Source organism: Pseudoxanthomonas sp. P4_B2 (assembly GCF_056402315.1).
The window spans coordinates 228188-285858 of sequence record NZ_JBFUHQ010000004.1 but is presented as its reverse complement, the minus strand read 5'-3'; the positions used below and the strand labels follow the sequence as shown (position 1 = coordinate 285858).

At 63.9% G+C, this 57671-nt stretch carries 39 protein-coding genes (2 of these 39 running past the window's edge); 14 read left to right on the top strand and 25 right to left on the bottom strand.

The window, feature by feature from the left end; genetic code table 11:
- The 5 genes from AC1DTQ_RS12390 to AC1DTQ_RS12370 all read right to left on the bottom strand — a co-directional run.
- On the bottom strand, nt 1-906 hold the 5' portion of the coding sequence (locus tag AC1DTQ_RS12390) for a chemotaxis protein CheB (RefSeq protein WP_477849950.1). 369 nt of this gene lie to the left of the window's left edge; 906 of the gene's 1275 nt are visible here — the first part of the coding sequence; it begins with the start codon at nt 904-906; its stop codon lies beyond the left edge, outside the window.
- A gap of 33 nt (nt 907-939) precedes the next feature.
- Entirely contained in the window at nt 940-7194 is a 6255-nt protein-coding gene (locus AC1DTQ_RS12385; protein ID WP_477850094.1) for an Hpt domain-containing protein, read from the bottom strand.
- A gap of 110 nt (nt 7195-7304) precedes the next feature.
- The gene (locus AC1DTQ_RS12380; RefSeq protein WP_477849949.1) at nt 7305-9341 is read right to left on the bottom strand and encodes a methyl-accepting chemotaxis protein; all 2037 of its coding nucleotides are present in this window, start codon (nt 9339-9341) and stop codon (nt 7305-7307) included.
- Nucleotides 9342-9557: 216 nt separating this feature from the next.
- A complete protein-coding gene (locus AC1DTQ_RS12375) occupies nt 9558-10091 on the bottom strand; it encodes a chemotaxis protein CheW (protein ID WP_310095825.1) in 534 nt (177 codons plus the stop codon).
- A gap of 17 nt (nt 10092-10108) precedes the next feature.
- Nucleotides 10109-10507: a response regulator gene (locus tag AC1DTQ_RS12370; RefSeq protein ID WP_162315128.1), complete on the bottom strand. Its 399-nt coding sequence runs from the start codon at nt 10505-10507 to the stop codon at nt 10109-10111.
- Nucleotides 10508-10693: 186 nt separating this feature from the next.
- On the opposite strand from AC1DTQ_RS12370, the gene gshB reads away from it, so the two are divergent.
- The 3 genes from gshB (at nt 10694) to AC1DTQ_RS12355 (ending at nt 15735) form a co-directional block, all read left to right on the top strand.
- Nucleotides 10694-11644, top strand: a complete 951-nt coding sequence (gshB, locus tag AC1DTQ_RS12365; protein ID WP_477849948.1) for a glutathione synthase — start codon at nt 10694-10696, stop codon at nt 11642-11644.
- Between the two features lie 206 nt (nt 11645-11850).
- Nucleotides 11851-12723, top strand: coding sequence for an energy transducer TonB (locus AC1DTQ_RS12360; RefSeq protein ID WP_477849947.1), 873 nt, complete (start codon nt 11851-11853; stop codon nt 12721-12723).
- A gap of 309 nt (nt 12724-13032) precedes the next feature.
- Nucleotides 13033-15735 carry a bifunctional diguanylate cyclase/phosphodiesterase gene (locus AC1DTQ_RS12355; protein ID WP_477849946.1) on the top strand — a complete coding sequence of 901 codons (2703 nt, stop codon included), beginning with the start codon at nt 13033-13035 and terminating at the stop codon, nt 15733-15735.
- A 129-nt stretch (nt 15736-15864) separates the two neighbouring features.
- Here AC1DTQ_RS12355 and AC1DTQ_RS12350 read toward each other — a convergent pair whose 3' ends face one another.
- Nucleotides 15865-16470, bottom strand: coding sequence for a TetR/AcrR family transcriptional regulator (locus tag AC1DTQ_RS12350; protein ID WP_477849944.1), 606 nt, complete (start codon nt 16468-16470; stop codon nt 15865-15867).
- A complete protein-coding gene (locus tag AC1DTQ_RS12345; protein WP_477849943.1) occupies nt 16470-16964 on the bottom strand; it encodes a hypothetical protein in 495 nt (164 codons plus the stop codon). The genes AC1DTQ_RS12350 and AC1DTQ_RS12345 overlap by 1 nt, the downstream gene beginning before the upstream one ends.
- A 257-nt stretch (nt 16965-17221) precedes the next feature.
- Between AC1DTQ_RS12345 and AC1DTQ_RS12340 the strand changes: the two genes are divergently transcribed.
- The gene (locus tag AC1DTQ_RS12340) at nt 17222-17590 is read left to right on the top strand and encodes a hypothetical protein (protein WP_477849942.1); all 369 of its coding nucleotides are present in this window, start codon (nt 17222-17224) and stop codon (nt 17588-17590) included.
- Nucleotides 17591-17602: 12 nt separating this feature from the next.
- Here the strand turns inward: AC1DTQ_RS12340 and AC1DTQ_RS12335 are convergent, their stop codons facing one another.
- On the bottom strand, nt 17603-18004 hold the full coding sequence (locus AC1DTQ_RS12335) for a hypothetical protein (protein ID WP_477849940.1): 402 nt from the start codon (nt 18002-18004) through the stop codon (nt 17603-17605).
- A gap of 216 nt (nt 18005-18220) precedes the next feature.
- Here AC1DTQ_RS12335 and AC1DTQ_RS12330 point away from each other — a divergent pair, with 216 nt between their 5' ends.
- Entirely contained in the window at nt 18221-19348 is a 1128-nt protein-coding gene (locus AC1DTQ_RS12330; protein ID WP_477849939.1) for a sensor histidine kinase, read from the top strand.
- Entirely contained in the window at nt 19345-20124 is a 780-nt protein-coding gene (locus AC1DTQ_RS12325; protein ID WP_477849938.1) for a LytR/AlgR family response regulator transcription factor, read from the top strand. The genes AC1DTQ_RS12330 and AC1DTQ_RS12325 overlap by 4 nt, the downstream gene beginning before the upstream one ends.
- A gap of 177 nt (nt 20125-20301) precedes the next feature.
- Here AC1DTQ_RS12325 and AC1DTQ_RS12320 read toward each other — a convergent pair whose 3' ends face one another.
- Nucleotides 20302-21183: an MBL fold metallo-hydrolase gene (locus tag AC1DTQ_RS12320; RefSeq protein ID WP_477849937.1), complete on the bottom strand. Its 882-nt coding sequence runs from the start codon at nt 21181-21183 to the stop codon at nt 20302-20304.
- Nucleotides 21184-21585: 402 nt separating this feature from the next.
- Here AC1DTQ_RS12320 and pdxR point away from each other — a divergent pair, with 402 nt between their 5' ends.
- The gene (pdxR, locus tag AC1DTQ_RS12315) at nt 21586-23088 is read left to right on the top strand and encodes a MocR-like pyridoxine biosynthesis transcription factor PdxR (RefSeq protein ID WP_477849936.1); all 1503 of its coding nucleotides are present in this window, start codon (nt 21586-21588) and stop codon (nt 23086-23088) included.
- 88 nt (nt 23089-23176) lie between these two features.
- Here pdxR and tsaB read toward each other — a convergent pair whose 3' ends face one another.
- The 4 genes from tsaB to mrcB are packed head-to-tail and all read right to left on the bottom strand — an operon-like array spanning nt 23177 to nt 28923.
- A complete protein-coding gene (tsaB, locus tag AC1DTQ_RS12310) occupies nt 23177-23962 on the bottom strand; it encodes a tRNA (adenosine(37)-N6)-threonylcarbamoyltransferase complex dimerization subunit type 1 TsaB (RefSeq protein ID WP_477849935.1) in 786 nt (261 codons plus the stop codon).
- Nucleotides 23943-25973, bottom strand: coding sequence for an ATP-dependent DNA helicase (locus tag AC1DTQ_RS12305; protein WP_477849934.1), 2031 nt, complete (start codon nt 25971-25973; stop codon nt 23943-23945). Before AC1DTQ_RS12305 ends, tsaB begins: the two co-directional genes overlap by 20 nt.
- A gap of 2 nt (nt 25974-25975) precedes the next feature.
- Nucleotides 25976-26506: a tetratricopeptide repeat protein gene (locus tag AC1DTQ_RS12300; protein ID WP_477849933.1), complete on the bottom strand. Its 531-nt coding sequence runs from the start codon at nt 26504-26506 to the stop codon at nt 25976-25978.
- On the bottom strand, nt 26503-28923 hold the full coding sequence (gene mrcB / locus AC1DTQ_RS12295) for a penicillin-binding protein 1B (RefSeq protein ID WP_477850092.1): 2421 nt from the start codon (nt 28921-28923) through the stop codon (nt 26503-26505). The genes AC1DTQ_RS12300 and mrcB overlap by 4 nt, the downstream gene beginning before the upstream one ends.
- A gap of 88 nt (nt 28924-29011) precedes the next feature.
- Here mrcB and AC1DTQ_RS12290 point away from each other — a divergent pair, with 88 nt between their 5' ends.
- Entirely contained in the window at nt 29012-31147 is a 2136-nt protein-coding gene (locus AC1DTQ_RS12290) for a glycosyltransferase (protein WP_477849931.1), read from the top strand.
- Between the two features lie 95 nt (nt 31148-31242).
- On the opposite strand, the gene AC1DTQ_RS12285 is transcribed toward AC1DTQ_RS12290, so the two are convergent.
- Both AC1DTQ_RS12285 and AC1DTQ_RS12280 read right to left on the bottom strand, forming a co-directional pair.
- On the bottom strand, nt 31243-32847 hold the full coding sequence (locus AC1DTQ_RS12285; protein WP_477849930.1) for a hypothetical protein: 1605 nt from the start codon (nt 32845-32847) through the stop codon (nt 31243-31245).
- Nucleotides 32848-32864: 17 nt separating this feature from the next.
- Nucleotides 32865-35030, bottom strand: a complete 2166-nt coding sequence (locus AC1DTQ_RS12280) for a RelA/SpoT family protein (protein ID WP_477850090.1) — start codon at nt 35028-35030, stop codon at nt 32865-32867.
- Between the two features lie 65 nt (nt 35031-35095).
- On the opposite strand from AC1DTQ_RS12280, the gene AC1DTQ_RS12275 reads away from it, so the two are divergent.
- Nucleotides 35096-35617 (top strand): hypothetical protein, encoded by a 522-nt coding sequence (locus tag AC1DTQ_RS12275; RefSeq protein WP_477849929.1) that lies wholly within the window; start codon nt 35096-35098, stop codon nt 35615-35617.
- Nucleotides 35618-35737: 120 nt separating this feature from the next.
- Here the strand turns inward: AC1DTQ_RS12275 and hrpA are convergent, their stop codons facing one another.
- The gene (hrpA, locus tag AC1DTQ_RS12270; RefSeq protein ID WP_477849927.1) at nt 35738-39820 is read right to left on the bottom strand and encodes an ATP-dependent RNA helicase HrpA; all 4083 of its coding nucleotides are present in this window, start codon (nt 39818-39820) and stop codon (nt 35738-35740) included.
- An 85-nt stretch (nt 39821-39905) separates the two neighbouring features.
- Between hrpA and AC1DTQ_RS12265 the strand changes: the two genes are divergently transcribed.
- Nucleotides 39906-40490 (top strand): Dps family protein, encoded by a 585-nt coding sequence (locus AC1DTQ_RS12265; RefSeq protein WP_477849926.1) that lies wholly within the window; start codon nt 39906-39908, stop codon nt 40488-40490.
- A 412-nt stretch (nt 40491-40902) separates the two neighbouring features.
- Nucleotides 40903-42735, top strand: a complete 1833-nt coding sequence (gene recQ, locus AC1DTQ_RS12260) for a DNA helicase RecQ (protein WP_477849925.1) — start codon at nt 40903-40905, stop codon at nt 42733-42735.
- Between the two features lie 12 nt (nt 42736-42747).
- Here recQ and AC1DTQ_RS12255 read toward each other — a convergent pair whose 3' ends face one another.
- Nucleotides 42748-44247 carry a CoA-acylating methylmalonate-semialdehyde dehydrogenase gene (locus AC1DTQ_RS12255; RefSeq protein WP_477849924.1) on the bottom strand — a complete coding sequence of 500 codons (1500 nt, stop codon included), beginning with the start codon at nt 44245-44247 and terminating at the stop codon, nt 42748-42750.
- Between the two features lie 306 nt (nt 44248-44553).
- Here AC1DTQ_RS12255 and AC1DTQ_RS12250 point away from each other — a divergent pair, with 306 nt between their 5' ends.
- The 3 genes from AC1DTQ_RS12250 to fdhD all read left to right on the top strand — a co-directional run bounded on the left by AC1DTQ_RS12250 (nt 44554) and on the right by fdhD (nt 49889).
- Complete coding sequence (locus tag AC1DTQ_RS12250) at nt 44554-46620, top strand: phytase (protein WP_477849923.1); 2067 nt, start codon at nt 44554-44556, stop codon at nt 46618-46620.
- A 133-nt stretch (nt 46621-46753) separates the two neighbouring features.
- Nucleotides 46754-49069, top strand: a complete 2316-nt coding sequence (locus AC1DTQ_RS12245; protein ID WP_477849922.1) for an FdhF/YdeP family oxidoreductase — start codon at nt 46754-46756, stop codon at nt 49067-49069.
- Nucleotides 49062-49889, top strand: a complete 828-nt coding sequence (gene fdhD / locus AC1DTQ_RS12240; RefSeq protein WP_477849921.1) for a formate dehydrogenase accessory sulfurtransferase FdhD — start codon at nt 49062-49064, stop codon at nt 49887-49889. The genes AC1DTQ_RS12245 and fdhD overlap by 8 nt, the downstream gene beginning before the upstream one ends.
- A 119-nt stretch (nt 49890-50008) precedes the next feature.
- On the opposite strand, the gene AC1DTQ_RS12235 is transcribed toward fdhD, so the two are convergent.
- From AC1DTQ_RS12235 to AC1DTQ_RS12200, 8 genes are all read right to left on the bottom strand, one after another.
- The gene (locus tag AC1DTQ_RS12235; RefSeq protein WP_477849920.1) at nt 50009-51235 is read right to left on the bottom strand and encodes a molybdopterin molybdotransferase MoeA; all 1227 of its coding nucleotides are present in this window, start codon (nt 51233-51235) and stop codon (nt 50009-50011) included.
- Nucleotides 51232-51807, bottom strand: a complete 576-nt coding sequence (mobA, locus tag AC1DTQ_RS12230; RefSeq protein ID WP_477849918.1) for a molybdenum cofactor guanylyltransferase — start codon at nt 51805-51807, stop codon at nt 51232-51234. The genes AC1DTQ_RS12235 and mobA overlap by 4 nt, the downstream gene beginning before the upstream one ends.
- Before the next feature lie 198 nt (nt 51808-52005).
- Nucleotides 52006-52830 carry an alpha/beta fold hydrolase gene (locus AC1DTQ_RS12225; protein ID WP_477849917.1) on the bottom strand — a complete coding sequence of 275 codons (825 nt, stop codon included), beginning with the start codon at nt 52828-52830 and terminating at the stop codon, nt 52006-52008.
- Nucleotides 52831-52968: 138 nt separating this feature from the next.
- Complete coding sequence (locus tag AC1DTQ_RS12220; protein WP_477849916.1) at nt 52969-53484, bottom strand: DUF2306 domain-containing protein; 516 nt, start codon at nt 53482-53484, stop codon at nt 52969-52971.
- 123 nt (nt 53485-53607) lie between these two features.
- Complete coding sequence (locus AC1DTQ_RS12215; RefSeq protein ID WP_477849914.1) at nt 53608-54387, bottom strand: WecB/TagA/CpsF family glycosyltransferase; 780 nt, start codon at nt 54385-54387, stop codon at nt 53608-53610.
- Between the two features lie 30 nt (nt 54388-54417).
- Nucleotides 54418-55242: a polysaccharide pyruvyl transferase family protein gene (locus tag AC1DTQ_RS12210; protein WP_477849913.1), complete on the bottom strand. Its 825-nt coding sequence runs from the start codon at nt 55240-55242 to the stop codon at nt 54418-54420.
- Nucleotides 55193-56431 carry a GumK N-terminal domain-containing glycosyltransferase gene (locus tag AC1DTQ_RS12205; RefSeq protein WP_477849911.1) on the bottom strand — a complete coding sequence of 413 codons (1239 nt, stop codon included), beginning with the start codon at nt 56429-56431 and terminating at the stop codon, nt 55193-55195. The genes AC1DTQ_RS12210 and AC1DTQ_RS12205 overlap by 50 nt, the downstream gene beginning before the upstream one ends.
- Nucleotides 56432-56487: 56 nt before the next feature.
- Nucleotides 56488-57671, bottom strand: partial view of a lipopolysaccharide biosynthesis protein gene (locus AC1DTQ_RS12200; protein ID WP_477849909.1) — the 3' portion only. Its footprint extends 313 nt past the window's final position; 1184 of the gene's 1497 nt are visible here — the last part of the coding sequence; its start codon lies beyond the right edge, outside the window; its stop codon occupies nt 56488-56490.

Here is a 57671-nt window from a genome sequence, read left to right as displayed (position 1 = left end):
AACGCGTTCCATCTGCTTGACCAAGTTGTCGTAGCGCCCCCCGTCCAGGCGCAATTGCACCAGCACCGGACGCGACAGGTCCGGAGGCAGATCGGCCAGTACCTTGCGCACCGCATCCGGACCACCGATGCCCGCGAACAGCAGCGCCGCACCGCGAACTACAGAACCGGTCGAGCCGGCCGTGACGACATGGATCGATTCCAGCTCCAACGCGAGTCCGCTGGTTTTTGCCGGCGCCGGTGCTGGCGTCGATGACGGCAACGGCGGCGGTGAGGAAACACTCACCGGCTCCGCCGGTGCGGAGGCCGGGCTCTGTTCGAAACCATCCTGCAAAGGCTGATCATGCGACGGGTTCGCGGCCGGCTTCCAGGTTTCAGGATCGAAGGACTGGCTGGAACCGGGCTCTTCGATTTCCACCAGTTCCAGTCCACCGCGCGGCAGTTCGAACGCAACGTCCTGCGCTTCCTGCAGATGCGGCTCGATATCCGCATGGGCGTGGATCTGCGCCGGCGTGCGCGGCAGGCCCGGTTCGGGGTGGCTGTCGTCGATTTCGCCGCCAGGCGGCAACACATCCGCATGACCGTTCAATTTGGCGGCGAGATGCCGTGCCCAGCGTTTGGCTTCCCAGCCTTCGCGGCGCGCGGCCAGCTCGGCTTCGTCGAAAATCACGGCCACTGCCGGGTCGTGCAGTACCGCATCGAAGCGCGAAAGGCTGTCTTCGATCGCCGCTTCCAACGCTACCAGCACCACCTGTGGCGAAGCATCGCCCAGGGTCCGGCCATCGATGGCGTTAGGATCGTCTTCCAGCACGATTTCAGCGCCCGCCTCATGCAAGGCTGCGCGCAATTGCTCGCGCGCGGCACCGGCGCGGGCCAGCAAGGCGACGCGTCTGGTGTTTCCGGTCATCGCGCCACCTTGAAAGGAATCATTCGAAAGGAATCATTCGCGGACACGGGCGATTCCCAGCAGGTCGTAGACGTTGCGCATCAGGTCCAGCTCTTGATACGGCTTACCCATATAACGCTGCACGCCGATCTCCATGGCGCGCTGGCGATGCTTGTCGCCGGTACGCGATGTGATCATCACGATGGGCACGTCCTTGAAGCGCGGATCCGCTTTCATCGCCGTCGCCAGTTCGTAGCCGTCCATACGCGGCATTTCGATGTCGAGCAGCATCAGGTCCGGCACGCGTTCTTCGAGACGCTCCAGCGCTTCGACACCGTCGCGGGCGACGGCCACTTCGAAGTTGTGGCGCTCCAGCACGCGGCCGGTGACCTTGCGCATGGTCAGCGAATCGTCGACCACCATCACCAGCGGCACGCGGCGCTCTTCCGGCGCTGGCGTGTCGCTGACGAAGAGGTTCGGCTGCAGGATGTGGCGGCGCACCAGCGGGGCCACGTCCAGGATCACCACGATGCGTCCGTCGCCGGTGATGGTGGCGCCGTAGATGCCGGGCACCGAGGCGATCTGCGGACCCACCGGCTTGACCACGATTTCGCGGTTGCCGAGCACCTGATCCACGGCCACCGCTGCGCGCAGGTCGCCCGCGCGCACCAGCAGCAACGGCACCTGCGGTTGACCTTCGGCACGCGCCGGGGCCTGACCGATCAGCGCGCCCAGGTCGTGCAGCACGTATTCCTCGCCACCGTAGACGTAGACCGCACCGGCGGTTTCGAAACGATCGCGAGAGATGCGGCCCACGCCGCCCACTGCCGCAACCGGCACCGCGAACTGGGTTTCGCCGATCTCCACGAACACTGCCTGGGTGACCGCCAAGGTCTGCGGCAGACGCAGTGTGAAGGTGGTGCCCTTGTCCGATTCGGAAGCGATTTCCAACGAGCCGCCAAGCTGGCGGACTTCGCTATAGACCACGTCCATGCCGACGCCGCGGCCGGCGAGCTGGCTGATGCTGTCGGAGGTGCTGAAGCCCGATTCCAGGATCAGACGCTCAAGATCGGCGTCGCTCATATGCGCATCGGACGGCACCATGCCGCGCTGTTCTGCGCGGCGACGGATCGCGGCGTGGTCGATGCCCGCGCCATCGTCGGAGACCTGGAACACCATTTCCGCGCCTTCGCGACGCAGTGCGATCTGCACCGTGCCTTCCTCGGGCTTGTTCTTTTTGCGGCGTTGCTTGGGCGATTCCAGGCCATGGGCCACGGCATTGCGCAGCAAGTGCTCCAACGGGGCGGTCATGCGCTCCAGCACATTGCGGTCGAGCTCGCCATGGGCGCCATCGAGGTGCAGCTTGACCTGCTTGCCGGTATCGGTAGCGGCTTGGCGCAGCACACGGCGCAGGCGCGGGACCAGACCGTCGAACGGCACCATGCGCGCGCGCATCAGGCCGTCCTGCAGTTCCGAACTCACGCGCGACTGCTGTTGCAGCAAGGTGTCGTACTGGCGGGCCAGATCGTCGAGCACGCCCTGCAGACCGGTGATGTCGGCTGCGGACTCGGCCAGACCGCGGCTGAGCTGCTGCAGGGTGGAGAAACGGTCAAGTTCGAGCGGATCGAAAGTCGGATCGCGCTTGTCCTGCTCGCGCTGGTAGCGCGCGACGATCTGCGCTTCGGTTTCCAGGTCCAGGCGGCGCAACTGATCGTGCAGACGGATGTTGGTGCGGTCCAATTCGGACATCGCCCCGCGGAACGCGCCCAATTGCTGCTCCAGGCGCGAACGGTAGATCGCCACTTCGCCAGCGTGGTTGACCAGGCGGTCGAGCAAGTCGGCGCGAACGCGTACCTGCTCCTGCGCGGCGTACGGCATCGCCTCGTCGTCGCCCGGGAAGGCGGTGTCGATAGGTGCAGAAAGCGGCGCCAGCGGGATCGCCGGCATCGCAGTCGCGCCGTCGGCGGACGCGTCGAGGGTGGCGACCTCTTGCGGACGGGCGCGCCGCTCGAATTCGGCGATCAGTTCGGTCGGCATCGGCGCCTTGCGATGCGCGCCGACTTTGGTCACCAGGCCATGCAGGCCATCGAAACCACGCTCGAGCAGGCGCACGCTGTCGCCGTCCAGATCCATGCGCTGCGCGGCCACTTGTTCCAGCAACGATTCGATCGCGTGACCGAGGTCGCCGATGGCGTTGATGCCGGCCATGCGCGCGCCACCCTTGATGGTGTGCAGATCGCGTTGCAGACCGGTGACCAGCGAACGGTCGTCCGGGGTTTCGCGGAGCTTGGCCAGCAAGCCGTCGGAGTGATCGAGCAGGTCGTTGCCTTCCTCGACGAAGATATCCACCAGATCCCGATCCAGCTCGGTGAAATCCAGTGCGTCGTCGGGCAGTGCGGGCGCTGCCGCGTAGGCGTTGGCCGCCGTTTCCTGTTCCTCTGCCGCGTCCTCGCCAGGCGACGCATCGCCGGTGTCGACGGGCTCGTCGGATTCTGTCGCCACGGTATCCACCATTTCCTGCACCCCTGCCTCTACTGCCGGCTGCTCCGGCACGACGTCGCTCGGGGGCTCGACGGTATCGATGACTGCTTCCACCACATCCACATCGGATTCGACGGAAACCGCTTCGGCCACTTCGGCTTCCACGGTTCCGCTCTCGATCTCTTCGATCTCGACCTCTTCGACCGGTACTGCCTCGACGGGGGCTTCGAATTCCACTTCGTCGGCTGCGGGCTCCTCGAGGACAACCGCCTCGAACGCAATGTCCTCCACCACGCTGGCTTCCACGTCCTCGTCGACCGCCACCGGCTCCTCGAACGCATGCGCCTCGAACGCGGGCTCTTCTTCCTGCGCGCTTTCGAGAACGGCTTCCTCCACTTCGGGCAAGGCCTCTTCGGCGGTCGCCGCTTCCGGCAAGTCCGCTTCGCCAACTGCCATTTCGTTCGCAGCTTCTTCGGGCTGAACCGCCGTTTCGCCGTCGGCGATTTCGGGCGCGGGCACCAGCGGCTTGGCGACCGGTTCGCGCACGTAGGTCAGTTCCATATCGTAGAACGTGACTGCCGGCTGCTTGGACTGCGGCACTTCGGTTTCCAGCACGATCGCCTGATCGTCGAACACTATTTCGTCGTTCGGTGCGATCGTGAGTTCGCCGTTCTCAAGCGCCGTGGTTTCACCGCCGGTTTCGGTTTCGGTGTGAGCTTCGTGACCGAAATAAGCGGACAGATCGTGCGCCGAGAGCTCGACGTCGCTGGGCGATACCGGCGGCATGATGCTGGGCATCGCTTCGGTGTAGGTGCCTTGCGCCGAGTCGTCGACGATGACTGCGGTCGGCCTGGCTTCCGGCAGACTGTCGCGCAGGCCGATGAGCTGCGCCGCAAGCGCGGCGAAGACCGGGATGCGCGGCGAAGTCGCCTGCAAGGCAGCGATGCTGCGCCGGATCGCATGGGCGCCGTCGGCCAATGCGGCCACGCCTTCGGTAGATGCGGCTTCCCTGGCGGACGAGAGACGCTTCACATACTGCTCTGCGGCACCGGTGACGTCGGTGATCTCGGGCACGTCGGCCATGGCGAACGCGCCGTTCATGGTATGGAACGCGCGCAACAGCGACTCGTCGGCCTGGGTAGGTGCGGCTTGCGCTCGCGCCAGCCACTGGTCGACGGTTTCCAGATGAGCACCGACTTCCGTTTCCAATATCTCGCGCAATACTCCATCCACCGAGGCGGGCGTGCCTTCGGTTTCCGGTTCGAACTTCGCCTGGACTTCGCTTTCGGGTTCCTGGTAGGCAGGAGCAGCGCCCGTTTCGGTCGGCGCTTTGTAGAACGCTTCCTCGCCTGCGGCGACGCGATCGCTGAGTTCCTGCAGACCGATCAGGTCTGCAGTGACGCGGCCCTGCCCGCGCAAGGCGGCATTGAGTTGCGGCAACACTTGCGTGGAATGTTCCAGCAACGCGATCACCGCGCCAGAGGGCGGACGTGTGCCTTCCAGCACGCGGTTGAGCATGTTCTCGACTTTCCAGGCGAACTCGCCCAGCAGCTTGGCGCCTACGAGGCGGCCGCTGCCCTTGAGCGTGTGAAAAACGCGGCGAATGGAACGCAAACGCTCCATGTTGTCGGGAGCGACGCTCCATGCGGGCAGCAGTTGGTTGAGATTGACGATTTCCTCATCGAACTCTTCCATGAACACTTCGCGGATATCGTCGTCGATGTCGCTGGCGGCGGTTTCGAAACCACCCAGAGCGGGCGTCTGAGGAACGAACGCAGTGGGTGCCACCTCGGCGGCGACCGTCTCCCTCTCCACGACGGGCGCCGGCTCAGTGATGCCGGTATCCATCTCCCGGATCGCCTCGCCTTCCAGCGCCTCGTCTTCCTCGGCCAACGAAGCGGCTTCCAGTTCGAGCGCCTGCAGTGCTTCCTCTACCTCCAACGCTTCCAGCGCCGCAGTATCCAGTGAAGGAGCCGCAGCGGCTTCCTCGTCCATCACCACGGCGGCGACGGTCGGATGATCGAGTTCGATCGTGTCGGAAACGGTTTCCAGCGGCGCGTCGAAAGAGGCGGATTCGGCATCCTCCAGAGCCACGGCGGGTAGTTCCGGTTCGGCGGCGAATACCACTGTTTCTACCGCAGTGTCCTGCAAAACCGGTTCATCGGCCGGCACCGGCCAGTAGCGCAGTTTCTCCAGGCTGCTGCGGGTGATATCCAGGATCTCGTCGCGGTTGGGGCGGCGTTCGCGCAGGGCTTCGAGGTAGTACTCGAGACTGGCCATGGCGTCGGCGAGCGTGTCCAGCTGCTGGCCGCCGGGAACGCGCCGCTTGCCGATCAGCTCTACCGCTACGTACTGGCGCACGCCCAGCAGGTAATCGGCCGGTTCGGGCATTTCCAGCATGCGCAAAGCGCCGGCCACTTCGGATAGCAGGCGCGGCACCTGCGCCAATTCTGCGTGGTCCCAGTTGGTTTCGATGAAGGCCACGAAGCCTTCGCGCGCCGCGGAGAAGTTGTGCATGGCTTCTTGCGCCAGCACTTCGACCGTGCGCTGTGATTCGGAACTGGCCGAGTCGGCCGCTCCACCGGTCGCTTCGCCGAGACGCGCGACCTGGTCGTCCAGCGAGGCATCCACGTAAAGCAATGCGCCCGCGATATCGAGCAGTGCGCTTTCATCGGCCAGGCGCTCACCCTGCACTATCTCGCGCAAGACGTCGCGTTGCTGCACGACTACTCCGCGCGCCACGCCCAAGCCGACCATACCTAGCGTATCGGCGACGTTGCCCAGCTCGTTGACCTGGGTCTGCAACGCGCCCACTTCGGCACCAGTGCGCAGATGCAGGTCGAGCGCATCCTTAATGCGCAGCAATTCTTCTTTGACCGCGCCGCCGACGGTATCCAGCAGCGCGCGATTGCGTCCGCTGACGCTGCCGCGCGCGTGATCGATTTCCGCTTCGCTAGGCGATTCGGCATCCAGGGCGAAGGCTTCGCGCAGCTGATCCAACGCCGCATGCTGGACCGGCGATTGGGATACCAGATAGAGCAACTGGCGGGTCGGTTCCTGGCTGCTGGCCGCGGACGCGCCGTTGGCGCCTTCCTGCTGCGAGGCGCGCACCGCGCGGCTTACTCCCGCATAGGCCTGGCGCATTGCCGGCGTCGCTGGCAGTACGTCGTCGCGCAAGGCTTCGGCTACCGACGCAGCCACCCAAAGCATGCGCCGGGTGGCGATGTGCTCGACGCTTTCCAACAGACGGTTGACCGCCCTCGCGAGCGCTCCGGCATCGGTTGGCGCGCCCTCTTCCGGCCAGGCCGAAAGCGCCTGGTCCAGTTGCTCCTGCGCTTCGCCGACCCGTGCTTGGCGCGCCTGCCAGGACAGCACTTCCGGCAACGGCAGCTCCTGCGGCAACGGCTGTTCCAGGTCGGGCGCGAACAGCACGCTTTCGCTCAGACCCGGTGCGCCGCGCGCCGCGCGGATGTCGTTGAGCAGCGGCAGCAGCACGATCGGGATATCGCGGTGACCGCCTTGCAGGCGCTCCAGGTAATCGGGAAGCAATACGGTGCCGCGCATCAGCGCGCCGCAGGCTTCATCCTGGTCGACCGTGGTTTTTTCCTGCAGCGCGCGCGCCAGCAGTTCGAGCTCTTCAGCCACCATCGCCGGGGCGTACAGCTCGACCATGCGCAAGGTGCCCTGCACCTGGTGCAGGTAACCGGCGCAGAAATGCATGCGCGAGGTGTCGGCGGGATCTTCTGCGAAGAACTCCACTTCCGACCGCGCCAGGCGCAGGGTTTCGTCCAGCTCGGGTTTCACCCAGCCCAGCACCGCATGGCTCATGGCATCACGCAGCGCGCTCATCGGCGCGACTCCACGACGGCGGCACGCGGGCCGCGCAATAGTGATGCCCCTCGGGAATTCCTGACTTCCATTCGTGTTCTTCCCTGCCCTCAACCCGGCAACTTGAAGTCGGCGACCGAACGGCGCAGTTCGGCCGCCAGTTCGGTCAGATGGCCGATGGATTCGGCGGTCTGCCCGGCGCCCAGCGAGGTCTGCGAGGTGATCTGGCGGATCACGCCCATGGTCTGGGTGATGTCGGTTGCGGCAGACGACTGCTTCTGCGCCGCACCGGAGATGCTCTTGATGAGTTCGTTGAGATCGCTCGACACGCGCTCGATCTCACCCAGCGCGGTGCCGGCGTCTTCGGCCAGCCTTGCGCCGGACACCACTTCGGACGTCGTTTGTTCCATCGAGCTGACCGCCTCGTTGGTATCGGCCTGAATCGTCTGTACCAGCGATTCGATGCGTCGGGTCGCACCGGAGGTGCGTTCGGCGAGGCGCTGCACTTCGTCGGCCACCACCGCGAAACCGCGGCCCGCTTCACCGGCCGAAGCCGCCTGCACGGCCGCGTTCAAGGCCAGGATATTGGTCTGTTCGGAAATGTCGTTGATCAGTTCCACCACCGATCCGATTTCCTGCGAGGACTCGCCCAGACGTTTGATGCGCTTGGAGGTTTCCTGGATCTGGTCGCGGATCTGGTCCATGCCGCGGATGGTTTCGCGGACCACGCCCGCGCCTTCGGTGGCGATCTGCACCGAGCGCTGCGCCACTTCGGCCGACTCGGTCGAGTTGCGCGACACCTGGTCGATGCTGACCGCGATTTCGTTGATGCGCTCGGAGGCGCTGTTGATCTGGTCGGACTGGTGTCCGGCCGCTTCCGCCAGTTGCAGCGCGGTGGCCTGGGTTTCCTGGGTGGACGCGGCCACCTGCACGGTGGTGTCGTTGATGGTGGTGACCAGATGGCGCAGTTCGTCGACGGCGTAGTTGATAGCGTCGGCGATGGCGCCGGTCATGTCCTCGGTCACCGTTGCCTTTACCGTCAGATCGCCTTCACCGAGCGAACTGATTTCGTCCAGCAGCCGCATGATGGCCTGCTGGTTGCGGCTGTTGTATTCCACCTGCGTCTGATAGCGCATTTCCTGCTCGCGCTGGCGGTTGCGGTACAGCGACCAGAGCAAACCGACGATGGAAACCAGCGCGGCGATACCGGAAATTATGCCGAGCCAGAAGTTGGGGAACAGGCGCGTATCGCGCACCGAGCCGAAGGCGGAGAACGCGTCGAACAGCTTCTTGCTGTCTTCGAGCATCTTGCCCGAACCGTTGGTGATCGCCGCGGCTGCGGATTGTGCGGCGAACAGGTTCTTGGAGCTGCCGGTGATGGCGTCCAGGTCCTTCTTCATGGTGGCCCACAGCGTCTGCGACTGGGTCAGCGCGGACAGCGCATCGGCGTTGCGCAAGGGAGCGATGCCCAGATCAGGGTTGCCGTTGCGCAGACCTTCCAGCACCTGGCCGAAGACCACGGCGTCGCGCACGAGCGCGTCGCCGGCCATCGCCGCTCCGCTGCCGCCGGCGCGCATTTCGGTCACGCGGCGGGCCATGGTGCCCGCCACCACGACCTGCTGCAGGGCGTTGTACATCTGCGACGACTGCGCGCCGCCGGCCGACATGGCGCGCACCACTTCGTTCAACTGCGCCTGCAACTGCGGCACCTGCGTGCTGAAGCGGTCGGCGTTGCCGGCCAGGGCCAGCACCGCGGGTTCGCTGCTGATCAGCTGTTCGGCGCTCTTGCCCAGTGGCGACCAGGTGGCGTCGAGGCGGTTGAGCGCTCCGACCACGGCGCCTTCGCTGCCGAACCGGCTCTTCAGGGTGCCGATGGTCGAATCGATCTGGGATTTGGTGGTTTTGAACGACTTGAACGCCTCGGCGTCGCCCTCGACCGCTTCGCGGCCCTGGTTAGCCAGCTGTTGCGACAGCACCTGCAAGTCGGCTGCGCCCGTTCCGGCGCCGGAGAGGCGGCTGCCTTCGTAGGTGGCCACGCCTGTGTTGGCGCCGAACAAGATCACCGACAGTGCCAGCAGGATCAGCCAAAAGCTGCTTCCCAGGCTGCCGAGTTTGCTGGCTTTGGGAGAATCCGGTGCAGTGCTCATCTTTCAAACCCCTGGAAATTGGACAAAGTGCAGCAATGGTTCATTTCTATCCGGTTACGCACTCCCCGTGCGTGGTCGGATACGCGATCCGTCGGTTCCGGACCTTTTCTCACGAACCCCGCATCTATGCGCCGGATCCCTGTCGCCGCCCTCCTGGCGGCCTGTAACGGGCCTTTTCCGATAGCCCTTATAGCCACTTCCGCCGACACCTTCGCGTTATAGCGCGGCCTGGCGGAATTCCGGTGTACGCGCCAATAGCGACAACGCAAAGACTCCCCAGTCATGCTCGTCGCCGTGGAATGCACGCTCCACGAAATGGCCGTAACGCCCTTCCGCCAGCGCGCCAGGGTCCACGCCCTGGTCTTCGGTGAAACTACGCTGGCCATACAGTTCGTCGATGGTCAGGGCGACGTCGCCGCCGGCCTGGCGCACGACGAGCACGCGTTGACCCTCGTGCAATACGGTGCGCTCGCCTTCGAGGAAATGCTTAAGGTCGATCACCGGAAACAAGTTACCGCGCAAGTTGCCGATGCCCAGCAGCCACGGCTGCGCGCCCGGTACTGGCGTGGTCGGAGGCAGCGGCACGATTTCGACCACGTCCTCGAAACCCGAGACCAAACGACGCTGACCGACCCGGTAACCGACGCCGCGCCATTGCTCGGCGACCGCTTCGCGCGCAGGCAGGGCCACGGCGTGGGCCAGGCTGCGGCGCTCGTACTCGGCCAGGATGTCGAAGGGAGTGCGGCTCATGGCGTCATTCCTTCCCGTTAGCCAACGTGGGTGCGGATCGCGTCGAGCAGCTCTTCGCGGGTGAAGGGTTTGGTCAGGTATTGCTCGGAGCCGACGATGCGGCCGCGCGCCTTGTCGAACAGGCCGTCCTTGGAAGACAGCATGATCACCGGTGTGCTCTTGAAGACTTGGTTGTTCTTGATCAGCGCGCAGGTCTGATAGCCATCCAGGCGCGGCATCATGATGTCCACGAAGATGATTTGCGGCTGTTGGTCGGCGATCTTGGCGAGCGCCTCAAAACCGTCCGTTGCCGTGACCACTTCACAGCCTTCCCGCTTAAGCAGGGTTTCAGCAGTGCGACGAATAGTTTTGGAGTCGTCAATCACCATCACCCGGAGGCCGCTGAACCCCCCGGCCGGGTTGTCATGCTCTGTCATTACCTTCTTTCCCCAAGCGCGGCGCTTCTTAATCGGCACCGCTGCGAAGCATCTTATATCCCAGCACCAGCGCAGACTGTCAAGTTGAGCTTCAAATCAAAGTGAAGCTGAACGCCGTGATGCGAACTCCGTCTCATTTTGCGCCTGCTAACATCTTGCCGACGAAATACCCCCGGATTGCCTTCTATGCCCCTCGATGTCGTCGTGGTGATGGACCCCATCGGGTCCATCAAGATCGCCAAAGACACCACTTTCGCCATGTTGCTGGAAGCCCAGCGTCGCGGCCATCGCCTGCACTACGTGCGGCCGGGCGGCCTGTCGTTGCGCGACGGCAAGGCAGTGGCGCAGGCCGCGCCGTTGGCGGTGAAGGACGACAAGGCCGGCTGGTTCACCCTGGGCGAGACCGCGGAACTGGCCTTCGGCCCGGGCCAGGCGGTGTTGATGCGCAAGGACCCGCCGTTCGACGACCAGTTCCTCTACGACACCCACCTCCTCAGCATCGCCCAGGGCGCCGGCGCGCTGGTGGTCAACGATCCACAGGGCCTGCGCGACTTCAACGAGAAATTGGCCGCCCTGCTGTTCCCTCAATGCTGCCCGCCGACCCTGGTCAGCCGCGACCCCGCGGCGCTCAAGGCGTTCGTGGCCGAACATGGCGAGGCCGTGCTCAAGCCGCTCGACGGCATGGGCGGCCGCTCGATCTTCCGCGCCCGTGCCGGCGACTCCAACCTCAACGTGATCCTGGAGACCCTGGTCGGCCGCGGCAACCTGACCCTGGCCCAGCGCTTCATCCCCGGCATCAAGGACGGCGATAAACGCGTGCTGCTGGTCGACGGCGTGCCGGTGGAGTACGTGCTGGCGCGGATCCCGCAAGGCGATGAGTTCCGCGGCAATCTGGCCGCCGGCGGGCGTGGCGAAGGCCGCCCGATCTCCGACCGCGACCGCTGGATAGCCGAACAAGTGGCGCCGGAAATGAAGCGTCGCGGCATGCTGTTCGTGGGGCTGGACGTGATTGGCGACTACCTGACCGAAGTCAACGTCACCAGTCCGACCTGCGTGCGCGAACTGGATGCGCAATTCGGGTTGAATATCGCGGGGATGTTGTTCGATGCGATCGAGAAGCGGCTTGCCCATGGTTGATGTTGGCGCAAGCAATTGTTCTTCCCTTCTCCCCGCGGGAGAAGGTGCCCGAAGGGCGGACGCCGCGCAGCAAGCACTCTTGGGGTGTGAGGGTACGGCGAAGCAGCAAGCGCTGAACTGCCGAAGTCCTTTCAACATCCACTCTTCGCCGTACCCTCACCCCAACCCCTCTCCCGCTGGAGAGGGGCTTTTGATGCTTCACTGAAATGTCCGCAGTCGTCGCCCCGCCCAAGATAGGTTCCAACGAACGTCTCACCGCCACCCTGGCGCTGTCGCTGATCGTGCACGGCATGCTGGTGCTGGGCCTGGGTTTCGCCCTGGACGATGCGGCACCGGTGGTGCCCACGCTGGACGTGATCCTCAGCCAGACCCAGACCCCGCTCACGCCCAAGCAGGCCGACTTCTTGGCGGCCGCCAACCAGCAGGGCGGCGGCGACCACGACAAGGCCCAGCGCCCGCGCGATAGCCAGGCCGGTTGGGTGCCGCAAACGCAGACCGGGGTAGCTCCGCAACCCTTGCGCGCGCAATCGCCCGCGGTCGCCCCGCCGCCGGAAACGCGCGTGGTCACGGCGAGAAACAGCGAAACCACGGCGCCGCCAGCGCAAACCCGGCCCGAACCCGATCGGCCGGAGCTGCCGCGCGGCGATCTGAAGATCGACCGGGACGCGGAGATGGCGCGCCTGGCCGCGGAAATCCACCTGCGCTCCGATCTTTACGCGAAGCGCCCGAAACGCAAATTCGTTTCCGCCAGCACCAAGGAATACGCCTACGCCAACTACCTGCGTGCGTGGGTGGACCGTGCCGAGCGCGTGGGCAATCTTAATTATCCCGATGAGGCGCGACGCAAGCGCCTAAAAGGGCAACTGGTGATCAGCGTGGCCGTGCGCCGCGACGGTTCGGTGGAGAACACCCGCATCATCCAGTCCAGCGGCATTCCGCTGCTCGATTCCACCGCACTGCGCATCGTGCAGCTGTCGGTGCCGTTCCCGCCGTTGCCCAAGACCGACGAGAATATCGACATCCTGCACGTCACCCGCACCTGGCAGTTCCTACCGGGCGGCGAAGTGCGCGACCAATAGCTGGGGCGCCTGGATTTCGGGCGGCAGCATGCAGTCCAAAGGCTCTTCGGGGCAGCTATCTCCCTGCCCAAGCGCTGATGGGGGCCGGGACCGACGCTGCGGGACCAAACCTGACGCTGACGCATCCGAGCGAACGCCACCCACACTGCTGCGACTAGACGGGATACTGCCGGATCTACGCGCTGCATCACGCCACGGCAAGGGCTTGGCATGCAGCATGCATGCAGCAAGGGTCAACTGAGGTCTGACCTGCGGGCACGGATCGTCTCTTATTCATCTTCATCCGGCCAAAGGAGTTCAGGTATCGCAGTGAATGCCGTCTCTCCCTCGCCACAACCCTTGGCCGGCGCCACGCCCGCGGACGACATGCCACGGCGCCTGGGTACGCCGCCTGCGGTCTGGGCCTTGGCCGTACTGGTCGCCGGCCTGCTGTTCACGGCCTGGGTGGCGCAGCGTGTATGGCTGGACGAGCGCGAACGTACGCAGGCCGCGTACGCCGCGCTAGCCGACGGCAGCGCGTTGCGCCTGCGGGCGCCGTTGGAGAAGGCCGCCGCTGTGCTGCGCGCGATGCAGACAGTGTTCCTGTCCAACGACCATATGGACCAGCGGAAGTTCGAGCAATACACCGACAACCTGCGCATATCGGCGAAGCATCCCGGCTACGTCGCCACCGTCTTCGCGCGTCGCCAGTTCGATCCGAACGATCCGCAGCGCGTGGCCTATCCCTATGAACTGGCCGCCCCCTTACGCGGCAACGAATCGCTGATCGGCTTCGACATCGCCGCGCAGAAACCGAACCTGCTGGCGCTGGAACGCGCGCGGGATACGGATGCACCGGTGATTTCCGCGCCGTTCGCGCTGAGGCAGTTCAAGCAATACGCCGGTCCCGCCGCGCTCGGAGTGACGGTGCGCCTACCTGTGTATTCGCGCGGACCGATTCCGGTCGATGTGGCCGAACGACGCAGCCGGGAAATCGGCGCGCTGGCGATCAGCCTGCGCCTGGAACCGTTGGTTTACGAGGCCCTGGGCAGCCCGGTGCTGGACCGTTTCCGGGTGCGTATCCGCGACCTCGATGCGCCTCAAGCCGAAGACTTTTTCGACTCCGGCACCCCCTTCATTGCGGATGCGGCGGTGCACACGCGCACGCTGGATTTCGGTGGCCGTCATTGGCAAATGCAACTACGACCACGCGTGCCTGTATTGGACGTAACCCGCGTGCGCACCGTCATCGGCGCGGGCGTGACCATCAGCCTGTTGTTGTCGCTGCTGCTCTGGTCGCTGTCCACCACCCGCCGTCGCGCGGTCAAAATGGGGCAGCGAATGAGCGAACGCTTCCGCGAGAGCGAAGCCCGCTTCCGCACACTCAACGAGCTACTGCCGGCCCTGGTACTGCTGGCCGACGGCAGCGACGGACGAATCGTCTACGCCAATCAGGCCGCACGCCTGCGTCTGGGCGAGGCCGTGCGGCCCTTGCTGGCGGATCTGTTCGCCGATCCGTTGCTGCGGCGTCGCGCCAGCGATCCGGCGACGCTGGGTGAAGACTGGAGCAGCATGGACGCGGCGCTGTTAAGCCAGGGCGGCGAACCTTTCTGGGTCAACGCATCGATCGCGCAGGTGGACATGGACGGCGTGCCGCACTTGCTGATGGTGGCGACCGACATTTCCGAACACCGCGAGCTGACCGAGCGCCTGATCTACCAGGCGACACACGACGCGCTGACCGAACTATGCAACCGCCGCGAGTTCGAGCAACAGGTCGAACTGGCGCTGGCCGAACGCAAGCTCCATCCCGACTCCCTGCCTTGCGCGCTGCTGTACATCGACCTGGACCAGTTCAAGCTGATCAACGACGTCTCCGGCCATATGGCCGGCGATCAGCTGCTGGCGCAACTGGCGCTGGCCATGCGCCAGCAGCAGCGCCTCGGCGACGTGCTGGCGCGATTGGGTGGCGACGAATTCGGACTGCTGGCGTTCAACGTGGACGCCGAGGGCGCGCTCGTCCTGGCCGAGCGCCTGCGCGAATGCATCGAAGCGCTGATGTTCACCTGGCAGACGCATACCTACACGATCAGCGCCAGCATCGGCGTGGTGGTGGTGGATCATGGCGAGCCGACCCTCAAGGATCTGTTGGCTTGGGCCGACACCGCCTGTTACCTGGCCAAGGAGAACGGCCGCAACCGTGTGCACGTCTATCGTGAGGACGACGAGACCACGCGCCGCCAGAGCGAGATGGAATGGGCCAACCGCGTGCGCTGGGCGGTCGAGCAGGACCGCCTGCTGCTGGATTACCAGGAAATCGTGCCGCTCGGCGGGGGGAAGGCCGATGCGCCCACCATCGAACTGCTGTTGCGGCTGCGCGACGAGGAAGACGGCATCGTGCTGCCCGGTACGTTCCTGCAGGCGGCCGAGCGCTACGGATTGATGCCGGCTATCGACCGTTGGGTGATCCGCAATGCGCTGGCGCATTTTTCCGAGCTGCATCCGGCCGGCACGCGTCTGGGCACGTGCGCCATCAATCTGTCCGGTGCCAGCATCGAGGACGAGGGACTTGCCGACTTCATTCTTGGACTCATGGCGCAATACGGAGTGCCGGCGCACAAACTCTGCTTCGAGATCACCGAAACCGTGGCCGTGCGCAACCTGCTCAAGGTGGTGCATATGATCGAACGCCTGCGCCAAGCGGGTTGTCTGATCGCGCTGGACGATTTCGGCGCCGGCATGTCCTCGTTCGGCTATTTGAAGAACCTGCCGGTGGACATGATCAAGATCGACGGCAGCTTCGTCCGCGACCTGGACACCGATCCGATGAGTCGCACCATCATCAGCGCCATCACCCAGATCGGCCATCAGCGCGGATTGAAAGTGGTGGCCGAGTGGGTCAGCGCCGGCCACATGTCGAAGGCGCTGAATTCGCTGGGCGTGGACTACGGTCAGGGTTTCGCGCTGCACCGCCCCGAACGCGTCCTGTTCCAGCGCGCGGGCTCGCAATGGCGACGCGCGGTGGGTCACTGATCCGTGGTGCTCCACGCGTTTCAACGCGAGTGGCTGGCGGAGCGTTTTGTGGACAGGCAAGGCAAATGGTACTTACAGGCCTGTTTTCGGCCAATAGCGGACAGCCGGCAGATTTGGTTCGTTATGCCGCTATGCCATTCTCAGACGATCAGTAGATAGCTTCGCAATCTCCCAGAACAGCAACGCGTCGCCGGTCGCTCGGGCAGCAAGCATCGCGCCGTGTATCGACGCCATAAACATAGAGGCCTCCGCGGATGGGGTGTCAGCCAGTTGCATTTTACCCTTTGATTTCCCCTCCTCCATGTTAGAGGTAACCCATGCGTGGAGGTCTCTGAAATGCCCTTTGACTTCATCTGCGACCTCAGCAGGAACAGCCGGAAGTTCCGCCGCTAGAAGAGCGCAAATGCATATTGGAGGATTTGATCCTTCAATGCATTCCGCCCAGAAACGACTGTAAGCAACGAGGCGCTCTAGCGGATCAGCCGTCAGCTCATCAAGCGACTGCAAGCCTCGCCGCGTTGCGTCCCGATGGAGAGCGACGGTTGCCTTCACCAAATCCGCCTTGGTGGGGAAGTGATGGTGAATGCTGGCTTTTCTTACCTCGACTAACTCGGCAATATCTGCGTAGCTGAAACTGTTATATCCGCCCGACGCTAGTAGCTCATTTGTTCGGCGAATGATCTCTAGCGCTTTGGGCGAATACTGCGACTGCGAATCTGAGCCGGATGAACTCATCAACTGTCTGCCTTGCTTTGAACGGTTTTTCGCTTGTACAACGCACGCATCTGCAAAGGAATGCCAACTATCAGCGCCAAAAATAGCGCGCCCTGAACACCGAGCAAAAGCGGGTCTTTCAGATCGGTCACCAGTGGATTGCCGACAGGCAGCCTCCGCAAACTTTCACTGACGGTGGGGACCATCAGCAGGAAGACGCTGATGCTAAGTGAAATCGTCTCAATGTACTTCCCGAATCGCTTCGCCGCGGACCACCTTGAGATGCCATAGCCCAGAAGAAGCACTACAAGCGTGACGGTCGCAATGATCGAGCTTATGGGCTGATGCGCAATCGGATAGACCGTGAGCACACCCAGCAACATAAACCAGAAGTACGCCCGCCCCGCCCTGGCTTCAGGAACGATGCGCCCGTGCCTGGCAAGCATATAGGCGGCAAGAGGTATGGCAGGGAGGCTTCCCAGCGTATGAAGCCAGCCAAGAGGAGAGATGCCCATGGAGTCACTCTAGTAGAAGGAGACTCAACTCTACCTACCAGTAGGTAGGCTGTCAATTACTCAGCCAATCGCGTTGCCAGACACCTCTGGCGGTCTTGAGGCAGTATCCGTCCCCAGTCCAGACCCAGCTCACCTCAATGGCGCGCTTTGGGTCGAAAGCGGCTCTATCCGCCAGGCAGACCGACAATTCAATCAAGCCAGATCCACTTCGCGATTAGGCTTGCTCCAGACCTCAGACCTCCATCTCGGGAGTACTCGTGAAACCTCAAATGATCCTGGTCGCCGGCCCGTACCGCTCAGGCACCAACGACGACCCCGTTCTTATCGCAAAGAACGTGGAGGCGATGACGGAAGCGTCGCTTCGTCTGTTTCGTGCCGGGCATCTGCCCGTCCTGGGCGAGTGGTATGCCCTGCCGCTGATCGAACACGCCGGTTCCACCGGCGTTGGCGACCCCATCTTCAACGAGATCTTCCACCCCATCTCGCGCCGACTGGTCGCTAAATGCGATGGCTGCCTGCGCATCGGCGGACCCTCGGCGGGCGCCGACGAAATGGTCGAGCTGGCCCGTCAGCACGGCAAGGCGGTGTATTACTCGCTCGAGGAAATACCTGACGCCAACTCATGAGCGCGATGCGCGTCATGGGGTATTGCCCTCGGCGTATTGCGTCGTCGGCGGTTCCGATCGAACCAACCGGCTTGCGTCTCTGGAAGGCAATTGGCGAATGGCCAACTTGCCGCCGCTGCAGATATCCACATCCTTGTAGATCAGCGTCCTGCCGTTGCGGAATTTGAAGCGGATATCGTACAGGCAGCTCTCGCCCGCGATTTCTATCGTGGTCGAGTCGCCGCCGCCGCGCAGGGGCGCGCCCAACGGCTTTTCCTGGAACGCATCGCTTCCTGCAGGCGCGACTTCGAGAGAGGTCACGCTGTCGTAGGCGCGATTGATGAGATCCAGGTAGCGGGTGTCCTTGCCGGCGCCGGCGTGCGCGGCGGTGGCGAACAAGAGAGTGGCGAGAACGGCGGGAAGAGTCGGGCGCATGACGAAGGTCTTCGGTCGGATGGATGGATGCCGACGGCGCATGGCGGGGTCGGCGCATGCATCAAGGCCCAGACGGAGGCAAGCCGGCAATCGATCCGGGACGAATCGTCGTTATGCGGTGGCGAATCGTAGTGACGCGTCGCCGCGCTTTGCAGCGCCGCTCCCCGCGCCTAGGATGGCCCTGCCCCGGCACCCGGAGCACCTTGGACACTTGCAATGAAGATTCGTCTTGGCAGTACGGAAATAGGTTTCTGGCGCTATGTCGCCATCTGGACGGCGGTAGCGGTGGTGTTCGCCATCCAAAGCTCCCTGACCGGCGGACTGGGCGACGGTCCCAGCTTCGGGATATTCACCTATCTGCGCTGGTCGATGATCCAGTGGTACATCTGGGCCGCGCTGGCGCCGACAGTGTTCCGCCTGGTCGAGCGCTACCCGGTGCGCGCTCCATTTCGATTGCGCGGATTGGGCGCGCAGCTGGTGGCCAGCGTGTGCGTCACCTTCGTGGCGATGGTGGCCGGGGCGTTGGTTTCCACGCTGTTCGAGCCCAGCGGATTGGCTGAGCAGTTATGGTTTTTCCTGGCACAGCACTTCGCCACCGGCCTGCTTACCTATTGGGCGCTGTTCGCGATCCACCAGGCGATGCATTTCCACGCCGAAAAAACCCGTCGTGAAGTCGAGGCTAGCCGGCTGGCCACCGAGCTGGCGCAGTCGCGACTGCTGGCGCTGAAGTCGCAACTGCAACCGCATTTCCTGTTCAACACGCTGCACGCGATCATTACCCTGCTGGACGAAGACAAGGTCTCGGCCGAAGACATGCTGCTGCGCCTGAGCGATCTGCTGCGCGCCTTCCTGGAAGACTACGATGGCCAGGAGATCAGCCTGCGCCAGGAACTGACCTTGATCGAACTCTATCTCGGCATCCAGCGCACGCGGTTCAAGGATCGGCTGACCACGCAGATCTACATCGCGCCGGACACGCTGGACTGCGCCGTGCCCAGCCTGATCCTGCAGCCCATCGTCGAGAACGCGATCCGCCATGGCATCGGCCAGCGCGTCGGCAGCGACAATATCGAGATCGAAAGTCGGCGCGAGGGCGATACGCTGTGCATCGATGTGCGCAACCGCAACAGCACGCTGGCGGCCGGTCCCGCAGACTCTGCCGGACACGGCATCGGCCTGTCGAATACGCGGTTGCGGCTCAAGGAACTGTATGGCGATGCCGCCGAGGTACGCTTGGATATGATCTGGCCCGAAGGCGTCGCCTGCCGCATCCGCATACCGTTTCGAGAACTCGAGGGGCCGGATGATGCGCCGGAATTTTCGCCGGAGCTTGCCTCTGCATGAGCATCGGCGCGCTGGTGGTGGACGACGAGCCGATCGCGCGCCACGCGATCGTTCGCCTGCTGCGCGACGATCCGGACATCGAGGTGCTGGGCGAATGCGGCGATGGCGTGTCGGCGGTGGCTGCGATCCGCAGCCAGTCGCCGGAGCTGGTGTTCCTGGATATCCAGATGCCGGCCATCACGGGCCTGGATGTGGTCGCCACCATCGGCGCCGAACGCATGCCGGCGACGGTCTTCGTCACGGCCTACGAGCAGTACGCAGTGCGCGCCTTCGAAGCGAACGCAGTGGATTATCTGGTCAAGCCTTTCAGCCGCGAGCGCTTTGCCGGCACCTTGCAACGCGCGAAGGCGCGACTGTCCGCCGGCGAAGCTGTCGGGCCGCAGGCTTCTGCGCGCATCCTGCAGGCGCTGGATGCGTTGCGCCAGCGCGACGACTATTTGGACCGCATTCCGGTGCGCGTGGATGAGCACGTGGTCTTCGTCGCCGTCGACGACATCGTCTGGATCAGGGCCAGCCGCAACACCGTGCAGATCCATTTAGCCGACAAGGTGCACGAACTCCGCGAGACCATGGCGACGCTGGTCACCCGTCTGGATCCGCGCCATTTCGCCCGCGTCCACCGCTCGGCGATCATCAACGTCCGCCGGGTCAAAGCCATCCACCCGTGGTTCAACGGGCATCACGTGGTCACGATGGATACCGGCCAGCAGCTGCGGATGAGCCGTTACCAGCACGAGGCGTTTCTGCGACTGGTGTCGACGCGGCGGGAAGAGTGACTACTTAGAAACGTTGTCGCAGGCATACCCAGCGCCCGCATCTCTGCGTACGCCAGCCGTGTCGAGCGTGTTATCGATTAACTGCGACAACGGCGAAGACTTCACTAGCACCCGGACGGGTCACATCCACACCTGGTAATACGGTCGCCGTGGTTGTCAGTTTCCAGTTGTCAGTTGTCAGACGCCCATCGCAATCTCGAGGAGAACGCGCCAGGTGTTCATAGGCAACCATTCCTCGTATCCATCCCACGTCTCATATTGAGGAAGCTTCACTGCGTTCGGAATCCGCATGAAGGGCGTGCCCTTCTTGAACTCAGCGAAAATCGCAGCCCTTAGATCCTGAAGAAACTTCAGCTGGTCCGCCACGCTCGCCCTTGGTCCTACAGGCGCGTTGTGAGCAAACATCACCTGGTCGAAATCGAGTTTGTTCATCTCAGCAAGCGTGCGCTCCCATTCCTTGGGAGAGAAATCTGGCATGTAGGCGAAGGCTACCCGATTCGGCACGACAAGATCGACGGTGTAGATCGCCTTCTCGTGCGGAAACTGGAATACGGTCATACCTTCGCCGTGGTTCGCGCCAAAATACAGAAGGTTAATCTGACTGCTCCCGAGCTTCAGCTCCGACTTGGACCCGGACCACGTCTTGTCGGGCATGGCTACATCCGGGCTAGGGTGGCTCTTCAGCCAGTTGGCGGCGGCCTCGTGGCTGAGAATCGTGGCGCCTTCTGCTTTGAACACTTCGCCGCCGCTGATGTGATCGTAGTGATTGTGCGAATAGATGAGGTACCTGATTGGTTTGTCCGTAACTTTGCGGATGGCCTCAAGCGAGGCCTTGGCGAAATCCTTGTCGAAGCTGTCCATGACGACCACACCATCGTCGGTAACCATGAAGGCGTTGAAGGCCAACCCACCGCCGAAGCTGTAGAGACCGGGCGCAACCTCGGCCGTCTGGTACGCCGGCCTAGCTGACTGAGCCTTCGCGGCATTGCCGAATGCGCCAGGATTCCAAGCAATGGCGGCGACCATCAGGAGCCTTCCGAGCGAATTATTGATAAACATGGTTCGCGATCTCCACGGTGAAATGACGTTGGGATTTACGAATCGGCTTTGTGAATTACGATGAATTTTTATTCGTAGACGCAAAAGCGCAATCCAGAAGGTTGGACGATGGCAAGAAAGTTTCCGAGTTTGTTCACTCTTCTCAGTCGATCGAGTGTTGCGCTAATCGACGTCTCGCCACATCACTTCACATCATGACTGTAGGCGATGAACCCCTCATTCTCTGCCACAGAGTCGTACAAGCGCCGTGCCGCGATGTTGGACTGGTGGGTTTGCCAATAGAGGCGGAGTAGGAACGAGGGCTGCGTCGCATCGTCAAAGCGGTCTCTGGTGGGAGCACCCAAGATGCCCTCCATGCGGTCATGACACAATGACCACTAGCCATATTTTTTGGATAGCCACTTGGGCAAGCATCCTGCACGCGAGGCGGTCATTCCCTTCGTCACCGTTGAGGCGGGTGGGCGTCCGCTTTACCGACAGATCTACGACGGATACCGCACAGCAATTCTCGAAGGAAGACTGCGCGCTGGGCAGCGGATTCCCTCGACGCGAGCGCTCGCCCGCGAGCTGGGCATTTCACGCCTACCGGTACTGAGCGCGTTCGAGCAACTGCTGCATGAGGGGTATCTTGAAGGACGAGCAGGCTCGGGGACTTTTGTGGCGTCGTCGATACACGACATGCAAGATACAACGGCCCTCGGTGAGGGACCGGCGCATCAGCGCAGCTCGCGTAGACGCAGTATTGCGGTCCTACCTGCATCTGGCTCGCGAGATGCACAAGATAAAAAAGAGGACCTCGGCGCCTTTCGTGTCAGCTTGCCAGCCCTCGATCACTTTCCACAAAAAATATGGGCCCGACTCGTAACGCGTCACGCCCGAGGTATGCCGATCCAGCTGATGGCCTATGGCGATCCGGCGGGCTACCTGCCGCTTCGTCACGCCGTGGCCGATTACCTGCGCACCGCGAGGGCAGTGGCGTGCGATGCCAGCCAAATCCTGATTGTTTCCGGATCGCAGATGGCACTGCACTTGTGCGCGCGCGTGCTGCTCAAAACGGGTGATACGCTCTACTTTGAAGATCCTGGCTACTCCGGAGCGAGGTCAGCCCTGACCGCGACCGGTGCGACGTTGCAACCGGTATCGGTGGACAGGGAGGGACTCATGGTGCAATCGATGCGCCCTACGAAAAGTCCAGCGGGTGCGGTCTACGTGACACCATCGCATCAATATCCGCTGGGTGTTTCGATGAACGTATCGCGACGCTTGGAATTGCTTGACTGGGCGCGGCGTCACCAGGCATGGATCATTGAAGACGATTACGACAGTGACTACCGTTTTTCAAGCCGACCGCTCGGCGCACTGCAGGGAATGAATGGCGCGGCCCAAGTCATCTATACGGGAACCTTCAGCAAAGTCCTTTTCCCCGCATTGCGCATAGGTTACTTGGTCGTGCCGCCGTCGCTCGTGGAAAAGTTCATCGCGCAGCGCCTGTCCATGGATCTGTTTCCGCAGACGCTCGATCAACTGGTGCTGATGGACTTTCTGTGCGAAGGGCATTTCTCGAGGCACCTGCGTCGTATGCGTGCGCTTTACCAAAGCCGTCGGGATACGCTCGTGTCTGAAATCGAAAAGCACCTCGGCGACGTGTTAACCATCGTCAACGCGGACGCGGGCATGCACTTGACGGCGCGGTTGCCGACGGGTATCGATGACGTCGACGTCGTGCGACTTGCGCGCACCCGAGGTATCAACGCGACCGCACTCTCTACCTGTTACGTAGCGAATACAGACGACCCTGGCCTGATTCTGGGGTTTGGCGGCGTTCCGGAAGCGGACATCATCCGAGGCGTGCGGACGCTATCCGAGGTCCTAGCGGATATCACCGCCCGTAAGCGCGCATCTTGAATGTTCGAATACCTACGAACCAGCACGGCGCTCGCATGGCCGCTTCGGGTCGGAAGCAGACACTTCATCTGCGCTTGCACATCCAGAATCACCGCGACGCGCGCAGCGCCTTCTGCTCTTCCAGCGTCAGTGCAACGTTGTTGCGCAGATACGCCGGTTCCACTCGCTCCGGCGCCATCGCTTCGCCACGTGCGTAGGCGGCGACCGCCAAGCGCGCGACATCGGCGGCGTGCGGCAGGACGCTGGCGTCCACGCTGAGCAGTTGCAATCCCAGATGCGATTGAAGCGCATTGTCGACGGCGGAGAAGCCGGTTCCCAGCGCGTGCCAGCCGCCTTGGTCGTCCGGCAATACGACTTTTCCCGGTGCTGCTACGACTTCGGTTGAAATGGCGATGAGTTCGTCGCTGTTGCGTTCGAATGCGCCTACGTAGACTTCGCCCATTCTTGCGTCTATGGCGGCGAGGATGCGGACTTTCTCTGCACTTTCCTGGCGCCCACTTAACCCCTCCCCAGCCCTCCCCTGCGCCCCGAAGGAAGTCCCCTTGGGGGGCATTCGCAAGGGAGGGGGCAGAGCGGCGGCGATTGCTTGCAACGTGGATACACCGATCATCGGCTTGCCCAACGCAAGCGCGATGCCCTGCCCCAACGCGATGGCCAGGCGCACGCCGGTGAAGGCACCGGGGCCGCGACTGATGGCGATCGCATCCAGCTGCGAGCGTTTGATGCCCGCCTGCGTGAGAAGCTCCTCGGCCCACGGCAACGCATACTCCGCATGCAGGCGCGGTGCGATTTCGTGGCGCTCGATGATCTCCCCATCGAGATACAGGGCGACTGAGCAGGCTTCGGTGGCGGTTTCAAAAGCGAGCAGCTTCATACCAATCCTGTTCGGAATCCTGCGTTGCATCCGCAATGGTGGGCGTAACCCCGAAGAACCGCTGCACTTCCGCTACTTCCCGTGTGCGCGCGAACGGCGGCAGCGAATCCAGGAACACACGGCCGTAAGGCTTGCCGGTCAGGCGCGGATCGCACAATACCAGCACGCCGCGGTCGGTCTCGCTGCGGATCAGCCGGCCCACGCCCTGCTTGAGCGCGATTACCGCCTGCGGCAGCTGTTCGTCGCGGAACGGATTGCCGCCATCGCGGCGGATCGCCTCCAGCCGCGCTTCGAACACCGGGTCGTCCGGCGCGGCGAACGGCAGCTTGTCGATCACCACCACCGACAACGCGTCGCCGACCACGTCCACCCCCTCGCGGAAACTTGCCGCTCCCAACAACACGCCATTCCCGGATTCGCGGAAGCGCTGCAGCAACGTTGCGCGCGGCGCCTCTCCCTGTACGAACAGCGGCCACGGCGCATCGCGCAGGGTTTCGGCCGCCTCGCGCAACGCACGGTGCGAAGCGAACAGCAGGAAGGCGCGGCCATTGGAAGCCTGCAGCACCGGATACAAGGCCGCGATCAGCGCGGTGCCGAAACCGCGCGTATTGGGTTCGGGCAGGTTCTGCGGCAAATAACACAGCGCCTGTTTCGGCCAATCGAACGGACTGGGCTGCAACAGCGTGGGCGGATCCTCTAATCCAAGCCGCGTGGCGATGTGATCGAAGCCGCCGCTGACCGCCAGCGTGGCCGAGGTGAACACCCAGGACGCATGCGATTTCTCACGATGCTCGCGTAGCGGCCCCGACACATCCAGTGGCGTGCGCTGGCAACGGAAACCGCGCTGCGTCAGTTCGTACCAGAGCACATCGCTGGTGGGCAGCGGCGCGCCGTCGTCCAGATCGACCACATGGCTTTCGCCCGAGGCGCTGCCGTCTTCCAGCCATCGCGCCAGACGCGTGGCCGAATCCTTGGCGCGCGAGGCGCAGGCATCCAGACCCAGCGACGCATCGGCCATCGCCACCACCGCTTCGATCAGATGCGCCAGCGACTCGGTCAGCGCATCGAATCCGGCCCGCACTTCCGGTTTGGCCAACGCGCGAAAACGGGTGCCACGCGTCGGCAATCCTTCCATACCCGCCCGCAGCTCGCGCAAGGCCTGCTCCAACGCGCGCACCGGCACCTGCAGGCTGGCCAGCGCGCCGGGCACGTCTTTGCATTCGGCAAGACAGTCGCGCGCCAGTTCCTGGATCGGGCGCATGCCGAAACTTTCGCCGAAGAAATTGGCGGCTAGTTCCGGCAGCTGGTGCGCCTCGTCGATCACGAACGCCTGCGCGCCGGGAAGGATTTCGCCGAAGCCTTCCTGTTTCAACGCCAGGTCGGCGAGCAGCAGATGATGGTTGACCACCACGATGTCGGCGGACTGCGCGCGCTGCCGCGCCTGCACCACGAAGCAGTCGCTCCAGAACGGGCAATCGGTGCCCAGGCAGTTGTCGTTGGTGGAAGTGACCATCGGCAGCAACGGCGAATCGTCGGGCAGCGCTTCCAGTTCGGCGATGTCGCCGTATTGGGTGCGACCGCCCCAGGACACGATGCGCTGAAATTGGGAAATCTGTTCGCGGGTGGTGAAACGCGGTTCGCCCTTGGCCTGTTCCAGCCGGTACTTGCACAAGTAGTTGGCGCGGCCCTTCAGCAGCGCGGATTTCAAGCCCGTTCCCAGCGCATTGCGCACGCGCGGCAGGTCGCGGTGGTAGAGCTGGTCCTGCAGTGCGCGGGTGCCGGTGGAGATAATGGTCTTCAGGCCCGACAGCAGCGCGGGAACCAGATAAGCGAAGGTCTTGCCGGTGCCGGTGCCGGCTTCGGCGAGCAGCACTTCGCGGCCTTCGAAGGCTTCGGCAATCGCCGTGGACAGGCGTTGCTGCGCTTCACGGGGGACGAAGTTGTCGAGCTGGGCGGCGAGCGCGCCGCCGGCGCTGAGCGCTTCGCGGCTGGCTTGGGCGAGTTGGGACATCCTTACATTCTATTCAAGCCGGCCACCGTGCAGGCTTCGATTTGCACATGCGCCGACGCGGCATCCTGCGGCAGGCCGCGCGCCAGTCGCGCCTGTTCGATGGTGGCCCAGTGCCGGCGGCAGAGCGGGCCGACCTTGGAACCCAGATCGAAGGCGCGCTTGGCCAGGGTCTCGGCGCGTTCGTTGTCCGCCTGCAGCAATGCGACTTCCGCACGCTCCTGCAACACCGCAGGATCATCCGGAACGATCAGCAGCGCCTGGTTCAAGGCATCGGCGGCGGCCCCATAGTTGCGCGCTGCGATCGCCGCGGTGGCCGCGTCGCGCAGATCCTGCACTTGCGGATCGCGCAAGGGCTGCACGGCGAGCTCGCGGTCATCCGCACCCTTGGATGCGGCGACGGCGGCGGCCAGGCGTTGTTCGGGCGCCACTTTCGGCACCGGCGGCGGCGCAGGCAAGCTCGGCGCGGTGCTGCACGCGGCCAGCGAAACCAGCGAGGCAATCAGCAGCGTGCGTGGCGACAGCAATATTTTCATCGAGGTTCGGGAGCGGGTGCGGGTTCGGGGGGCGGTTCGGATTGTTCCTCCGGTTTTTTGTCCAGTCCGAACCAGCTGCGCCAACCGCCGCCCTCTTCTTCGCCCGGCTCCTCGGGCACGGATTCGATCACGCAGGGGGCGTACTCGGGCGCGAAGCCGGCCACGAAAGGAATCTGCCGTGCGCCGGGGCAGCTGGCGTCGGTGGTGTTGGCGCCGGAGACCCATTGCCAGTCCAGACCCTTGCCGGACACCTTCAGCGGCGCGCTGGGCAGGCGCGAGAAAATGCCGGACCACACCCGCATCGCGCCGGTGGCGCCGTACAGGCCGGTCTGTTCGTTCTGGTCGTTGCCCATCCACACCACCGCCAGATGGTCGCCGGTATAGCCGGCGTACCAGCTGTCGCGTCCGTCGTTGCTGGTGCCGGTCTTACCCGCCGATTGCAGACGGCCCAGGCCGTCGCCGAGCAATTGGCGGCCGGTGCCGTTGCTGACCACCTGCTGCAAGGCGATGCTGATCAGATGCGCGGCGATGGAGTCGCCCTCCTGTGCGGGCGCGGGCGTCTTGTCGTAGCGCTTGAGCAGTTTGCCGGAAGGATCGAGCACGCCGCGCACCGCATGCAAGGGCTGGATCTCACCGCCGGAAGCCAGGAACTGGTACAGCTGCGCCATCGCGTACGGACTCTGGTCGGTGGCGCCCAGGATCAAGGAAGGATTCGTGTCTGACTTGATGCCGGCCAGCACACGGATCAAGCCGGAAAGACGTTCCGGATCGACCTTCATGCCGATACGCACGGTGGCCTGGTTGTAGGAATGCGCCAGCGCATCGACCAGCCGCACCGAACCATGGCTGCGGTTGTCGGAATTGCCGGGCGTCCAGCGCTTGCCTTTGCCGAGCTGCACGGTGACCGGAGAATCGTCGACGTAACTGGCCAGTGAATATTTGTCGGGCTGCGCCAGCGCCAGCAGGTAGACGAAAGGCTTCAATAGCGAACCCACCGGCCGCTGCGCTTCCACCGCGCGGTTGAAGCCGGGCTGCGACACATTGCGGCTGCCGACCACCGCCAGCACATCGCCGTCATGCACGTCGGTCACCACCAAGCCGGCCTGCAGCGGCGGACGCCGCTTGTTCTCCACCGACTTCAACGTGCGCGCCACCGCGCCTTCCGCGTAGGCCTGCGCGGAAGGCGACATGCCGGTGAGCACGCTCAGACCGGCGCCCTGCAGCGCGCTTTCCGGATAGTCGCGCGCCAGTTGCCGGCGCACCAGATCGACATAAGCGGGGAAACGGTTGGCGGCAGCCATGCCCGGAGTCTTGGTCACGCCTAGCGGCGCGGCCAGGGCTCGCTTCCATTCGGCGTCCTTGATCAGGCCGGTTTCGTGGAGCTTGTTCAAGGCCAGGTTGCGGCGATCCAGTGCGCGTTCGGGATTACGGCGCGGGTCGTAGTAGGAAGGTCCTTTGACGATGCCGATCAGCAGCGCGATCTGTTCGGTGGTCAGCGAATCCAGTTCGCGCCCGAACCAGAACTCCGAAGCGGCGGCCACGCCGTGAATGGCCTGGCTACCGCGCTGGCCCATGTACACCTGGTTCATGTACGCCTCCAGGATGGTGCGCTTGTCGTAGCGCGCCTCCAGGATCAAGGCGAACAGGATCTCGTTGAACTTGCGGCTCAGGGTGACTTCCTTGCCGATGCCCAGCAGGCCGCTGCGCGCCAACTGCTGGGTCAGCGTGCTGGCGCCTTGCTTGCTCTCGCCACCGGACCGCACGGCGACCCAGAGTGCGCGCAGCATGCCGCTCAGATCGATGCCGTGGTGGGTCTTGAAATCGCGGTCTTCCACCGCCTGCAGGCCGGTCACCAGCAATACCGGCACTTCCTCCAGACGCACCAGTCGGCGCTCTTCCTGCTTCTGCCCGTACAGGGTGGCGATACGGGCCGGATCCAGCCGCGCGACCTTCAGGTTTTGCTTACGGACCAAATCACGCACGCTGGCGACGCGCCCACCGGACAGCGAAACCTGCAGCCTGCCGGCAGGTATCTTGGCGTCCACATCGGTGAAGCCGCGGCTCGAAATGGTGAAACGGCCGCTTTCTCGGGCGTAGGTGCCGAGACGCTCGCCGGCACCATCATCGCGATAGGACGCGGCGTCGAGCTCGGTCTTGAGTGTCTGCGCATCCATCGCCACGCCGGGCGCCAATTGCAGCGGGCGCGCATAGACGCGGGTCGGGATCTGCCACTGCAATGCACCGAAACGCTGGCTGACCTGATGGTTCAGGTACAGCGTGTACGGAATCAGAAAACCGAGGCCCAGCCCCAATACCGCCAGTGCCCAGGTGATCAGCCGCTGCCGCCAGGGATGCGCGTCCTCGTGATCGTCGTAGTCTTCGTCTTGGTCGTCGTAGTCGTAGCGCGGCACGGGGATGCGACAATATGGAGTCCGGCGAGTCTAGCGCAGCCCGCCACGCTGCGACTGCCGGAGAGTCCTTCCGCTCAGCTGGAGTTGCGCCGCAATGTCGATTTCCCTGGCCGAGGTGCGCTTCCAATGGCAACGCGCGCTGGGGCTGATCCGTCGTGGCATGACCAGCCTGCGCGCGCGCGGCTGGCAGGCCACCTGGCAGCGGGTGCAGCGCCAATTGCGCCGCGTGCCGCCCTCCCAACGCGCCAGACTCTATTTCCCCGCCGAAACGCCGTTCGCTCCGTTCGCCGTTCCCGACAGCGGCAGGCCACGCGCCAGCATCATCGTGCCGGTCTACAACCAGGTCGCCCACACCCTTGCCTGCCTGCGCGCGCTAGCCGCATATCCGCCGCTGGCCGCCTGCGAGATCCTGGTCATCGACGATGGTTCCAACGACCAGACCCAGGCTTGGATGAGCCAGGTGCAGGGTCTGCATTTCCACCGCCGCGCGCAAAACGGCGGTTTCATCGCCGCCTGCAACGACGGAGCCGCGCAGGCGCGTGGCGAGTTCCTGGTGTTCCTCAACAACGACACCGTGCCGCAACCCGGCTGGTTGGATACTCTGTTGGACACCTTCGCCCAACCCGATGCGGGTCTGGTCGGCGCCCAGCTGCTGTATCCGGACGGACGCCTGCAGGAAGCCGGTGGCGTAGTGTTCTCAGATGGTTCGGCCTGGAATTACGGACGCTTCGATTCGCCCGAGGATCCGCGCTACGCCAGTCTGCGCGACGCCGATTACTGTTCCGGCGCGGCGATCGCCGTTCCCCGCGCGTTGTTCGAGTCGTTGGGAGGTTTCGATACACGCTATGCACCCGCCTACTACGAAGACACCGACCTTGCGTTTTCGGTACGCGCGGCAGGAAAGCGCGTGCTTTATCAGCCCGCGGCGCGCGTGGTGCATCTGGAAGGAATCACCTCTGGCACCGATCTCAACCAAGGCGCCAAGGCCTACCAGGTGCGGAATCGGGAGTTGTTCGAACGGAAATGGCGCGATGCGCTCTCCACTTTCCCCGCGCCCGGCCTATCGCCGACGCCGGCGACGCTCCACGCGCATCAGCGGCAGATCCTGATCGTCGATGAAGCCATTCCCCAGCCTGATCGCGATGCGGCCTCGCTGCGCCTAGTCAACCTGATGAGAATGCTGCGTCAGGAAAACGCGCACGTAGTTTTCGTCGCCACCGAGCATGCGCCGGACCAGCAGGTGCTCGCCGATCTGCATGTGATGGGAATAGAAGTCTGGTACCGACCGTTCCTCACCAGTCTGCCCGCGTGGCTGGCCGAGCACGGCGAGCGTTTCTCGGTGATCCTCGCTTGCCGTTATTACCTGGCCGGCAAGATCATGCCTCTGGCCAGGAAGTACTCGCCGCAAGCCAGCTTCGTGCTGGATACCATCGATCTGCATTACTTGCGCGAATCGCGCGCCGCCCAACTAGCAGGCAACGATGCACTGGCAAAATCCGCGTTGCGGACGCGTCAGCGCGAGCTTGCGGTGATTTCCGGCGCCGACCTCACTCTGGTGGTGAGCGAAACCGAGCGCGATGTGCTTACCGAAGAGGGGCATGGCTCCAAGGTGGATGTGCTCTCGACACTGCACGAAGTGGCAGGACCCGGGCTGCCGTTTTCGCAACGCCAGGACTTGGTGTTCGTCGGCGGTTTCCGCCACACGCCGAATGTGGATGCGGTGCGCTGGTTCGTGCAGGAGGTGTTCCCCCGCGTACGGCGGCATTTGCCGGATGTGGTTTTCCACTGCATCGGCGGCGATGTTCCGGACTCGATCGCCGCGCTCGGAAAGCAGGAAGGAGTCACCGTCCACGGCCACGTGCCGAACCTGGATTCCGCCATGGACGGCATGCGCATCGCCGTCGCTCCGCTGCGTTTCGGCGCGGGGGTCAAAGGCAAGATCAACCTGAGCATGGCGCACGGGCAACCCGTCGTCGCCACCCGCTGCGCGGTTGAGGGGATGCATCTGCAAGAGGGAACCGACGTACTGGTGGCGGACGAGGCACAGGCGTTCGCCGACGCGATAGTGCGTCTGTACGGCGACGAAGACCTATGGAACCGGCTGTCGCGTAATGGACTGGAGAACGTTGCGCGCCATTTCTCGATGGATGCCGCGCGCGGAGTGGTGCGGAAGATTTTCTTCGAGGGAAACTATTTTTCCAGAGAGCCCGGAGAATCTCGGAACTCTTGAGCGATCCAGACTCTTTCAGAAGTTCCCTAGCGAATGACTTCAGGTCCCGTGCGTCGTTGTCGTAGCCTCGACCGACTCGGAATCGACGACGGACCCTAGTTGCCGCCCGCTTGCGCGCTGCGCACCCGCGCACTGAATTCGGCGAGCCCTGGCGCATTGCCGTCCAGCTCGCGCGCTTCCTTCAGTGCCTGCGCCGCGAATGCGACATCGCCCGAGCCCAGACGTTCGTCGCCAACCGCGATCCACTTCAGCGACAGGCGCCGGCGGGCATCGACCAGACCCGCACCGCGTGCTTCGAGGGCTTGCCAGGCGTCGTAACAGGCGCGCGCACGGCGGACCCGGTTGCTACGCAACTCTTCTTCGAAGCATGCACGTGTAGCCGGGAGGATTCGCGCCGTCGCTCGTTTGACGGCAGCGTCGCCTGGTGCCAGAGCTTGCGCCGCACGCAGTTTGTCGTACGCGCTTTCCCCTGGCGGCGTAAGCCAGTCGCCGCGAGCGGCGGCCTGATCCATTGCGGCGAGTAGTGCCTGAACGCTCTGGGTGCGCTGGCGCGGCTGAACCGCAGAGGCAAGCCGCGATTGCGACTGGCGGGCACGCGCCACTGCCTGTTCGGCTTCCTTGACGGAGGGGGACTGCGGCGACAATTCGCGCGCCTTCCGCAACGAGGCGGTCGCGCCGGCGAAATCGAAGTCCGCAGCTTCGCGCGCGGCTTGCTGCGCGTATGCGGTGGAGACTCGTTCCACACCTTGCTGGGCCGCGGCGTCTTCGGCGTTGATGCTGAGCGCCTGCTGGTAGCTGGACAACGCGGGCTCCAGCCTTTTCCTTTGCAGATCGCGTTCCGCGCTGCGCCGTTGCGTTTCCCCCACGCCAGCCAGCGCCGCCTGTGCGGCGGGCAGTTCGATATGTCCGGGATCGTTCTGTCGTACTTGCGAGATCAGGGCCGAACCCCGGGCCAGATCTCCTTGTGCGATCGCCTTGCGCGCCTGTTGAAGCAGTTCCGACAAAACGTCCTCGCGTCCTTCCAGCGCGACGGTATGGTTGGGTTGCAGATCCAAAACGCGCTGGTAAAGCGGCAATGCGGTTTCCATCTGGCCGGCGGCTTGCGCCTCGGCGGCGCGGCGCATCAAGTCGTCCAGGCCGCCATGGATGGATTCGCGTTCGCGCAACTGCAGCGCCACCACTTCCACCGCCGCACGCGGAACCTGCAGTTCGCGCGCGAGGGCAAGCGATCGGCGGGCCTGCTCGAAACGGTTGGCCCGCACGTGTTCGCCCGCCTCGGCGATGGCGGCCAGCCCCACACGCACCAGACCTTCGCGCGGTTCGCTGCGGTCTGAATCCAGTGCCTGGGCGGCTTCGAAATGCTGCCTTGCGCCAGTGCCGTCAGCCGCACTCAGATGGCCCTGCTGGAGGGCACGTTCCGCTGCGTCCAACTGTCGCTGGACACGGAGGTCCGGCCAAACCATATCGGCCAACGGGCTGCGGAAAATTACGACGGCGATTACCAAGCCCAGCAGGGCTGCGGCAGCCCACCACCAGCGACGACGGTCGCGCGACTGCGGAGACCCTTGAGAAGGGCGGCCGAACTCCACATCCGACCAATCGACGGTGGGTTCTACCCGGCCCCCGGGGGCCGGACCGGGTGCCCGGGGAGGTTCCTGACCGGGCTCGTCGTGCGGATCGTGGCGAGGGTAGCGAATCACCCCGACAGGATAATCGTTCAGCCTGAACGTCGTGCGTCCTCGACGCCCGGCAGTGCATCCAGCTTGCCCAGCAACATCGAAAGCTGGCCGTAGTCGGCGACCTTCAGGCGCAGGCGCAGCGCCACTTGGCCGCTGCCGCGCACGTTGTCGCTCTGGATATCGGTGACGTTGGCGTCTTCCTGCGCGATCAGCGTGGTGATGTCCTTGAGCAAACCCTTGCGGTCCAGTGCGCGGATCTGCACATCGACCTCGTAGCCGCCGCCGGCCACGCCCCATTCCACCGGCAATACCCGTTGCGGACTGGCGGCCGCCAGGCGCAGCAAGGAGGGACAGTTGGCGCGGTGTACGGTGACGCCGCGTCCACGGGTCAGATAGCCGGCGATGGGTTCGCCCGGCACCGGCTGGCAACAACGCGCCAGTTGGACCAGCAGATTACCCACGCCCTGCACGGTGAATTTGGATTTAGAAGGGGTCGGCGCGCGTTTGGGCAGACGTCGGACCGAAGCCGCAGGTGCCGGTTCGCTTGCCGCACGTTGCTCCTCGTGCAGCGCGCGGCCGATCTGGCTGGGGCCGACATCGCCCAGGGCAACCTGTATGTACAGATCGTCGATGCCCTCGGCGTGGAATTTCTTCGCCATGGAGGTCAGGTCGGCGTGGTGCAGCCCCAGGCGCTTGAGCTCCTTTTCCAGCACCTCACGGCCGGCCTGGACGTTGCGCGCGCGATCGAGCTTGTGGAACCAAGCACGAACCTTGTCGCGCGCGCGGCCGCTGGCCAGGAATCCGTTGGTCGCCAGCAACCAGTCGCGGCGCGGTTCGCCGGTCTTGGCGGTCATGATCTCCACACGGTCGCCGCTGCGCAGCCGGTGGTTGAGCGGCACGATGCGGCCGTTGACTTTGGCGCCGCGCGTGCGGTGCCCGACCATGGTGTGCACGTGATACGCGAAGTCGAGTACGGTGCCGCCGAGCGGCAGGTCGATGACCTCGCCCTTGGGCGTCAGCGTATAGATGCGTTCTTCGGCGAGCTGGGCGTCGAGTTCGCCGGCAAGGCCTTCGGCCTCGTCGCGTCCGCCTTCGCCGCTCTGTTCCAGCAATTGCCGCATCCAGGCGATCTTGCGGTCGAAAGCCTTGTCGCCGCCTTTGCCTTCCCCACCCCTACCTTCTTTGTAACGCCAATGCGCGGCCACGCCGAGTTCTGCCTGCGCATGCATTTCGTGAGTGCGGATCTGCACTTCCAGCGTGCGCCCCTCCGGCCCGATCACCGCCGTGTGCAGCGATCGGTAATCGTTGGGTTTGGGCCGGGCGATGTAATCGTCGAACTCGCTGGGTACCGGCAACCACAGCGCATGGACCACGCCCAGCGCGGCATAACAGGCGGCGACATCGTCCACCGCGACCCTCACCGCGCGTAGGTCGTAGAGTTCCTCCATCGACACCTGCTTCTTCTGCATCTTCCGCCAGATGCTGTAGATGTGCTTGGGGCGCCCGCTGATTTCGGCGGTGATTCCCTGCTCGGCCAGCGCCGTGCGCAAGGCGGTCTTCACCCCCTCGATATAGCGCTCGCGCCCTGCACGTTTTTCGTCCAGCTGCTGGGCAAGTTGGCGATAGGTTTCCGGCTCCAGATGGCGGAAAGCCAGGTCTTCCAGCTCCCACTTCAGCTGCCAGATGCCCAGACGGTTGGCCAAGGGCGCGTGGATATCGCGGGTCAGCTGCGCCAACACGCGCCTGTCGGCAGCGGGCAGTTTTCCGGCGGTCCGCATCCGCGCCAACTGCCGGGCCAGCAGGATCGGCACCACGCGTAGATCGTGGACGATGGAAAGCAGCAGCCGGCGCAGGCCTTCGCTGTTGCCTGCGATTACGCGCTCGGCATGCAGCGCCCAGACCTGCGCCGCTGCGTTCTGTCCGTCCACCAGACCGGCAATGCCGGGCTGTTTCGCCAGTTGGGATTTCAGACCGGCCTGCAAGCCGGGGATGCCGAACAGCAAGGCCGCGACCAGCACATCGCTTTCGGCCGACAAACCCGCCAATGCCTCGAGCGTATCGACCAGCACGGGCCAGGCATCGGGCATGCCCGATTCGAGATCGGATAGCTTCGCGGCATCCGCGATGGCGGCCCGCATTTCGGGCGTCAAGCCATCGGCTGAACGGGACTGCAGCCAGGTTTGCAGCGGCGCGGAGGTCACAATGACAGGAATCGGCTTGGCGAAAGATATGACTACACTAGCGGCCTTGTGCCCGGAGGAGAACACCCATGAAAGCCGCCATGAAATCGTTTCGTATCCCCTTTACCCTGATCTTGCTTGCCCTGGCGACCGCGGCCTGGGGCCAGCAGACGCCACTGCAGACCGCCAATGTCGAGCAGCAGATGAGCGCCGACGAATTCAAGGCAGCCGGCCTGGACAAGCTGAGCGCACAGGAACTGGCCGCATTGAATGCCTGGTTGCAACGCAAGGTGGTGCAGGAGACCGCGAAGGTGGCGGAGACGGCGAAGGAAGAGGGTCGCAAGGAAGTGGCGGAAAAGAATCGCGGTTTCTTCGATTTCGGTTCCGCCGAGGCGATCGAGAGCTCGATCGTCGGCGATTTCAACGGCTTCGCCAACGGCCGCAAATACACGCTCGAGAATGGCCAGGTCTGGGAACAAATCGAACCCGCTTCTCTGGCTGGCGTGCGCAAGACCAATCCCAAGGTCAGGATCAAGCCGGGCATCCTCAACAATTGGTTCATGAAGATCGACGGCTACAACACTATGGCCAAGGTTCGCCGCATTAAATAGGCGCATGGGTCGGTCATTTCTGACCGACCTGGCGACAGGACATCCTCCCGGCACTGGTCAGGATGGCGTTTTTTTGGCGGTTCTTTAGCCGCCGCCATCTGCCGGCGGCGCAGCGCGCATTCAGCCCAGTGCCGCCAGCCGCTGGGCCAGTTTCTTCGGCGATATGCCCGCGCGCGCGCCCAGTTCCTGGGCGAAGACCGACACCCGCAGTTCTTCCAGGTCCCAGCGCAGCGCCTGCCACGAATCGCTGCGTTCTTGCCCACGAGCGGCCGCCTGCTCCAGCGCATCGATGAAGGGCCGCAGTTCCAGCATGCGCGCCTGATCACGAGTGGGATCGCGCAGGGCACGCTCGGCGCGCAGCCGCATCGCCTTGAGATAACGAGGGAACTGCGCCAATGCGTCGGCAGGCGTGTCGCGCAGGAAGCCCGCATGGACCAGCGAAGCGAGCTGCCTGCGCAGGTCGTCCAGGTTGCCGCTGGCCCAGCCCATCAGCGTCGATTCCAACTGCGGCTTGAGTTCGGCCACGGCGCCTAGGATGGATTCGGCGAGCTTCAGGCGCTCCATTGCTTCGGGAAACAGCCGCCGACCCGTTTCCTCGAGGCGCTTCTCGAAAGCGTCGAGGTCGCGGATGCCGTCCAATCCTTCGGCAAGCAATGCGTTGAGCGCGGCTTCCACCAGATCGCCGCGCAGGCGTTCCTGCGATTCGATCGCCGCGTACAGCAGGCCGGTCTTGGGAGAAACGGGTAGTTGTTTGCGCGCCTGCTTGCCCTTTTCCGCCAATGCGATCTCCAGCAGACGGCGCACGCCACGCGGATGCGCGGCTGCGGCTTCGGCGCGATCGGCGAAGACACGTAAGGCCACGCTCTCGCCTTCGTCCACCAAGGCCGGATAAGCGGGCACGCCCGCTTCGCCGGGCACCTGCAGCGGGATCGGGGTGGAAGGGAATTCCCGCAAACCCTGCGCGGCCATCTCGCGGCCGGCACGCGCGGCGAAGGCCTGCCCGGCGCGTTCACCGAAGCGCGCGCGCAAAACCTCCAGGTCGCGCGAATCGGCCAGCACTTTGCCGTCGTCGGCACGCAGACGCAGATTCATGTGCAAATGAAGCTCCAGCGCGGCATCATCGAAATCCAAAGCGGTCACGAGGGCGCCGGTGGCGCGGGTAAGAAAGCGCGCCAGTTCGCCACGGATATCGTCGGCGCCCGGTTTCGGGAACGCCTCGGCGAAGGCGCGGCCGAAATCCGGCGCTGGCACGTAGTTGCGTCGCATCGCCTTGGGCAGGCTGCGGATCAGGCCGGCGGCCTTGTCGGCGACGAAGCCCGGCGCCAGCCACGACAACCGCGCCGCATCCAGCGCGTTGAGCAGGCGGACAGGCACTTCCAGGGTTACGCCGTCGTCGGTCGCGCCGGGTTCGAATTTGTAATGCAGCGCAAGCCGCGCATCGCCGAGCGGGAAATATTTCGGGAACCGATCCTCTTCGCTGCCTTCGCCCGGCAACAGGTCGGTCAGCGACCAATGCAGCGCGCGACGCGCTTCCGGCGTCAGCTTCTTGTACCAGGCATCGAGTCCGGCGGCCGAATGCAGGTCGGAAGGAATGCGATCCAGGTACCAGCGCGCCTGCCAGTCTTCGTCGGCGACGATACCGGCGCGACGCAGCTTGGCTTCTTCTTCACGCGCGTGCTCGAGCATCTTCAGGTTGTCGGCGACGAAACCGGCGCGCGTATTGATTTCGCCCGTGACTAGCCCTTGGCGCACGAAGATATCGTGGGCCTCCAGCGGTGCGATTCGGCCGTAGTGCACCGGCTTCTTCGGCGCCAGCACCAGGCCGAACAGACTGATCTGCTCCGAGGCCAGCACATGGCCCTGCGCGCGCGACCAGTGCGGATCGAAGTGCTTGCGCGCCAGCAGGTGTGGGAGTTCGGCGATCACCCAGTCCGGTTCTATCGCGGCATTGGTCATGCCCCACACGCGCGCCGTATCCAGCAAAGTGGCGCTGAGCACCCAGGCTGGCGGCTTCTTGGCCAGTGCAGAGCCAGGGAACAGGTGGTAGCGGCGCTGGCGCGGAGCGAGGAAGTCGCCTTTCTCGGTCTTGTGGCCCACCTGCGTGGGCAGGCCGGCGAGCAGGGCGCGATGCAGCGACACGTAGGCGGCAGGGCCCATGTCCTCGGCCAGGGAATTTCCATCGCCCGGCTGCGCGCCCCCATTTCCAGAGGGGGCGACCGCTTGTCTTCCCTCTTTGAAAAAGGGGGATTGAGGGGGATTTGCTTTTCGCGCCAAGAGCAAATCCCCCCTGCCCGCCTTATTCAAAGGGGGAAAGCGTTCGCTCGGATTCGTCGTGGCGGCAAGTTCGTTGAACTCCCAACCCAGCTCGGCGCACAGCAACAGCAGCTGCCGATGCAGTTCGCGCCATTCGCGCATGCGCAGGAAGCCGACGAAGTGTCGTTCGCACCAGTCGCGCAGTTTCGATTGGGTCAGCTCCTCGTGCGCATCGCGATACGCTTGCCACAGCTTGAGGATGCCGATGAATTCGGATTTTGGATCGGCGAATTTCGCGTGCGCGTTGTCGGCGGCCTCGCGCGCTTCCGGCGGCCGCTCGCGGGGATCTTGGATGCCCAGGAACGATGCGATCACCGTCATCTCGCGCAGCGACGCATTGCCGTGCGCGGCCACCAGCATGCGCGCCAGCTTCACGTCGACCGGCAGACGCGACATCTGCTTGCCGATCGCCGTCAGTTTCCGATCTTTGTCTACAGCGCCGAGTTCGCCGAGCTGCTGCCAACCATCGGCGATCGCGCGTTCGTCCGGCGGTTCGAGAAACGGGAAATCCTCGATGCGGCCCAGACCTAGCGACAGCATGCGCAGGATCACCCCGGACAAACTGGAACGGCGGATCTCCGGATCGGTGAACTCCGAACGCGACTCGAAATCGGCCTCGGCATACAACCGGTAGCAGATGCCATCGGAAATGCGTCCGCAACGTCCCTTGCGCTGGTTGGCGCTGGCTTGCGACACCGGTTCTATATGCAGGCGGTCCAGCTTCTGTCGCGGGCTGTAGCGCTTGATGCGCGCGTAACCGGGATCGACTACGTACTTGATGCGCGGTACGGTCAGCGAAGTTTCGGCCACGTTGGTCGCAAGCACCAGGCGGCGCTTCGGACCGGGATTGAAGACCTTGTCCTGGTCGCGCGCCGACAAGCGCGCATACAGCGGCGTGACCTCGGTTTCGCGGTATTTGCGCCGTTCCAGCGCCTGATGTGCGTCGCGGATCTCGCGTTCGCCCGGCAGGAACATCAGCACGTCGCCACGCGGATCCTGGCGGGTGATCTCGTCGATGGCGGCGACGATGGCGTTGTTGACGGTACGGTCGCCTTGCCGACCTTCGTCGGAGTCGCCGCCTTCGCCTTCGAGCGGCCGGTAGCGGACTTCGACCGGAAAGGTGCGTCCTTCCACGTCGATCACCGGCGCATCGCCGAAATGGCGCGAGAACCGTTCCGTGTCGATGGTCGCCGAGGTGACGATGACTTTGAGGTCGCGGCGCTTGCGCAGCAGCTGCTTCAGATAACCGAGCAGGAAATCGATATTGAGGCTGCGCTCGTGGGCTTCGTCGACGATGATGGTGTCGTAGGCCGACAGCCAGCGGTCGGACGCTATTTCCGCCAACAAGATGCCGTCGGTCATGAACTTGATGCGGGTGTCGTCGCCGACCTGGTCGTTGAAGCGGACCTGGAAGCCCACTGCGCCGCCGACCGGCCCGCTCCCTATATGGGTGCCCAGTTCCTCGGCCACGCGCCGCGCCACCGCGCGCGCCGCGATCCGGCGCGGCTGAGTGCAGCCGATCATGCCGGCCACGCCGCGCCCGGCGGCCAGGCACAGCTTGGGCAACTGGGTGGTTTTGCCGGATCCGGTTTCGCCGGCGATCACCACCACCGGATGGGCGCGGATCAGCGCGACGATCTTTTCCGCCTCGCGCGCGATGGGCAGCGCTTCATCCAGCGTGACCGCAGGTGCGGAAGCGGCGCGCGCGGCGATCTTCGCGCTGGAAACCGCCAACGCCTGCTCGAAGGTGGCGCGAGCAGCGGGATCGGCGGGTTTGGCCTGCCAGCGCGACCACAGGCCATGCAGACGCCCACGGTCGCGCGTCAGCGCTCCGTCGATGGCACGGCGCGCTGCGGGCAGGTCCTTGTTTTCGGTTTCGGAAGCACCCATCGATCAGTGGCAGTGAATTTTTTGATTACACAACATGCGTTACCTTGTTTATTGTCGCCTATCCCACCTTAAGGAGCGCCCCCGCATGGCCAAGACCAAGAGCAGCAAGCCCAAGAACAGCAAGCCGGACAAGCGCAGCGCCCCGGCGACTTCGCCCGCCGCCGCCAAGCTGGCCGCCGCCGCGCCTACCGCACCCAACATCGATATCGGGATCGGCGCCGGGGATCGCAAGAAGATCGCGGACGGCCTGTCGGGTTTCCTCGCCGATAGCTACACGCTGTACCTGAAGACCCACAACTTCCACTGGAACGTCACCGGCCCGATGTTCAATTCGCTGCACAACATGTTCATGACCCAGTACACCGAACAGTGGACCGCGCTGGACGAGATCGCAGAACGCATCCGCGCGCTGGGCTTCAACGCACCCGGTTCCTACCGCGAATTCGTGGCCCTATCGTCGATCGCCGAAGAGCCCGGCCTGACCGATAGCGCCGACTGGCACGAAATGGTGCGCCAGCTGGTGGTCGGCAACGAAGCAGTCTGCCGTACCGCGCGCAAGGCGCTCAAGACCGCCGACAACGCCGGCGACGATCCCTCGGTGGACCTGCTGACCCAGCGCCTGCAGACCCACGAGAAATATGCCTGGATGCTGCGCTCGCTGCTGCAGTGACGGCATAGCTCAATGGCTCGCCCTCTCCCTTGATGGCGCCCGAAGGGTGTGCAGGGCTGAGAGGGTGGCCGAAGGCCGGGAGAGGGTGCGCCGGAGCCGGCTGAAGTTGGCCGCCACACTGCATCCAGTGTCGGCAACGTAAAAGCACGCATCGCTGCGCTCGCGTACCCCTCTCCTGCCCCCGTATCAAGTACGGGGCAGGCTCTTCGGGCATCCTCTCAGCCTTGCACACCCTTCGGGCGCCACAAGGGGAGAGGAGAAATCAAGCACTGCGTTCTCTGCAAATGCGACCGCTCTACTTCAAAATATTGCCCAAGTACAGAAAACCCTTACCCGAATCAGCGGCCAGACCCTAACCCCGCAGCCGGCATACCCAGAATGCGGGGCTTGACCCCGCTGTTAACCTAGTCCCATGCAGGAATCTCCCCAAGAACTGTTGCACCGCATCTTCGGCCACGCTGATTTTCGCGGCCCGCAGCAGGCGATCATCGAACACATCGCCGCAGGCGGAGACGCGCTGGTATTGATGCCCACCGGTGGCGGCAAGTCGCTGTGCTATCAGGTACCGGCGTTGCTGCGGCCGGGGGTAGGCGTGGTGATCTCGCCGCTGATCGCGTTGATGCAGGACCAGGTGGAAGCGCTGCGCCAGCTAGGCGTGCGCGCCGAATTCCTCAATTCCACGCTGGATGGCGAATCTGCGGCGCGAGTCGAACGGGCGCTGTTAGCAGGGGAACTGGACCTGCTGTACGTGGCCCCGGAGCGCCTGCTGACACCGCGCTTCCTGTCGCTGTTGGACCGCTCGCCCATCGCCCTGTTCGCCATCGACGAAGCGCATTGCGTCTCGCAATGGGGCCACGATTTCCGCCGCGAATACCGCGAACTCACCGTATTGCACGAGCGCTGGCCGCAAGTGCCGCGCATCGCGCTGACCGCCACCGCCGACCCGCCTACCCAGCGCGAGATCGCCGAACGCCTGCAACTGGACGAGGCGCAGTGGTTCGTCAGCTCTTTCGATCGTCCCAACATCCGCTACAACGTCGCGCAGAAAGAGAACGGCAAGCGTCAGCTGTTGGAGTTCCTGGACGCGCACCGCGGCGAGGCCGGCATCGTCTATTGCCTGTCCCGGCGCAAGGTCGACCAGACCGCAGAGGCACTGGCCGAACTGGGCTTCAAGGCCCTGCCCTATCATGCGGGCCTCGATGCGGAGGTGCGCGCCGCCAATCAACGTCGATTCCTGCGCGAGGATGGCGTAGTGATGGTAGCCACCATCGCCTTCGGCATGGGCATCGACAAACCGGATGTGCGTTTCGTCGCCCACATGGACCTGCCGAAATCGCTGGAAGGCTATTACCAGGAAACCGGACGCGCCGGCCGCGATGGCGAACCCGCCGAAGCCTGGCTTTGCTACGGCCTGGGCGACATGGTGCTGCTCAAGCAGATGATCGAGCAGTCCGAGGCTGGCGAAGAGCGCAAGCAATTGGAGCGCCGCAAGCTCGACCAGTTGCTGGGCTATTGCGAATCTATGCAATGCCGGCGCCAGGTGCTACTAGCGGGATTCGGCGAGACTTACATGCCAGTCGGCGCGCCCGAGGGCGCGACCGGCCAACCCTGCGGCAACTGCGACAACTGCCTGCACCCCGCCGCCAGCTGGGATGCGACGCTGGCCGCACAGAAAGCCTTGAGTTGCGTCTATCGCACCGGCCAGCGTTTCGGTGTGGTGCATTTGATCGAGGTACTGCGTGGCGGCGAAGGCGAACGCATTCAACAGTTCGGCCACGACAAGCTCAGCACCTACGGCATCGGCAAGGACCTAGATGCGAAGTCGTGGCGGGGCGTGTTCCGTCAATTGGTCGCCGCGGGGCTGCTGGAAGTCGACGCCGAAGCCTTCGGCGGTCTGCGCCTGACCGATTCGAGCCGTGCGGTCCTCACCGGCAAACAAGCCGTGGTCCTGCGCAAGGAGCTGCCGGGAAAGAAACAACGCGAGCGCGACCGCGGCCCGCGCACTGGCGTGGCGGTGCAGCCGCAGGATCTGTCCTTGTTCGGCGCCTTGCGCGACCTGCGCGCGCAGCTGGCGCGCGAACAGAACGTGCCGGCCTACGTGATCTTCCACGACAGCACCCTGCGCAACATCGCCGAACAACGCCCCGGCAGTCTGGGCGAACTCGCGCAGGTCGGCGGTATCGGCGGGACCAAGCTCGAGCGTTACGGCCCACAGGTGCTGGAAACCATCCGCGCCCAGGGTTGAGGCGGCAACGCGTCAACGCATGGTCGGAATGACGAAGCTCTGGTCGGAAACCGGTCCGCCTTTCGGCCAGCGCTGGGTAACGGTCTTGGTGCGCGTGTAGAAGCGTACCCCGTCCATGCCGTACTGGTTGAGATCGCCGAAGCCCGAACGTTTCCAGCCGCCGAAGCTGTGATACGCCACCGGCACCGGAATCGGCACGTTGATGCCGACCATACCCACTTCCACCCGATCGGCGAACTCGCGCGCCGCATCGCCGTTGCGGGTGAAGATGGCCACGCCGTTGCCGTACTGGTGTTTCGATGGCAGTTCCAGCGCTTCCTCGAACGTATCGGCACGTACGATCTGCAGTACCGGCCCGAAAATCTCTTCTCGGTAGGTTTTCATCTCCGCGGTGACATGATCGAACAGGCTGGGTCCCAGGAAGAATCCTTGCTCGTGGCCCGACAATGAAAAGCCCCGGCCATCGAGCACCAGCTCGGCGCCCTCATCGACGCCGATCTGCAGATACGTCTCGACCTTGGCCTGGTGCGCGGCATTGATCAGCGGACCAAAATGCGCCTGCGGATCGGTGGAAACGCCGATGCGCAGGCCCTTCACTGCCGCGACCAGCTTCTCGCGCAATGCTTCGGCGGTTCCCTTGCCCACCGGTACTACTACGGGCAGCGCCATGCACCGCTCCCCGGCCGATCCGTAGGCCGCGCCCACCAGGTCGGCGACGGTCTGATCCAGATCGGCATCCGCCAGCACGATGCCGTGATTCTTGGCTCCGCCCATCGCCTGTATGCGCTTGCCATGCTGCGCGCCCAGCGAATACACCGACTGGGCGATGTCGGACGAACCGACGAAACTGACGGCCTTGATCGTCGGATGCTTCAGGATCGCTTCGACCGTGTCCTTGTCGCCATGCACCACGTTGAGCACGCCCGGCGGCAGGCCGGCTTCGATCATCAGTTCCGCCAAGCGCACCGAGACCGAAGGATCGCGCTCGGACGGCTTCAGGATGAAAGCATTGCCGCAGGCGATGGCCGGACCGAACATCCACATCGGAATCATCGCCGGGAAATTGAACGGAGTGATGCCCGCGACCACGCCCAATGGCTGACGTGCGGAGTACACATCGATGCCAGGACCGGCCCCCTGCGTGTATTCGCCTTTCAGCAAATGCGGAATGCCGCAGGCGAACTCGATGACCTCCAAACCGCGTTGAAGGTCGCCCTTCGAATCCGCGATCACCTTGCCGTGTTCGCTAGACAGCAGCTGCGCCAGTTCGTCCATATGCGCTTCCAGCAGGCGCTTGAACTCGAACATCACCCGTGCCCGACGCTGCGGGTTGGCCTGCGCCCATCCCTTCTGCGCTTCCGCGGCATTGGCGACCGCACGATCGAGTTCGGACGCCGAGGCCAGCGACACGCGTGCCTGCACCTGCCCGAGATTGGGATCGAAGACCTCGCCGTAGTTGCCGGAGGTTCCTACGACCGACTGGCCGCCGATGAAATGTTCGATGTTGCGCATGTGCATGTTCCTGAAAATGTTCGAGTTATCCACGCTTGCACATAAGCCGCCAGTACGCGCGCAGGATCATTCCTGGAGATGCGGTGGCGACCGAATACCGCCGCCGCACTCCTGATAGTAGGGATCGTAGCGGGACGACGCGCCCGCCGCATCACTTGGACACACGGCGGTAACAGGTGTCCCCCAGCATTAAGGGTTGGGCCCACGATCTTGCCGGAGGTCGTAGTCCCAGCGCGGACAACGGCGTACCGCGTGCGAAAGGCTTACTACAATCATGAACGGGAAATCATCGCCCATGGGGAAGCAATGAAACCTTCGCTCTTTTCCGGCCTGGCAGCGGCCATCGCACTGGTCCTGTGCGGCGGCGTGGCCAATGCGCGCGAATCCGACACGGCAGCCGCCCCGTTGGTCGCGGCGAAGCTGCAGACCCAACCGACCTCCAGTAAGGAGGCCAATGCCGCGGTGCTGGTACGCGACGCCGCCAATCCCACTCGCAGCCATATCGTCGCCACGGCGGCGCTCGGCGGGCTCGAGGTCTACGACCTAACCGGCAAACGCGTGAGCGCTGCGCCTTCGGGAGAAGTGGCTGCGGTGGACGTGGCCTACGACGTTGCACTGGGCAGTCGGAAGGCGGCGGTGCTGGCTGCGATCGACACCACTACCAACAGCCTGCGCCTGTTTTCGATGAAAGGTCCACGACTGCAGGAAGTCGGTGCGCGTCCGCTGCCGCTGGGATTCGCCGCGGAAGGCGTCTGCCTGTTCCGCAATTCGCTGGACAACGCGTTGTATGCCTTCATTGTGGGCGATGGCGGCGAGGTCGACCAGCAGATCCTCTTTGCGACGACTGAGGGAAAACTGGACGCACGGCAGATGCGCCGCATCAACCTGCCCTCCACGCTCAAGCAATGCGCTGCCGATAGCCGGGGACATGTCTACGTATCGGAAGAAGGGGTCGGCCTGTGGCGTTTCAATGCCGATCCGGAGGCCGATGTCTCGGCCCGTATCGTCGATGCGCCCAGGCTGGGCCATCTGGAAGACGAAAGTGGTGGCATGGCACTCTACGACGGCGGCGATCGGGAATGGCTGATTGCCTCCGACATTGCCGCGGGTCGGATCAATGTCTACGACCGGTCCAAGAAGGATGCATTCCTGGGCGCGTTCAAGGTCGCAGCGCCGGGCAATGTCGAAGCCATCGCCGAGCCGGGCCCGTTGTTCGCCACTGGCAACGCTTACCCTTCTTTTCCGAAGGGCGCGCTGTTGGTGACCGATGAAGACGGCTTCAACTACAAGGTCGTTGCGATGGAGGCGGTGGCCAAGGCGCTCAACCTGGAAATAGGCGGCAAGCCAGCGCGGGACAAGCCCGCAACGCCCAAGACGGTCGCGGTGACGGCGCTGGTGGAAACCGTGCCTGCCAACAGCTATGGCGATGCGGCCGACGACCCGGCGATCTGGGCGAACCCCGTCGACCCTTCCAAGAGTCTGGTGGTGGCCACGGACAAGAAAGCCGGCCTTTACCTCTACGACATGCAGGGCAAGGTCGTGCAGTTCCTTGCCGACGGCAAGATGAATAATGTCGATCTGCGCGAGGATTTCGAACTGGGCGGAAACAAGGTCGTGCTGGTGACCGCCAGCAATCGCACCGACGACTCCATCGCCATCTACACGCTGGATACCGAAAAGCGCGAGCTCGTCGATGTCGCCGACGGTGTGCAACCGACCGGGCTGGACGATCCCTACGGCGTTTGCATGTACCGTAGCCCGAAAGATCAGCGTACTTACGTCTTCATCAACGGCGACGACACCCGCAAACGCCAGTGGGAATTGGTGGGCACCGCCAACGGCCGCGTGCGCGCGAATCTGGTGCGCGACATGAATTTCGATTCGCAGACCGAGGGCTGCGTGGCCGACGACGAAACCGGCGCGCTGTACGTGGACGAAGAGGATGTCGCGCTGTGGCGTATGTCCGCCAGTGCGGACGGCGGCGACGGCAAGACTGCGGTGCAGAAGATCGCCGACAATCCCGCAGTGAAGAACGACTTCGAGGGCCTGGGCATCTACGACCTGGGCAACGGCCGCGGCTATATCGTCGTCTCCAGTCAAGGCAACGATACCTACGCGGTGTATCGCCGCGAGGGGAAACAGGAATACCTGGGGTCGTTCGCGGTGGTCGCCGATCCATTGCGCGGCATCGACGGCATCTCGGAAACCGATGGCTTGGAAATCACCAGCCGCAATCTGGGTCCGGGCTTCGAACACGGCGCCATGATCGCCCAGGATGGCCGCAACGTGATGCCGGTGGAGAACCAGAACTACAAGTACGTGCCGTGGGAATCGATAGCGCGCGCCTTGAAGCTGGAGATGCGCGGCGAGTGATGGCGGAAGCGGCGGCATCGATGAACAGGCCGCATCGCTCGCAAGCCCGGCACCGCGCAGGATAAACAGCGGACGCCGTTCAATCGTGGCAAACTCCGGTAAGTCGTAGCGCGCTGACCGGCATTGAATCCACATGACTGAACGCAAGGTTCCAGGCGTAGAGAATTTCCAGGGCGCCGCGGGTGGATGGGCCTCGCTGGGTGCGGTGGCCCGCGTGCTGAAGAACCAAATGGCGGTTGGCCGCGAAGCCGCGGCGCTGCGGCGGGTGAACCAGCCGACCGGTTTCGATTGTCCCGGTTGCGCCTGGCCCGATCCGAAACACACTTCTTCCTTCGAGTTCTGTGAGAACGGCGCCAAGGCGGTGTCGTGGGAAGCCACGGGCAAGCGCGCCACGCCTGAACTCTTCGCTGCGCACACGGTTTCGGCTTTGTGGGAGTGGAGCGACCACGCGCTGGAAGACGCGGGCCGACTGACCCAGCCGATGGCCTACGACGCGGCCAGCGATCGCTACCATCCGATCAATTGGGAAGACGCCTTCGCCCGCATAGGCGCCGCGCTGCGCGCGCTGCCGCATGCGGACATGGCCGAGTTCTACACTTCGGGCCGCACTTCCAACGAAGCGGCCTTCCTCTATCAATTGATGGTGCGCGAATTCGGCACCAACAACTTTCCCGACTGCTCCAACATGTGTCACGAGGCCACCAGCGTCGGCCTGCCGGAATCGATAGGCGTCGGCAAAGGCACGGTGACGTTGGAAGACTTCGATCATTGCGACGCGCTTTTCAGCTTCGGCCACAATCCCGGCACCAATCACCCGCGCATGCTTTCGACCCTGCGCGCCATTTCGAAACGCGGGGCGCCGATCATCGCGGTGAATCCGCTGCGCGAACGCGGCCTGGAACGCTTCACCTCGCCGCAGGATCCGGGCGAGATGCTTACCAACAGCTCCACGCCTATCGCACAGACTTATTACCAAGTGAAGATCGGCGGCGATGTCGCTCTGCTGAAGGGCATGATGAAATGGCTGTTCGAAGCCGATGCGGCCGATCTGGCAGCGGGAGGCGGCGGAGTGCTGGATCATGCCTTCATCGCCGAACATACCAACGGCCTGCAAGCCTTGCAGGAAGACATCGAAGCCACGCGCTGGGACGACATCGTGGAGACCTCGGGTCTGTCGCGCGCCGATATCGAAGCCGCCGCGCAGGTCTACGCCAAGGCAGAGCGGGTGATCCTCTGCTACGGCATGGGCATGACCCAGCACCGTTTCGGCACGCAGAACGTGCAGCAGATGGCCAACCTGATGCTGTTGCGTGGAAATATCGGTCGCGTGGGCGCCGGCATCGCGCCGATCCGCGGCCATTCCAATGTGCAGGGCGACCGTACCGTCGGCATCACCGAGAAGCCTACCCAGATGCTGGTGGATGCGATCAAGCGGAGCTACGGGTTCGAGTTTCCCCTCACCCACGGCCACGATGCGGTGGAGGCGGTGCGCGCGATCCGCGACGGCCGCTCCAAGGCGCTGGTGTGCCTGGGCGGCAATCTGGCCGTGGCGATCTCCGACCCGGAAACCACCTTCCCGGCGATGCGCAAACTCGATCTGGTGGTGCATGTGGCCACCAAGCTCAATCGCTCGCATCTGATTCCGGCCAAACAGGCGTTTCTGTTGCCGTGCTTGGGCCGGACCGAACTGGATGTACAGGCCAGCGGCGTGCAATCGGTGACAGTGGAAGATTCCATGTCGATGGTGCATGCCTCGCAAGGCGGATTGAAGCCGGCGTCGGAACATCTGCTTTCCGAACCGGCGATCGTCGCCGGCATTGCCAAAGCCACCCTGCCCGCGAGCAAGGTTGACTGGCAGTGGCTGGTAGACGACTACGACCGTATTCGCGACGGCATCGAATCGGTATTCCCAATTTTCACGGACTACAACCGCCGCGTACGCGAACCCGGCGGCTTCCGTTTATATATCGGCGCCTCGGTTCGCGACTGGGGCGGTCCGGGCAGGAAAGCGAACTTCCTGGTCGCTCCCGGTCTTCATGAGGACCTACGCGGCGATGGATCCGACGTGCTGACCATGACCACGATCCGTTCGCACGACCAATACAACACCAGCATCTACGGCTTCGACGACCGCTATCGCGGCATCAGAGGACGACGCGATGTCGTATTCATGAACGCCGCCGATCTGCAGGCGCGCGGCCTGAAGCATGGCGATCGCATCGATATCGAATCGCGGATGGGAACCGGCGGGGCGAGCGCGACAAGCCGAAATTTGCGAGGCTTCATTGCGGTGGAATACGACATCCCGCGCGGCTCGACCGCGATGTACTACCCGGAAGGCAATTGTCTGGTGCCGCTGGACAGCCACGATCCCAAGTCGGGCACGCCCGCGTACAAATCCATTCCAGTGCTGATCCGCGCCTCTCGAGATACGACGGACAGTGTCTGATCTTGCCGAACCCGGCAGCGGCCACGCACGCCGGCCGGTCACGCGATTGCATGCCGGCATCGCACGCACGGACACGGATCTGCTGGCAGAAGAAGTACCGGTCGCCGTGCACTACGACGGCGATCCGTTCGCGGTGATGATGGTGTCGCCTGGAGACCTGCAAGATTTCGCCTACGGTTTCTCGCTGACCGAAGGCCGGGCGATTCCGGGCGATATCGTGGATATCGAGGTGCGGACCGTGCTCGAAGGTTTGTTGTTGGATATCCGCACACGCAATCCCGCAGTCAGTGGAGCGGCTCCCGAAAGATCGCTGCCGGGACGCAGCGGCTGCGGCATCTGCGGCAACCGGGAGCTGGAAGAAGTGGTGAAGCGTCCCGCACCCGTCGGCGATGGCGTGGCGATCGATGTCGCGGCGCTCGAGATCGCCTTGGCTGCGCTGCAGGATCGGCAACCGCTGAATGCCGCGACTGGTGCGACGCACGCCGCCGCCTGGGCCTCGCCCGACGGGACGCTGATGCTGGTACGCGAGGATGTGGGGCGTCACAACGCACTGGATAAACTGATCGGCGCGATGGTTCGCAGCGACATGAATCCAGGACCGGGTTTCGCGCTGGTGACCAGCCGCGCCAGTTACGAAATGGTGACCAAGGCCGCCGTCGCCGGTATCAGCCTGCTTGCCGCCATCTCCGCGCCTACCGCACTCGCCGTCGACTTGGCCCGTGACTGCGGCCTGACCCTGGTTGGCTTTGTGCGACCCGGTCGCCAAGTGATCTACAGCCACCCGCACCGGTTGCTGACATCCAACGTAGGAGCGACGTGAGTCGCGACCGAATCTCTTACCGGCAATCCATCCGAAGGGGTCTCAGTCGCGACTCACGTCGCTCCTACGGGCATCGGATCGCGAGCGAGACACAGCGGAGTAATCGAATTCTCACAGGATTAATCGATAAACCAGCCACCACCCGCATCGCGTGGCAATACCTCGACTAGCGCACCGGCCGGCAATTCATCGGCATCCTCATCCAGCACCGCCCAGGCATTGGACTGCAGCAAGGAGCCGATACGATAGGACTCCTGCCCTTCCAGCAGCTCCAGACCCATACCCAACGAATCGCTGTACCGTAAACGCGCCTTGAAGAAACGCCGCAGTCCAGCCGTTACGCGGACGGATTCCGACAGCGGCACCCGCAATGGTGTTTCCGGCGGCATGCCCAGCATCGCGCGTAGTACGGGGACCACGAAGAAGCGGAAGCCGACCGCGGCGGCAATGGGATTCCCCGGCAGGCCGATGAACAATGGACCTTCCTGCAAGGACGCCGCAAGCAGCGGCTTCCCGGGCCGGATCGCCACTTTATAGAATAACAACCGCGCGTCCATCGCCCTCAAGCTGGCGGGTATGAAGTCATGCCGGCCCATCGACACCGCGCCGGTGCTCACGACAACATCGGCCCGGGCCGCGACCTCTCGCAATTGCGCGGCGAAGGCTTGCGCATCGTCGCCCAGCGCCGTGTTCGCGATCACTTCGGCGCCCATGGCGTGCAGCGACGCTTCCAAATAAGGCGCATTGGCGGCGTAGATCTGTCCCTCCCCCAACGGCAACGCGGGATCGGCGATCAGCTCGGCGCCGGTGCTCAACAAGGCCACCCGCGGTCTGCGACGAACCTTGATCCGGTCGATGCCCAATGCCGCCAACATCATGCGCAATGCCGGATCGACGCGCTGGCCCGCCGCGCCCACTTGGTTGCCGATAGCGACATCGCTGCCGCGTGGGCGTACGTTCTGCCCGCCGATCAACGCTTCCCGCAGGCGGATGCGTCCACCCTCCAGTCGCTCGACGCGCTCCAGCGGGACGATGCAGTCCAGCCCCGTCGGCAAGACAGCGCCGGTAGTGATTTCCCATACTTTCGTGCCGGCATCGGCCGGCGGCGGCGCGCCGGCGGCGATCAGTCCGCCGACTTCGTATTCGCTGCCTGCCGCCAGTACATTCCCTTCACTCGCGAACGCATAGCCGTCCATCGCCGCATTGGTGAAGGGAGGCAATGCGCGCGGTGCGTGTACGGGTTCGGCAAGAACGCGTGAGAGCGCATCCGAACACCGGCACCACTCGTCTTCCAGCGCGCGCGATTCCGCCAGTAAAAGTTTCAGCGCGTCCGCATAGGGAATCATGGCGGTTTGCCCTTCCCCACCGGCCCGCGCAGCCGCTGCAGGTCCTGGGGCGTATTGATGTTTCCCAGCACATCGCCACCGGGCGTCGGCAGCAGCAGCGTGTCGTCGGATTCCAATATGTCGCGCAACCGGTATCGCCCGTCTAGCGCCTGCCGCGAAAGACCGGCCAGCGCCGGGGGTTCCCACAGCGCACACAGGGGCTCGGGCAGACCATCGACGGCGCTGCGATAGGCAATGGCAGCATGCCGTCCGTCGCGCGCGCGAATCAACCCGAGCAAGGTGGATGGCTGCAACAGCGGCAGATCGCAGGCCAGCACCAGCCAAGCCGCATCGGGGTATACACCATGCGCAGCGAGCAGCCCGGCCGCCGGTCCAATTCCATCGGCTTCGTCAAAAATGCCGGGGAGCCCCGCGCGTATCGATTCCTCGCGCTGATCCCGGCGCAAAGAAACAAAGCAGGACTGCACGTGCTGGCTCAACAGTCGGAAGGTGGCAAGCAGCTGCGGTTCTCCCTGTCGATCGAGCAGCGCCTTGTCTTTTCCCATCCGTGTACTCGCGCCACCGGTCAGCACCAGACCATGGAGCGCGGGAAGCTTTTCCGCCCCACTGGCGGTCGTAGCTGATTCGGGAGGATTAGCGGGCTGGCTCATCTCGCCAATCTACCACTCCGGATTTCTTCCGAGGTGCGCAAGCAACGTGAGCGCTGGCAGAAGCGCACAACCCTCCGCGAACGATGCGGAGGGCTGCGCGCGAAAGCCATTCGGCCCCGATCAGCTGCGCGCGAACTCCAGCAGGTCGGCGTTGAGCTTGTCCTTGCTGGTGTCGCCCAGGCTGTGGGTGCCGCCGGGGTAGATTTTCAGCACGGAATCCTTGACCAGTTTCGACGACAACATCGCCGAGGCGCCGATCGGCACGATCTGGTCGTCGTCGCCATGGATGATCAGCGTAGGCACGTCGAATTTCTTCAGATCCTCCGTAAAGTCGGTTTCCGAGAACGCCTTGATGCAGTCGTAGGCGTTCTTGTACCCGGACAGCATGCCCTGCATCCACCACGACTGGATCAGGCCTTGGGAAACCTTCGCACCTGGCCGGTTGAAACCGAAGAAGGGCCCACTGGCCACATCGAGGAAAAACTGCGAACGATCGGCGTGGTAAGCCGTGCGGAAGCCATCGAAAACTTCCATGGGCAAGCCGCCGGGATTGGCTTCGGTCTTGAGCATGATCGGCGGCACCGCGCCCATCAGTACGGCTTTCTTTACCCGTTTGGTGCCGTGGCGGCCGATATAGCGCGCCACTTCGCCGCCGCCGGTGGAATGGCCGATCAGCGTGGCGTCCTTGACGTCGAGATGCGCGAATAGCTCCGCCATGTCGTCGGCATAGGTATCCATGTCGTTGCCGTTCCAAGGCTGGCTGGAGCGTCCGTGGCCGCGACGGTCATGGGCGATGCAGCGGAAGCCGTTGGAGGCCAGGAAGAAAATCTGCGCATCCCAGGCATCGGCGCTTAACGGCCAGCCATGGCTGAAAGTGACGATGGGGCCGGTGCCCCAGTCCTTGTAGTAGAGCTGGGTGCCGTCTTTGGTGGTGAAGGTGGCCATGGTTTTTCCTTGGGGGTCCGAGTGGGGGAGAAGTCGTTGGCGACGCGGCGATCGTCGCCAAAGTTAATGCACCGCTGGTTACAAGCGCGCCAACGCCTCAGATTGCGGTGCGCTTGATGCGGCTTCGATGCCTTCAGGTCATGCCGTCTGCACGGCGGCGGCAGGCAGGACCCGGCGCAGCCGCCGCAAGCGGATGATTTGCGCGGTGGCGCCGATGAGGAAAACCAGGAAGGCGATGCCGACCGCTTTCTGCAGATTAGGATCGTCCGGACCCGTGGCCCAAGGCGCGCCGACCGGCAGCCGCGTGGAGGTTTCGGTGAACGCCGGAATCATGTGGAAGAACACGGTGAGCGAATAGAGCACCGTTTCCACGTACGGACCTGCGCGACCGAATACTTTCTTGTTGCCGGCCACCCAGGCAACGGCAAGCACCAACAAGGTGATGATTCCCAAAGCATGCGGCTTACCGAAGCCGCCATGCTGGAAAATGAAGAAGCCGGTCAGGCAAGTCAGAATCGTCGTAATCACATAGGTCTTTCCCAGACCGTTGCGGGGATTTATTCCTTTGTCCCGGAAGAAAGCGATGAGCGCCGCCGCGACGGCGACAAGACTGATGGCGGTATGGATGATTCCCAGGGTGGTCAGACCGAGCATGATGTTTCTCCGGCAAGCGAAGGGGGTTCTCCTGCGATCGGCCTGGCGGCTGCGACCACGTTGTCGGGCAGCCTGACGCTGCCCGGCGTGATCAGGTGGTGCTACCCATTCCCCTAACTGGGTTTATGACTGCTTGCCAGCGCGCAGACAGATCCAGAAGAACCCGATCATGTCCCAGGTATAACGCTTCAGCAAGCGCCTGGGCTCCAGGCCCAGGCGGAACAGCCACTCCAGATGCAGCGTGCGCACCCAAGACGGCGCGCGCTTGGCGTTGCCGGAAAGGAAATCCAATAGTGCACCGATTCCGAACATCGCCGGCGCATCGCAGGCGGCGCAATGGTCCAGGATCCAGGCTTCCTGCCCCGGATTGCCGAAGGCGACGAGCACGACCTCCGCCCCCGACGCATTGATTCTTTCCACCAAACCATCGCCGGCTTCGGCGTATTCGGCATAGCCGTCGCAGGTACCGACGACCTGCTGTCCCAGCTTCTCGACCAGATGCCGGGCCGCCTGCACCGCCACGCCAGGCTTCGAGCCGAGCAGAAAAAAGCGCAACGGGCGCGTGCGTTGAGCGCACAAGTAGGGGATGAAGTCGGTCCCGTTGAGGTTTTCGGCGAAGCGGCGTCGATGGATCAGCAACGATGCCAGGTCCATGCCGATACCGTCGTTGACCACGCACACCGAAGGCGCTTGCAGGCGCGCGCGAAGCGGTCGGCATTGCACCACGAAATTGGTGTTGGCGAAGAACACCTGACGCTTGCGGCCAGAGTCCAAAGCCTCCAGCAGGTCCTCCGCCAACCGTTCTCGTGTGAGCGACTGCACGCGGTAGCCGCCCAGCCAGGTCAGTTGCGGCGTCGCAGGCACCCGTTCCGCATGCAAGCGTCCGTCATCGATAGCGCTCATGCGGCGCCCCCCGCATCGAGTCCTCGCGCATCACCACAGGTCATAGGGAAACGCCTCGCGCAACGCTACCTGGATACCGTGCAGATCGAACGGGCCGTTTCCACCCAGATCCAGGCACTCCTCGACCGTACGTCCCGAATGCCAGCTCGTGCGCCCTGTCCCCGCGTAGTAGTCATCGTACTTGAAGCGGTTCTCGCCATTGCCGCTGTCCAGGTAGGTGGCTGGGATGCCGTAGGCCTCGGCCAGGATCACGCCATGCAACGAACTGGAGACCACTCTTTCCGCCCCCAGCAACGCCCGCACGAAGGCCAGCGGTTTTATGTTCGGCAACAGCAACCGGTCGCGATAGGCGTCGTATTTCGCAGGCGCTTCGTTGAAATGCGGAATCACCACGAAAGGGGTCTTCGCCGAAGCGCCGATCAGGTCCCTGGCATAGAACTCCGGCATCAGCAGCGCCGGGTCGCCGTACACCTCGGGGACGGGCATGCCGCGGTCCATCAACCACTTCCGGGTCAACGGCCCGCGCACCGCGCGCACGTCGAGTTGACGGAAACGGTGCTGCGCATCGCCAATCTTGGCGTTGATACCGCTGCCCCACACCGTCTCCCCATCGCGCGCGTTATGCAGCACCGAACCGATCGCGAATAGCCGCCGCGTCCGGTCACGCTTGTGCAGGAGGTCTTGATCGCGCAGCGCAAGCATCGCTTCCACGATCACCTTGGACAGATGGTCGCCGACGTTGACCCCGCCGCTCTTGGGCTGCCACCAGTACAGTGCGCTGCGTTGCCGGCGCTCAAGCCAGGTTTCAAGCAGGGACACGTGAAGGCTCCTGCGGTGTGGCGAACGGCAACGCATGCGGCGAACTGTCGGACGGCGCTATCCGCAGTTCCGGATAGAGTTCCGGTTCGAGCAGACGGTCCACAGTTGCGGGCCAATCGAGGCATTCGCGGGAACGGACCCGCGGCGCCTGCAACGCGCCGCGAATTGCCTCGGCGATGGATTCCGCATCGCCCGGCGTGTAGCCGAAACGTGAGGCGTAGCGTCCGACGATGGCGTGCGGGCAGATGGCCGGCAGCGCGAAGAAATCGTATTGCAGCAACTTGAGCGAGCTGTCGGCCAGGTAGGCGGGCAACTGAGCGGACGCGTATGGGGCGAGCCCGAAAGTAGCGTGTTTGATGTAGCGCAGGGTCTGCGCATGCGGCATTTCGCCGTACACCACTACGTTATCTCCGTATCCCGGCATGCGCCCGCAGCCCGATCCGATCACATGGAAGGTCACCTCAGGAAAAGCATGGCTGGCCGCGGCGATCGCAGTGGGATCGAACAGCATCGAGCCGACCGCGACGGCGTGCACGCCGCCGGAATCGAAAGGCGACGGATCGGCCAGCTGTTCGATCTCCGGGTCGATGCCGTGACCGATGTGGTAGACGTTGTGCTGACTGGCGACTTCACCGGCCATCGCAGGCGACACCAGTGCGATCGCATCCATATCGACTGCCGCCTCGGCGAAGGCGCGCTCCACGTAATGCGCGCTGTCGATCGCGCTCAGGCTGTCGGAAGCGCGATAGATGAGGCGGGCTGACGGATTGAGCTTCCTGGCCAGCTCCACGAACACCACCGCCGTGCCGCTTTCGAAAACGATCACTTCGGCCTCTCGCAACCAGGCCACCAGCACCGCCGGCGGATGCCGGACGTACCAGCGGAACATCAGATTTTCGAGCGGCCGCAGCCAGCGCCAACGGGTGTTGAACGGATGCAGCGCGGCCTTCCACAGGAAACATTCGACGCCATTGTGCTCCTCGACGAGGTTGGCGCTCGCGTCCAGCGGCAACCGTATGTCGTTCTTCCATCGCGACAACGCGCTGTAGCGAAGGGAAAAAAATCGGGTATGCCCACGTGTCGCCAACTCGTCGCTGATGAAATGGATGTTGGCGCGGCGCGGCGTTCGGTAGTCGTGCGCCGACAGCACCAGAAATCTTCCGGGCGCGGCGGGATCGCGTGCGCGGGTCGTATCGGACGTATCTGTAGTCGCCTGCTCGGTCATCGCTTCAGTTCGGAACAAAGCCGAATCCTCCAATGGAAAGGTGACATCGCGCCGCGTCATGCGCTTCGCAACAAGGTGCGGGTGTGTAGGATGCCGGCCACGTCGCGGCGGAACGCGGGCCATAGCAGGCATAGCAGCGCGAATGCAACGCCTAGCGCAGCTATCCCGATCAGCAACTGCAGCGGCAGCGACAACGGCGCGCCTGCGAAACGCAGGGACGCCGCGTACGAAGCGAGCCCGCACAAGCCATAGCCGGTTATCGCACGCAGTCCGCTGAACAGCATGCCGCGCACCGGCGCATCGGAAGTGCGGTGCAGCCACCACAAGACCAGCGGCCACGACACCGCCAGACCGCAGGCGTATCCGGTGGCGACGCCCAACACGCCCCATTGCGAACCGATCGCGATGAAGGCGATCACCAGCGAACGGCTTACGATCGAATACCGCAGTTGCGGGCCGGTCAGACCCTTGGAAAGGAATACCCAGTAAGCCGCATAACCCGCCGCCTGGAACATTCCTCCCACCACCAGTATCTGGAAGATCGGTACCGTCATCGCCCAGCGATCGCCCAGCACCAGATGGATCAACGGACCCGCCTGCACGCAGGCGAAGACGAAAATCGCGATGATGAAATGCATCAGCGTGGCCTGCCCGCGCAGCAGAAACGCCGAATAGCGCGCAGGATCCCCTTGCAGGCGGGACAGCACCGGCAAGGCGACGGTGGTGGCCGGCGCATTGAGTTGGGTCAGCGGCATCATCAGCAGCGCGAACGCGCGGTTGTAGTGCCCCAGCGGCACCGGACCCAGGCGGTTGCCGATGAGTATCTGGCCGAGATTGGTGCTGAAGTAGATGAGCAGTTGCGACGCCACCAGGTTGCCGCCGAAACGGAGCAGCCCGCCCATTTCCACGTCCCGCTTCGGCAAGCCAGGCAGCCAGCGCGTCGCCAGCATCATTAAGGTCAGCAAGGTCGATGCCTGCACCAGCGCTTGCACCACCAGCGCCCAGTAACCCCATCCGAGCAGCGCGGCGCCCACCGCCGCGCCCAAACCGAGCAGCTGGCCGCTGACGTCGGCGAAAGCCAATTGTCCGAAGCGCATTTCGCGATTGAGGTGTGCGCGGAACTGCGTAGTCAGGCCATTGAGCAGCAAAGTTGCCGAAATCGCTTGCGCGACCGGACGCAGCAACGGCTCGTGATAGAAAACGGCGATCGCGTCGGCGGACAGGAACACGACGGCCGCCA

Bases quoted from the DNA above. Each gene is read 5' to 3' on its own strand.
- AC1DTQ_RS12385 (WP_477850094.1), bottom strand. From the start codon at position 7,194: ATGAGCCATGCGGTGCTGGGCTGGGTGAAACCCGAGCTGGACGAAACC.
- AC1DTQ_RS12380 (WP_477849949.1), bottom strand. From the start codon at position 9,341: ATGAGCACTGCACCGGATTCTCCCAAAGCCAGCAAACTCGGCAGCCTG.
- AC1DTQ_RS12375 (WP_310095825.1), bottom strand. From the start codon at position 10,091: ATGAGCCGCACTCCCTTCGACATCCTGGCCGAGTACGAGCGCCGCAGC.
- AC1DTQ_RS12370 (WP_162315128.1), bottom strand. From the start codon at position 10,507: ATGACAGAGCATGACAACCCGGCCGGGGGGTTCAGCGGCCTCCGGGTG.
- gshB (WP_477849948.1), top strand. From the start codon at position 10,694: ATGCCCCTCGATGTCGTCGTGGTGATGGACCCCATCGGGTCCATCAAG.
- AC1DTQ_RS12360 (WP_477849947.1), top strand. From the start codon at position 11,851: ATGTCCGCAGTCGTCGCCCCGCCCAAGATAGGTTCCAACGAACGTCTC.
- AC1DTQ_RS12350 (WP_477849944.1), bottom strand. From the start codon at position 16,470: ATGAGTTCATCCGGCTCAGATTCGCAGTCGCAGTATTCGCCCAAAGCG.
- AC1DTQ_RS12345 (WP_477849943.1), bottom strand. From the start codon at position 16,964: ATGGGCATCTCTCCTCTTGGCTGGCTTCATACGCTGGGAAGCCTCCCT.
- AC1DTQ_RS12335 (WP_477849940.1), bottom strand. From the start codon at position 18,004: ATGCGCCCGACTCTTCCCGCCGTTCTCGCCACTCTCTTGTTCGCCACC.
- AC1DTQ_RS12330 (WP_477849939.1), top strand. From the start codon at position 18,221: ATGAAGATTCGTCTTGGCAGTACGGAAATAGGTTTCTGGCGCTATGTC.
- AC1DTQ_RS12325 (WP_477849938.1), top strand. From the start codon at position 19,345: ATGAGCATCGGCGCGCTGGTGGTGGACGACGAGCCGATCGCGCGCCAC.
- AC1DTQ_RS12320 (WP_477849937.1), bottom strand. From the start codon at position 21,183: ATGTTTATCAATAATTCGCTCGGAAGGCTCCTGATGGTCGCCGCCATT.
- tsaB (WP_477849935.1), bottom strand. From the start codon at position 23,962: ATGAAGCTGCTCGCTTTTGAAACCGCCACCGAAGCCTGCTCAGTCGCC.
- AC1DTQ_RS12305 (WP_477849934.1), bottom strand. From the start codon at position 25,973: ATGTCCCAACTCGCCCAAGCCAGCCGCGAAGCGCTCAGCGCCGGCGGC.
- AC1DTQ_RS12300 (WP_477849933.1), bottom strand. From the start codon at position 26,506: ATGAAAATATTGCTGTCGCCACGCACGCTGCTGATTGCCTCGCTGGTT.
- AC1DTQ_RS12290 (WP_477849931.1), top strand. From the start codon at position 29,012: ATGTCGATTTCCCTGGCCGAGGTGCGCTTCCAATGGCAACGCGCGCTG.
- AC1DTQ_RS12275 (WP_477849929.1), top strand. From the start codon at position 35,096: ATGAAAGCCGCCATGAAATCGTTTCGTATCCCCTTTACCCTGATCTTG.
- hrpA (WP_477849927.1), bottom strand. From the start codon at position 39,820: ATGGGTGCTTCCGAAACCGAAAACAAGGACCTGCCCGCAGCGCGCCGT.
- AC1DTQ_RS12265 (WP_477849926.1), top strand. From the start codon at position 39,906: ATGGCCAAGACCAAGAGCAGCAAGCCCAAGAACAGCAAGCCGGACAAG.
- recQ (WP_477849925.1), top strand. From the start codon at position 40,903: ATGCAGGAATCTCCCCAAGAACTGTTGCACCGCATCTTCGGCCACGCT.
- AC1DTQ_RS12255 (WP_477849924.1), bottom strand. From the start codon at position 44,247: ATGCGCAACATCGAACATTTCATCGGCGGCCAGTCGGTCGTAGGAACC.
- AC1DTQ_RS12250 (WP_477849923.1), top strand. From the start codon at position 44,554: ATGAAACCTTCGCTCTTTTCCGGCCTGGCAGCGGCCATCGCACTGGTC.
- AC1DTQ_RS12245 (WP_477849922.1), top strand. From the start codon at position 46,754: ATGACTGAACGCAAGGTTCCAGGCGTAGAGAATTTCCAGGGCGCCGCG.
- AC1DTQ_RS12235 (WP_477849920.1), bottom strand. From the start codon at position 51,235: ATGATTCCCTATGCGGACGCGCTGAAACTTTTACTGGCGGAATCGCGC.
- AC1DTQ_RS12225 (WP_477849917.1), bottom strand. From the start codon at position 52,830: ATGGCCACCTTCACCACCAAAGACGGCACCCAGCTCTACTACAAGGAC.
- AC1DTQ_RS12220 (WP_477849916.1), bottom strand. From the start codon at position 53,484: ATGCTCGGTCTGACCACCCTGGGAATCATCCATACCGCCATCAGTCTT.
- AC1DTQ_RS12215 (WP_477849914.1), bottom strand. From the start codon at position 54,387: ATGAGCGCTATCGATGACGGACGCTTGCATGCGGAACGGGTGCCTGCG.
- AC1DTQ_RS12210 (WP_477849913.1), bottom strand. From the start codon at position 55,242: ATGCGTTGCCGTTCGCCACACCGCAGGAGCCTTCACGTGTCCCTGCTT.
- AC1DTQ_RS12205 (WP_477849911.1), bottom strand. From the start codon at position 56,431: ATGACCGAGCAGGCGACTACAGATACGTCCGATACGACCCGCGCACGC.